This is a genomic window from Brevundimonas sp., assembly GCF_035998205.1.
Classification (GTDB): Bacteria; Pseudomonadota; Alphaproteobacteria; order Caulobacterales; family Caulobacteraceae; genus Brevundimonas.
Window position 1 is genome coordinate 492,854 of the sequence record NZ_DASYHT010000005.1, and the last position, 54,314, is coordinate 547,167.

55 protein-coding genes, 1 tRNA gene and 1 pseudogene (2 of these 57 running past the window's edge) are annotated in these 54,314 nt (G+C 71.7%); 26 read left to right on the plus strand and 31 right to left on the minus strand.

Translation table 11 applies throughout. The features are described from left to right. The 3 genes from VGN74_RS09695 to VGN74_RS09705 all read left to right on the plus strand — a co-directional run. Positions 1-550 carry the 3' end of a hypothetical protein gene (locus VGN74_RS09695; protein WP_327447553.1) on the plus strand. It extends 2,210 nt beyond the left edge of the window, so 550 of the gene's 2,760 nt are visible here — the last part of the coding sequence; the start codon falls outside the window, past its left edge; its stop codon occupies positions 548-550. A gap of 135 nt (positions 551-685) precedes the next feature. Beyond that, the gene (locus tag VGN74_RS09700; RefSeq protein ID WP_327447555.1) at positions 686-1,609 is read left to right on the plus strand and encodes a sulfite exporter TauE/SafE family protein; all 924 of its coding nucleotides are present in this window, start codon (positions 686-688) and stop codon (positions 1,607-1,609) included. Beyond that, positions 1,606-2,397: a TIGR02186 family protein gene (locus tag VGN74_RS09705; RefSeq protein ID WP_327447557.1), complete on the plus strand. Its 792-nt coding sequence runs from the start codon at positions 1,606-1,608 to the stop codon at positions 2,395-2,397. Before VGN74_RS09700 ends, VGN74_RS09705 begins: the two co-directional genes overlap by 4 nt. A gap of 221 nt (positions 2,398-2,618) precedes the next feature. Here VGN74_RS09705 and VGN74_RS09710 read toward each other — a convergent pair whose 3' ends face one another. Further along, complete coding sequence (locus VGN74_RS09710; RefSeq protein ID WP_327447559.1) at positions 2,619-3,848, minus strand: PQQ-dependent sugar dehydrogenase; 1,230 nt, start codon at positions 3,846-3,848, stop codon at positions 2,619-2,621. A 136-nt stretch (positions 3,849-3,984) separates the two neighbouring features. On the opposite strand from VGN74_RS09710, the gene VGN74_RS09715 reads away from it, so the two are divergent. Continuing rightward, positions 3,985-4,061: transfer RNA gene (locus VGN74_RS09715), tRNA-Met, on the plus strand. A 59-nt stretch (positions 4,062-4,120) separates the two neighbouring features. On the opposite strand, the gene VGN74_RS09720 is transcribed toward VGN74_RS09715, so the two are convergent. The 7 genes and pseudogenes from VGN74_RS09720 to lepA all read right to left on the minus strand — a co-directional run bounded on the left by VGN74_RS09720 (position 4,121) and on the right by lepA (position 10,567). Then, positions 4,121-5,092 (minus strand): hypothetical protein, encoded by a 972-nt coding sequence (locus tag VGN74_RS09720; RefSeq protein WP_327447561.1) that lies wholly within the window; start codon positions 5,090-5,092, stop codon positions 4,121-4,123. 70 nt (positions 5,093-5,162) lie between these two features. Continuing rightward, the gene (locus tag VGN74_RS09725) at positions 5,163-5,534 is read right to left on the minus strand and encodes a hypothetical protein (protein WP_327447563.1); all 372 of its coding nucleotides are present in this window, start codon (positions 5,532-5,534) and stop codon (positions 5,163-5,165) included. Positions 5,535-5,676: 142 nt separating this feature from the next. Further along, positions 5,677-6,093: a hypothetical protein gene (locus VGN74_RS09730; protein ID WP_327447566.1), complete on the minus strand. Its 417-nt coding sequence runs from the start codon at positions 6,091-6,093 to the stop codon at positions 5,677-5,679. Between the two features lie 333 nt (positions 6,094-6,426). Continuing rightward, positions 6,427-6,519 (minus strand): annotated as a pseudogene (locus VGN74_RS14595) (hypothetical protein); the annotation flags it as partial. Positions 6,520-6,558: 39 nt separating this feature from the next. Continuing rightward, entirely contained in the window at positions 6,559-7,968 is a 1,410-nt protein-coding gene (locus VGN74_RS09735) for a hypothetical protein (RefSeq protein ID WP_327447568.1), read from the minus strand. After that, entirely contained in the window at positions 7,965-8,630 is a 666-nt protein-coding gene (locus VGN74_RS09740) for an ATP-binding cassette domain-containing protein (RefSeq protein WP_327447570.1), read from the minus strand. The genes VGN74_RS09735 and VGN74_RS09740 overlap by 4 nt, the downstream gene beginning before the upstream one ends. 128 nt (positions 8,631-8,758) lie before the next feature. Continuing rightward, positions 8,759-10,567, minus strand: coding sequence for a translation elongation factor 4 (lepA, locus tag VGN74_RS09745; protein WP_327447573.1), 1,809 nt, complete (start codon positions 10,565-10,567; stop codon positions 8,759-8,761). A 117-nt stretch (positions 10,568-10,684) separates the two neighbouring features. Between lepA and VGN74_RS09750 the strand changes: the two genes are divergently transcribed. The 8 genes from VGN74_RS09750 to VGN74_RS09785 all read left to right on the plus strand — a co-directional run bounded on the left by VGN74_RS09750 (position 10,685) and on the right by VGN74_RS09785 (position 19,705). Next, positions 10,685-11,848, plus strand: coding sequence for an efflux RND transporter periplasmic adaptor subunit (locus VGN74_RS09750; protein ID WP_327447575.1), 1,164 nt, complete (start codon positions 10,685-10,687; stop codon positions 11,846-11,848). A gap of 18 nt (positions 11,849-11,866) precedes the next feature. Further along, positions 11,867-15,046 (plus strand): efflux RND transporter permease subunit, encoded by a 3,180-nt coding sequence (locus tag VGN74_RS09755; RefSeq protein WP_327447577.1) that lies wholly within the window; start codon positions 11,867-11,869, stop codon positions 15,044-15,046. Between the two features lie 74 nt (positions 15,047-15,120). Then, a complete protein-coding gene (gene motA / locus VGN74_RS09760) occupies positions 15,121-15,990 on the plus strand; it encodes a flagellar motor stator protein MotA (RefSeq protein ID WP_327447579.1) in 870 nt (289 codons plus the stop codon). Positions 15,991-16,104: 114 nt separating this feature from the next. Beyond that, complete coding sequence (locus VGN74_RS09765; protein WP_327447581.1) at positions 16,105-16,356, plus strand: hypothetical protein; 252 nt, start codon at positions 16,105-16,107, stop codon at positions 16,354-16,356. Positions 16,357-16,561: 205 nt separating this feature from the next. Then, positions 16,562-16,816 carry a hypothetical protein gene (locus tag VGN74_RS09770; protein WP_327447583.1) on the plus strand — a complete coding sequence of 85 codons (255 nt, stop codon included), beginning with the start codon at positions 16,562-16,564 and terminating at the stop codon, positions 16,814-16,816. 99 nt (positions 16,817-16,915) lie between these two features. Then, on the plus strand, positions 16,916-18,733 hold the full coding sequence (mnmD, locus tag VGN74_RS09775; protein WP_327447585.1) for a tRNA (5-methylaminomethyl-2-thiouridine)(34)-methyltransferase MnmD: 1,818 nt from the start codon (positions 16,916-16,918) through the stop codon (positions 18,731-18,733). A gap of 11 nt (positions 18,734-18,744) precedes the next feature. Then, the gene (locus VGN74_RS09780) at positions 18,745-19,173 is read left to right on the plus strand and encodes a DUF6491 family protein (RefSeq protein ID WP_327447587.1); all 429 of its coding nucleotides are present in this window, start codon (positions 18,745-18,747) and stop codon (positions 19,171-19,173) included. Between the two features lie 106 nt (positions 19,174-19,279). Continuing rightward, entirely contained in the window at positions 19,280-19,705 is a 426-nt protein-coding gene (locus VGN74_RS09785; protein WP_327447589.1) for a DUF6491 family protein, read from the plus strand. 7 nt (positions 19,706-19,712) lie between these two features. Here the strand turns inward: VGN74_RS09785 and scpA are convergent, their stop codons facing one another. Then, entirely contained in the window at positions 19,713-21,878 is a 2,166-nt protein-coding gene (scpA, locus tag VGN74_RS09790) for a methylmalonyl-CoA mutase (RefSeq protein ID WP_327447591.1), read from the minus strand. After that, the gene (locus tag VGN74_RS09795) at positions 21,875-23,257 is read right to left on the minus strand and encodes a methylmalonyl-CoA mutase family protein (protein WP_327447593.1); all 1,383 of its coding nucleotides are present in this window, start codon (positions 23,255-23,257) and stop codon (positions 21,875-21,877) included. Before VGN74_RS09795 ends, scpA begins: the two co-directional genes overlap by 4 nt. Before the next feature lie 97 nt (positions 23,258-23,354). Here VGN74_RS09795 and putP point away from each other — a divergent pair, with 97 nt between their 5' ends. Together putP and VGN74_RS09805 are read left to right on the plus strand one after the other, a co-directional pair. Next, positions 23,355-24,863 (plus strand): sodium/proline symporter PutP, encoded by a 1,509-nt coding sequence (gene putP / locus VGN74_RS09800; protein ID WP_327447595.1) that lies wholly within the window; start codon positions 23,355-23,357, stop codon positions 24,861-24,863. A 60-nt stretch (positions 24,864-24,923) separates the two neighbouring features. Continuing rightward, on the plus strand, positions 24,924-25,322 hold the full coding sequence (locus VGN74_RS09805; RefSeq protein WP_327447597.1) for a hypothetical protein: 399 nt from the start codon (positions 24,924-24,926) through the stop codon (positions 25,320-25,322). 7 nt (positions 25,323-25,329) lie between these two features. Here the strand turns inward: VGN74_RS09805 and VGN74_RS09810 are convergent, their stop codons facing one another. The 3 genes from VGN74_RS09810 to VGN74_RS09820 are packed head-to-tail and all read right to left on the minus strand — an operon-like array spanning position 25,330 to position 27,335. Beyond that, on the minus strand, positions 25,330-25,611 hold the full coding sequence (locus tag VGN74_RS09810; protein ID WP_327447599.1) for a DUF427 domain-containing protein: 282 nt from the start codon (positions 25,609-25,611) through the stop codon (positions 25,330-25,332). 21 nt (positions 25,612-25,632) lie between these two features. Next, complete coding sequence (locus VGN74_RS09815; protein WP_327447730.1) at positions 25,633-26,400, minus strand: ABC transporter permease; 768 nt, start codon at positions 26,398-26,400, stop codon at positions 25,633-25,635. Beyond that, positions 26,400-27,335 (minus strand): ABC transporter ATP-binding protein, encoded by a 936-nt coding sequence (locus VGN74_RS09820; protein WP_327447601.1) that lies wholly within the window; start codon positions 27,333-27,335, stop codon positions 26,400-26,402. Before VGN74_RS09820 ends, VGN74_RS09815 begins: the two co-directional genes overlap by 1 nt. Before the next feature lie 134 nt (positions 27,336-27,469). Here VGN74_RS09820 and VGN74_RS09825 point away from each other — a divergent pair, with 134 nt between their 5' ends. Further along, positions 27,470-28,033: a lipocalin family protein gene (locus tag VGN74_RS09825; protein WP_327447603.1), complete on the plus strand. Its 564-nt coding sequence runs from the start codon at positions 27,470-27,472 to the stop codon at positions 28,031-28,033. 19 nt (positions 28,034-28,052) lie between these two features. Next, positions 28,053-29,438, plus strand: coding sequence for a sorbosone dehydrogenase family protein (locus VGN74_RS09830; protein ID WP_327447605.1), 1,386 nt, complete (start codon positions 28,053-28,055; stop codon positions 29,436-29,438). Here VGN74_RS09830 and VGN74_RS09835 read toward each other — a convergent pair. The 4 genes from VGN74_RS09835 to argH form a co-directional block, all read right to left on the minus strand. After that, positions 29,428-29,934: a hypothetical protein gene (locus VGN74_RS09835; RefSeq protein WP_327447607.1), complete on the minus strand. Its 507-nt coding sequence runs from the start codon at positions 29,932-29,934 to the stop codon at positions 29,428-29,430. The two genes, VGN74_RS09830 and VGN74_RS09835, sit on opposite strands and share 11 nt — an antisense overlap. A 93-nt stretch (positions 29,935-30,027) precedes the next feature. Then, positions 30,028-31,302 (minus strand): diaminopimelate decarboxylase, encoded by a 1,275-nt coding sequence (lysA, locus tag VGN74_RS09840; RefSeq protein ID WP_327447609.1) that lies wholly within the window; start codon positions 31,300-31,302, stop codon positions 30,028-30,030. Positions 31,303-31,305: 3 nt separating this feature from the next. Continuing rightward, positions 31,306-31,500 (minus strand): LPS translocon maturation chaperone LptM, encoded by a 195-nt coding sequence (gene lptM, locus VGN74_RS09845; protein WP_327447611.1) that lies wholly within the window; start codon positions 31,498-31,500, stop codon positions 31,306-31,308. Beyond that, a complete protein-coding gene (argH, locus tag VGN74_RS09850) occupies positions 31,497-32,933 on the minus strand; it encodes an argininosuccinate lyase (RefSeq protein WP_327447614.1) in 1,437 nt (478 codons plus the stop codon). The genes lptM and argH overlap by 4 nt, the downstream gene beginning before the upstream one ends. Here argH and VGN74_RS09855 point away from each other — a divergent pair. Next, on the plus strand, positions 32,932-33,561 hold the full coding sequence (locus VGN74_RS09855) for a TlpA disulfide reductase family protein (RefSeq protein ID WP_327447616.1): 630 nt from the start codon (positions 32,932-32,934) through the stop codon (positions 33,559-33,561). The two genes, argH and VGN74_RS09855, sit on opposite strands and share 2 nt — an antisense overlap. A 146-nt stretch (positions 33,562-33,707) precedes the next feature. Here VGN74_RS09855 and VGN74_RS09860 read toward each other — a convergent pair whose 3' ends face one another. Continuing rightward, positions 33,708-34,010, minus strand: coding sequence for a hypothetical protein (locus VGN74_RS09860; RefSeq protein ID WP_327447618.1), 303 nt, complete (start codon positions 34,008-34,010; stop codon positions 33,708-33,710). A gap of 285 nt (positions 34,011-34,295) precedes the next feature. Beyond that, positions 34,296-35,141 carry an ion transporter gene (locus tag VGN74_RS09865; RefSeq protein WP_327447620.1) on the minus strand — a complete coding sequence of 282 codons (846 nt, stop codon included), beginning with the start codon at positions 35,139-35,141 and terminating at the stop codon, positions 34,296-34,298. A gap of 63 nt (positions 35,142-35,204) precedes the next feature. On the opposite strand from VGN74_RS09865, the gene dcm reads away from it, so the two are divergent. From dcm to VGN74_RS09885, 4 genes are all read left to right on the plus strand, one after another. After that, entirely contained in the window at positions 35,205-36,485 is a 1,281-nt protein-coding gene (dcm, locus tag VGN74_RS09870) for a DNA (cytosine-5-)-methyltransferase (RefSeq protein WP_327447622.1), read from the plus strand. After that, positions 36,478-36,981: a very short patch repair endonuclease gene (locus VGN74_RS09875; protein WP_327447624.1), complete on the plus strand. Its 504-nt coding sequence runs from the start codon at positions 36,478-36,480 to the stop codon at positions 36,979-36,981. Before dcm ends, VGN74_RS09875 begins: the two co-directional genes overlap by 8 nt. Further along, on the plus strand, positions 36,947-38,152 hold the full coding sequence (locus VGN74_RS09880; protein ID WP_327447626.1) for a type II restriction endonuclease: 1,206 nt from the start codon (positions 36,947-36,949) through the stop codon (positions 38,150-38,152). Before VGN74_RS09875 ends, VGN74_RS09880 begins: the two co-directional genes overlap by 35 nt. 118 nt (positions 38,153-38,270) lie before the next feature. Continuing rightward, positions 38,271-38,663 (plus strand): hypothetical protein, encoded by a 393-nt coding sequence (locus VGN74_RS09885; RefSeq protein ID WP_327447628.1) that lies wholly within the window; start codon positions 38,271-38,273, stop codon positions 38,661-38,663. On the opposite strand, the gene VGN74_RS09890 is transcribed toward VGN74_RS09885, so the two are convergent. The 7 genes from VGN74_RS09890 to VGN74_RS09920 form a co-directional block, all read right to left on the minus strand. Next, on the minus strand, positions 38,660-42,238 hold the full coding sequence (locus VGN74_RS09890; protein WP_327447630.1) for an ABC transporter permease/M1 family aminopeptidase: 3,579 nt from the start codon (positions 42,236-42,238) through the stop codon (positions 38,660-38,662). The two genes, VGN74_RS09885 and VGN74_RS09890, sit on opposite strands and share 4 nt — an antisense overlap. 16 nt (positions 42,239-42,254) lie before the next feature. Continuing rightward, the gene (locus VGN74_RS09895; protein WP_327447632.1) at positions 42,255-43,133 is read right to left on the minus strand and encodes an ABC transporter ATP-binding protein; all 879 of its coding nucleotides are present in this window, start codon (positions 43,131-43,133) and stop codon (positions 42,255-42,257) included. Between the two features lie 361 nt (positions 43,134-43,494). Further along, positions 43,495-44,502 (minus strand): fumarylacetoacetate hydrolase family protein, encoded by a 1,008-nt coding sequence (locus tag VGN74_RS09900; protein WP_327447634.1) that lies wholly within the window; start codon positions 44,500-44,502, stop codon positions 43,495-43,497. Positions 44,503-44,547: 45 nt separating this feature from the next. Beyond that, a complete protein-coding gene (locus tag VGN74_RS09905) occupies positions 44,548-45,381 on the minus strand; it encodes a hypothetical protein (RefSeq protein ID WP_327447636.1) in 834 nt (277 codons plus the stop codon). A 99-nt stretch (positions 45,382-45,480) separates the two neighbouring features. After that, the gene (locus VGN74_RS09910) at positions 45,481-45,750 is read right to left on the minus strand and encodes a hypothetical protein (RefSeq protein ID WP_327447638.1); all 270 of its coding nucleotides are present in this window, start codon (positions 45,748-45,750) and stop codon (positions 45,481-45,483) included. Next, positions 45,741-46,214, minus strand: coding sequence for an isoprenylcysteine carboxylmethyltransferase family protein (locus tag VGN74_RS09915; RefSeq protein WP_327447640.1), 474 nt, complete (start codon positions 46,212-46,214; stop codon positions 45,741-45,743). Before VGN74_RS09915 ends, VGN74_RS09910 begins: the two co-directional genes overlap by 10 nt. After that, positions 46,214-47,368 carry an isoaspartyl peptidase/L-asparaginase gene (locus VGN74_RS09920; RefSeq protein ID WP_327447642.1) on the minus strand — a complete coding sequence of 385 codons (1,155 nt, stop codon included), beginning with the start codon at positions 47,366-47,368 and terminating at the stop codon, positions 46,214-46,216. The genes VGN74_RS09915 and VGN74_RS09920 overlap by 1 nt, the downstream gene beginning before the upstream one ends. A 25-nt stretch (positions 47,369-47,393) precedes the next feature. On the opposite strand from VGN74_RS09920, the gene VGN74_RS09925 reads away from it, so the two are divergent. Then, on the plus strand, positions 47,394-47,615 hold the full coding sequence (locus VGN74_RS09925) for a hypothetical protein (protein WP_327447644.1): 222 nt from the start codon (positions 47,394-47,396) through the stop codon (positions 47,613-47,615). A gap of 10 nt (positions 47,616-47,625) precedes the next feature. Here VGN74_RS09925 and VGN74_RS09930 read toward each other — a convergent pair whose 3' ends face one another. From VGN74_RS09930 to VGN74_RS09940, 3 genes are all read right to left on the minus strand, one after another. Further along, complete coding sequence (locus VGN74_RS09930; RefSeq protein WP_327447646.1) at positions 47,626-47,805, minus strand: hypothetical protein; 180 nt, start codon at positions 47,803-47,805, stop codon at positions 47,626-47,628. An 11-nt stretch (positions 47,806-47,816) separates the two neighbouring features. Next, positions 47,817-48,914: a 4-hydroxyphenylpyruvate dioxygenase gene (hppD, locus tag VGN74_RS09935; RefSeq protein ID WP_327447648.1), complete on the minus strand. Its 1,098-nt coding sequence runs from the start codon at positions 48,912-48,914 to the stop codon at positions 47,817-47,819. 121 nt (positions 48,915-49,035) lie between these two features. After that, entirely contained in the window at positions 49,036-50,145 is a 1,110-nt protein-coding gene (locus VGN74_RS09940; RefSeq protein ID WP_327447650.1) for a DUF5694 domain-containing protein, read from the minus strand. 206 nt (positions 50,146-50,351) lie between these two features. On the opposite strand from VGN74_RS09940, the gene VGN74_RS09945 reads away from it, so the two are divergent. The 4 genes from VGN74_RS09945 to VGN74_RS09960 all read left to right on the plus strand — a co-directional run bounded on the left by VGN74_RS09945 (position 50,352) and on the right by VGN74_RS09960 (position 52,485). Further along, entirely contained in the window at positions 50,352-50,993 is a 642-nt protein-coding gene (locus VGN74_RS09945) for an exopolysaccharide biosynthesis protein (RefSeq protein ID WP_327447652.1), read from the plus strand. A 35-nt stretch (positions 50,994-51,028) separates the two neighbouring features. Further along, a complete protein-coding gene (locus VGN74_RS09950) occupies positions 51,029-51,559 on the plus strand; it encodes a disulfide bond formation protein B (RefSeq protein WP_327447654.1) in 531 nt (176 codons plus the stop codon). Beyond that, the gene (locus VGN74_RS09955) at positions 51,543-52,121 is read left to right on the plus strand and encodes a demethoxyubiquinone hydroxylase family protein (protein ID WP_327447656.1); all 579 of its coding nucleotides are present in this window, start codon (positions 51,543-51,545) and stop codon (positions 52,119-52,121) included. The genes VGN74_RS09950 and VGN74_RS09955 overlap by 17 nt, the downstream gene beginning before the upstream one ends. A 67-nt stretch (positions 52,122-52,188) precedes the next feature. Next, a complete protein-coding gene (locus VGN74_RS09960; protein WP_327447658.1) occupies positions 52,189-52,485 on the plus strand; it encodes a nucleotidyltransferase family protein in 297 nt (98 codons plus the stop codon). Positions 52,486-52,499: 14 nt separating this feature from the next. Here the strand turns inward: VGN74_RS09960 and VGN74_RS09965 are convergent, their stop codons facing one another. Both VGN74_RS09965 and cobT read right to left on the minus strand, forming a co-directional pair. Further along, the gene (locus VGN74_RS09965) at positions 52,500-52,961 is read right to left on the minus strand and encodes a hypothetical protein (RefSeq protein WP_327447660.1); all 462 of its coding nucleotides are present in this window, start codon (positions 52,959-52,961) and stop codon (positions 52,500-52,502) included. 11 nt (positions 52,962-52,972) lie between these two features. After that, a protein-coding gene (gene cobT / locus VGN74_RS09970) for a cobaltochelatase subunit CobT (RefSeq protein ID WP_327447662.1) crosses the window boundary here: on the minus strand, positions 52,973-54,314 show its 3' portion. The gene runs 527 nt beyond the window's last position; only the last 1,342 of its 1,869 coding nucleotides appear in the window; its start codon lies off the right edge, out of view; its stop codon occupies positions 52,973-52,975.

Sequence of the window (54,314 nt, forward strand, 5' to 3'; positions counted from 1 at the left end):
CGAGGTCGAGCGGCTCTACGACGAGGCTGTCGCGGCCTTGGACGCCGGTGATGCCGGGGCTGTCGCCGACATCACCGAGGCGGCCGAGGCCGGCAGCCGGCGCGCCCAGATGCACCTGGCCCAGCTGTACGAGACCGGCCAGGGCGGGCTGACCGCCGATCCGGCCCTGGCGCGCCAGTGGACGCGCCGCGCGGCCGAGGCCGGCGAGGCCCAGGCCCAGCACAGCCTGGCCATGTATCTGTTCGACGGCGTCGGCGGCGAGCGCGACCAGGCCGAGGCGGTGGACTGGTTCACCCGCGCTGCGCGGGCCGGCCTGACCGACAGTCAGTACAACCTCGCCCGGGTGTTCGAGACCGGGGCTGAAGGCGTGCCGGCCAACGCCAGCCAGGCCTACCTCTGGTACCTGATCGCCGCGCGCAACGGCGACGCCGAGGCCCAGGCCGCCGCCGACCGCATCGGTCTGGGGCTGTCCGAGGCCGCCCGTCGCGGCGCCCGTACGGCGGCGGATCGCTTCCAGGCCGAGCCGGTCGACGCCGTCGCCGAGGGCTGACGCCGTCCGGTCCGCCCGCGCCGGAGAGGCGAGGGCGGTGGCGTCGCCGCCGGGCTCGCGCTAGACCGCCCCGGTCGCCGTTTCGCCCCTGTCGCCGTCCGGCGCGTCGAGTTCCTCCAGCCGAAGGCGCGTCCTTTGGATATCTACCTGCCGATCGCCGAGGTTTCGGTGAACGCGCCCCTGCTGGTCCTGCTGGGGGCGGTGGTCGGGTTCGTGTCCGGCCTGTTCGGCATCGGCGGCGGTTTCCTCATGGCCCCGGTGCTGGTGTTTCTCGGCATTCCGCCGTCGGTGGCGGTGGCCAGCCAGGCCAGCCACGTGGTCGCCTCCTCCACCTCCGGCGTCATCACCTACACCCTGCGCCAGGGCGTCGACTTCCGCATGGGGGGGATCATGGCCCTAGGCGGCGCGCTCGGGGCGCTCGGCGGGGTCGAGCTGTTCCGCTATCTGCGCCTGCTCGGCCAGGCCGATCTGGTGGTGGCGGTCTCCTACCTCGTCTTCCTCGGGGCCATCGGCATCCTGATGCTGAAGGAGAGCCTGACCGAGATCCTCAACCGGCGACGCGGCCGGACGACGCCGCGCCCGGCGCGCCGGCGCCCGCTGTGGCTCTACGGCCTGCCCTGGCGCATGCGCTTCCCGCGCTCGGGCCTGTACATCAGCGCCCTGCCGCCGCTCGGCCTCGGCGTGTTCGCCGGAGTGCTGTCGGCCATCATGGGCGTCGGCGGCGGCTTCATCCTCGTGCCGGCCATGCTCTACATCCTGCGGATGCGGGCCCAGGTGGTGGTCGGCACCAGCCTGTTCCAGATCATCATCACCACCGCCATCACCACCGTGCTGCAGGCCGGGCGCAACCAGACGGTCGATGTGGTGCTGGCCACCCTGCTGCTGGTCGGCGGGGTGGTCGGGGCCCAGTACGGCGCCCGCCTGTCCAGCCGCTTCCGCGCCGAGGAGCTGCGCGCCGCCCTCGGGCTGATCGTGCTCATCGTCGGCCTGCAGATGGGTCTGGAGCTGTTCGTCCGGCCGGATGACATGTTCGCCTTCGCGCCTGGGGTGGCGCGATGATCCCCCCGGTCGTCATTCCCCCGCCGCCGGCCGAGAGCGTCGCCACCCTGAGCGAACCGGCCGTGGCCGCCGGCCTGACCGACGCCCGCATCCATGTCGACGCCGGCTTCACCGGGGCCTCGGTGACCCTGTTCGGGGCGGTGTTCAATCCGACCGACACGCCGGCGGATGTGATCGTCGTGGTGCGCGGCCCCGACGCCTCGCTGCGCCTCGTGCGCAAGCACCAGGTCGCCGGCCTGTGGCTCAACAGCCGGCCGGTGCTGTTCGAGGGCGCGCCCAGCTACTACGCCACCGCCTCGACCCGGCCGCTGGCCGAGATCGCCGACTTCGGCCAGCTGCGGCGGCTGGCCATCGGGCTGGATCACCTGCGCATCGACGCGCCGGAGGAGAGCCGGGTGGTGACCCGCTACGGGGTCCGCGACGTGGTCGTCAGCCGGCTGGGCGACGACTATCTCGACTGGCGCCGCGCCGTGATCCGGCTGAAGACCGAGGGCGGCCTCTACGCCAGCGACCCGGACGGGGTGCGCTTCGTCGACCGGGGCCTGTTCCGCGCCGACCTGACCCTGCCGGCCACGGCCCCGACCGGCCAGTACAACGCCCAGGTCTGGCTGTTCCAGGACGGGGCCCCGGTGTCGGTCACCAACCTGACCCTGACGGTGGAGAAGGTGGGGCTGGAGCGCGATGTCTACACCTTCGCCATGCGCCGCCCGTGGCTCTACGGCCTGTTCAGCGTGCTGCTCGCGGCCGGCGCCGGCTGGCTCGCCTCCCGCCTGTTCCGCGCGCGGTAGGGGAGGAGCGCGAGGCCCCTCCGTCTCGACGGCTTTGCCGTCGATCCACCTCCCCATTGCATGGGGAGGAGAACGCCTTTCCTCCCCACGGAGTGGGGAGGGGAACCGCATTTCCTCCCCATCGCAGATGGGGAGGGGGACCGCCGAAGGCGGTGGAGGGGTCCGGTCGCGAAGCGACCGGGGGCGGTGGAGGGGCGACGGCGCGCCCCCCCGCCGCCGCCTCAGCCCGCCGGGGCGAGGCGGACCAGCTGGCCGTCGTCCTCGTCGGTGATGACGTAGAGGGCGCCGTCGGCGCCGACCGCCACGTCGCGCAGGCGCTGGTTCAGATCCGTCAGCAGGCGCTCCTCGCCGACCACCCGGTCGCCGTTCATCACCAGCCGCGCCAGGTGCTTGCCGTTCAGCGCCGTGACGAACAGGTCGCCGCGCCAGGCCGGCACGAGGGCGGCGTCATAGAAGGTCATGCCGCCCGGGGCGATCGACGGGTCCCAGTAGTAGTCGGGCTGCACCACGCCGTCGCGGGCGGTGATCCCTTCCGAAATGGTCTGGCCGTTGTACTCGATGCCGTAGGTCACGTCCGGCCAGCCGTAGTTGGCCCCGGCGACCTCGAGGTTCAGCTCGTCGCCGCCGCGGGCGCCGTGCTCGATCGACCAGACCTGGCCGGTCGCGGGGCGCAGGGCGATGCCCTGGGCGTTGCGGTGGCCGAGGCTGAAGATCTCCGGCAGGGCCCCGGCGCGGCCGACAAAGGGGTTGTCGGCGGGCACGCTGCCGTCGGCGTTGATGCGCACCGTCTTGCCGTAGTGGCTGTCCAGCGCCTGGGCCTGGGGCCGGGTGGCGCGGTCCGAGCGCTCGCCCAGCGTCACATAGAGCCGGCCCTGGGCGTCGAAGGTCAGGGCCGAGCCATAGTGCATGCCGTTGCCGTAGGGCGGGATGGCGCGGAAGATGACCTGCACGTTGTCGACGCGGGCCCCGTCCGCAGACAGCTGGGCGCGGGCCACGGCGGTGCCGTTGCCGCTCTCGCCGCGCGGCTCGGAATAGCTCCAGTAGATCAGCCGGTCCTGCGCGAAGGTCGGGCTGATGATGACGTCCAGCAGGCCGCCCTGGCGCTGGGCGAACACCTCGGGCAGGCCGGCCACCGGGGCGCCGACGGTCCCGTCGGTCCCGATCACCCGCAGCCGCCCGGGCCGCTCGGTGACCAGCCAGCGCCCGTCGGGCAGCTGGGCCAGGCCCCACGGATGCTCAAGCCCGCGCGCCACCACCGTGTGCGCCAGCGCCACCGGCGTGACCACCGCCGGGGCGCGGGTCTGGCCGGCGAAGGCCGGGGCCTGGGTCGGGGCGTTGGCGGGCCGGGTCTCGACCGGGGTCCCCGGCGCGGCCGGCCCTGTGGCCTCCTGGGCCGAGCAGGCGGTGGCGACGGCGGCGAGGGCGGCGGCGGCGAGCCAGACGTGGCGCATCAGGGGTCTCCCGGACAAATCAGATGGCGTTGATCTAGCCTAGCGCGCCCGCGGCCGTCGCGCGACTTGCCGACGCGCCCCGGCGAGGCTATAGGCCCCGTCTCTCGACGCCGGGGTCCTCGACCGACCCGGCCGGGGCTGGGTAGCTCAGCTGGTTAGAGCGGTGGATTCATAACCCACAGGTCGGCGGTTCGAGCCCGCCCCCAGCCACCACTATTTGCCTTTATGTTCAAAGGGTTGAATCTGGCGGCGCCGGCGTTCGCCTATGAGGCTCAGGGCGACTCGTCCGGCGCGGCGTCGGCCTCCAGCGCCCGGCGCATGGCGTCGGCGACGGCGGCGAGATTGGCCCGTCCCCCGGCCCGCGACTGGTCGGCGCGGTAAAGACCGCGAAGAAAGGCCCGATCCCAGCGCGTCAGACCGTCGGCCGCTTCGTCCCCGGCCTCGAACAGGTTCAGGACTGACGGGTATTCCGGGGTTGCGCCCGCCTCGATCCGGGCGAGCGCCGGCAGGACCATGTAGTCCGCCACCTGCGCGAAGCTGGCGGCGTCCAGCGCCTTGACGTCCAGAACGATGACCACCTGCAGCAGGTCGTCCCGCTCCTGGGCCGAGATGAGCGACGGGGGCGTCGTGCGGACATTGCCGGTGAAGCTGTTCGGCGTTGTCAGGTTCTGGCCGTCCCATGTGGGCGGGGCCTGTCCAGGCAAGCGGTTCAAGGGCGTCCCGGTGTTGCTGTCGACCGGCAGGCTCACGTGCCACCAGCGCACGGGCGCGCCGGAGGTCTCGAAGCTCCGTAGCGCCGCCGCGCCCGCGTCGGCGCCGCGGACGCCGATGCGGAAGTCGCGCGGGCGACGCCGGACCAGTTCGCGGGCGGTGGCGTCGCCATCGTCGCTCGCCACGATAAGGATATTGGGCCGGCACCCGGGTTCGCCGACGCGAAGCTCAAGGCGCGACGCCCATCCCGAGATGTGGTCCGCCAGCATCCGCGCGGGTTCCGGCTGCAGCCCGCCGACACCGACGCAGACGGGCTGGCCCCAGAGCGCCATTTCACGCCCGGGGCCGGGGGCCGCCACCGTTCGCACAAATGACAGTGAGGCGGCGCCGTTCGGCAGGGCGGCGATGACCACCTCATCCACCTCGGTGACGTCCGGATCCTGCGGCGGGAACGGACCGGACGCCGCCTGGGGGCCGCCCGCCGGCGAGCTTGCGGTCAGGAGCAAGGCGCTGAAGGCGAGGGCGGCGGTCACGAGGCCCCCGTGTGGAGCATCCGCGGCGCTTCGGGCCCCCCCGTCCGCCGTGCCGACGGTGCGCCAGCGTTCACGGACGCGGCGCCTCTTGCGGGGCCGGCGTGCGCTGCCGGGCGGCCTCGACCAGCAGGACGGTCAGGAGGGTCATCAGGGCGGCCACCGCGGTGAAGCCGCCGCCGGTCAGCGCGAACGGCGCCGTCACGATCACCGTCGCCAACGTCGCGACCAGGATGACGCCGAACCAGGCCAGGAAGCGCAGGGGCGGCCCCTCGCGCCCCATGGCGCGACGGATCGGGGGCCTGTCCAGCGCCGAGACGGTCGGAACTGTCCCGGCGGCGACGAGCGCGCCGGTCGAAAGCGAGAGCAGACGCGACAGGCCTTCCCCGACCGCGAAGGTCAGCCCGAGGCCGACGGCGACGATGAGTACGGCGGTGATGCGCATGGCCGACGCCTCCTGTGCTTCCCTGAACGCTGCCGCAAACGGCGAGATCGGTCAACCACGGCGGGTATCGCGGCAGGCCCCTCCGTCTCGCCGGCTTCGCCGTCGATCCCCCTCCCCATTGCATGGGGAGGAGAGGCGTCTTTCATCCCCGCTGGCGCGCCGAGTCGGGCTGGGCCGCCTGTTCGGCGTCCAGCCGGTCCAGCAGGGCGTGGGCCGCCGCGGCGGTGGGGGCGGCCAGGTGGCGGCGGTTGTCGAAGTGCATGTCGATGACGCGGCCCCAGTCCGGGAAGAACGGATCGGTCGTCACCACCACGGTGAAGGTGCGCGGGGCGGGGGTGGAGCCCAGCCGGCGGTAGAGGGCGGCGATGCGGCCGAGGCCCGGGATGTCGAGGTCGGAGAACGGGGCGTCCTCGTGCAGCACCCAGTTCCAGTCGGCCGTCTCCGGGTGCGCCTCCAGGAACGCCGTCACGGTCGCCTCGAAGGTCGCCCAGCGCGCCCCGGCCGGGATCCTGACAGTGACCCGCCGGCGTGGCGGGTCCGGTTCGGTAGTGACCTGCACGTCCTGCCCCTGGCCTCGCGTTGCGTTTCCCGGTCACGGCGCCGGTCTTTCGCCCGCGTCCGTCACGTTACTGTAACGAAACGAATGCGTTGGCCCAACCGCTTCGGGGGCGACTTGTGGTCACGTTCCGGGGAGCGGGTCCGGTCGCCCCTCCGTCTCGCCACCCGCTCGCCTGGCGGCCGGGCCCCTCCACCGCCCCCCGGTCGCTTCTCGACCGGACCCCTCCACCGCCTTCGGCGGTCCCCCTCCCCACTGCGTGGGGAAGAAAACGACTCTCCTCCCCATGCAATGGGGAGGTGGATGGACGGCGAAGCCGGCGAGACGGAGGGGCCCTCAGTCCCCGTCCCTCTTGAGGGCGGCGATGAAGGCGTCCTGCGGAATCTCGACCCTGCCGACCTGGCGCATCCGCGTCTTGCCTTCCTTCCGGTCACGCCGCCGCGGGCTCAGGCTGCGCCGCGGCTCCCTTCACCCGATCAGCCCTCCGCCCGCATTCAGATAGAAGTACCAAACGATCAGCAGGACGAGCCGGGGCGCGGTGGCGGAGCGGGTCAGGGCGCCGAGGGTGATCGCGGCGGCGGCAGAGGCGGCGCCCACGGCGCCCGCTTCCAGGAGGATGCGCGTGTCGCCCGTCGCCAGTCCCGGCGCGGCCGCCGGCGCCGTCATCACCAGTGCGAGAACCATGCCCGCCAGCACAAAAGCGATCCGGCGCGCGGTCGGGGCGAGGGCGGCGGTCCGGGTCAGCGCCAGCAGACCCTTCTGCTCGCTGCGGCCCGCATGAGCCGTGGCCGCAAACACCAGCACCAGCATCGCCGTCGGCCCGGCTATCGACCAGGGCGCGAAAAGGCTGACGGCGGCCGCTACGGCCATGGCCAGCAGGCCTTTCCGGTTCCCGGCCATCAGCCGCGCCTCGGCCATCACCAGCGCCACGCCCGGCAGCATGCCGAAGCGGGCGGGCCGGGCGCGCGGATCGGCGGGACGCGCCTGAGCCGGCTCCAGAATCTTCAGCCAGCCCGCCGTCTTGCGGGTCTTGCCGGCCACATGGGGCGTGTAGATCAGGCCCGCCAGCAGGGGGATCAGGGCGGCCACGGCCAGCCAGCTCAGGCGGGCCGCCAGATAGCCGTCGGCCATGACGCCGCTCATGACGTCAAGGTGGATCGGCGCGCCGTCCGGGGGAATTCTCGCTCCGCCGATGACGAAGGCGTCCGTGCCGCCCTGGCCGTAGGTGATCGGGGACATGAAGCCGGGCAGGTCCGTCATGTTGGCGGCGTATCCCCCGGTTTGTCCGCCGACCATGACGAACACCAGCGAGCCCAGCCAGAAGACGAAGAACAGGACCTCGCCCAGCGGGCCGCGGGTCCAGGGGCGGGCGTCGAACATCACGCGCAGCGCGGCGACCATGGCCAGAGGCGGGGCGGCGATGACCCACAGGGTCAGGATGATGCTGGCGGGGTCAACCTCGTTCAGGGGCAGCAACAGCAGGGCCAGGAGACAACCCGCCGCCGTCGTCGCCGCGAGCACGGCGGCGAGGACGGCGACGTCCGCCAGCCAGCGGCCGTAGGCGATCGAGGCGCGGCCGGCGGGGCTGACCTCCTCGACCTGCCACGGCTGGCGACGGGTGACATTGGCGCGGAGATAGATGAAGGCCACGGGCAGCAGCAGGGTGGCGATGACCACCCCGAGCGTGACGCCAAGTACGGGCGAGGTCAGCCAGGGAATGCGGTTGTCCACGGCGATCAGGGTCGAGTCCGCCCCCCGCGCCGCGATCATGAAGCGCGCCCCGACGGGCGCCACCAGCAGCAGGATCCACAGGCCCGCGCTGCGCCCGTAGCGGGTCAGCGAGGTGGCCATGGACGATCGGACGACGGCCAGGCTCATGCAGCGTGTCCTGCGACGGGCGTCAGCGCGCCCCCCTCGACCCGGAGCACGGCCATGCCGCCGCTGATGGAGTCGGTCAGATGGGAGGTCATGATGACCACGGCGGTCTGCGCGGCGCGGCTTATCAGGGCGCCGACCTGCTCGCGCGATTCCGCGTCCAGTTCAGCCGTGGGTTCGTCCAGCGCCAGCAGTCGGGGGGATCCCAGCAGGGCCTGGGCGAACACCAGCCGCCGCCGCATGCCGCCCGAAAAGGTCGAGATCCTGCCGTTGGCGTCGGCGCCCAGGCCCAGGGCCTCCAGCAGCAGGCGGAACTGGGCGTCGGCGTCCCGGGTGTTCAGGCCCTTCAGGGCCGCCATGTGCAGCCCGAACTCGCGGGCCGTCAGGTCTTCCGGCAGGTCAACGGCCTGCGGAGCGTAGCCCAGTCCGCGCCGCAGCCGGCGCCGCGCGCCCGGCAGGGCCTTGCCCTCCCAGAACAGGGCGCCGCTGCCGGGCTTCTCGGCGGTGGCGCAGAGGCGCAGCAGGGTCGACTTGCCCGCGCCGCTGGGCCCCGTCAGCAGGGTCAGGCCCCGGGGAAAGGTGTGGCTCACGGCCTCCAGCACCGGCTTGCGGCCGTAACGGCGCGAGACCTTTTCAAGCCGAAGGCACGGGGATGCGTCGCTCATGGCGGACCCGGACATCTACGGGATCCCTCTGATCCCGTAGATGTTCTAGGAGCCGCGCCGACGTCTCGACCAGTTAATTGCGGGACATGACTTTCCGGCAAGGTTCGGCGTGTTTCGCCCCCTGCAGATCAGTCCCCGTCCATCTTGAGGGCGGCGATGAAGGCTTCCTGCGGAATCTCGACCTTGCCGAACTGGCGCATCCGCTTCTTGCCTTCCTTCTGCTTCTCCAGAAGCTTCTTCTTGCGGGTGGCGTCGCCGCCGTAGCACTTGGCGGTGACGTCCTTGCGCAGGGCGCGGACGGTCTCGCGGGCGATGATCTTGCCGCCGATCGCCGCCTGGATCGGGATCTGGAACAGGTGCGGCGGGATCAGCTCCTTCATCTTCTCGACCATGCTGCGGCCGCGCGCCTCGGCGCGTGAACGGTGCACCAGCATCGACAGGGCGTCGACCGGCTCGGCGTTGACCAGGATCGACATCTTCACCAGGTCGCCGGGGCGGTAGTCGCTGAGCTCGTAGTCGAAGCTGGCGTAGCCCTTGGAGATGGACTTCAGCCGGTCATAGAAGTCGAACACCACCTCGTTCAGCGGCAGGTCGTAGACGACCATGGCGCGGGTCCCGACGTAGGACAGCTCCTTCTGCTCGCCACGACGGTCCTGGCACAGCTTGATGACGCCGCCGAGGTATTCGTCCGGGGTGAAGATGGTGGCCTTGATCCAGGGCTCGGCGATCTCGAGGATCTGCATCACGTCCGGCATGTCGGCCGGGTTGTGCAGCTCGATCTCCGAGCCGTCGCGCAGCTTCATCTTGTAGACCACCGACGGGGCGGTCGCGATCAGGTCGAGGTTGAACTCGCGGCTCAGGCGCTCCTGGATGATCTCCAGGTGCAGCAGGCCGAGGAAGCCGCAGCGGAAGCCGAAGCCCAGCGCCGCCGAGGACTCCATCTCGTAGTTGAAGCTGGCGTCGTTGAGGCGCAGCCGGGCGATGGCGGCGCGCAGGTCCTCGAAGTCGGCGGCGTCGGTCGGGAACAGGCCGCAGAACACCACCGACTGGACGTCCTTGAAGCCCTTGAGCGGCTCGGCGGTCGGCTTCTTCTCGTCGGTGATGGTGTCGCCGACGGCGGCGTGGGCCACTTCCTTGATCTGGGCGGTGATGAAGCCGACCTCGCCGGGCCCGAGGCTCTCGACCGGGGTGTTCTTGGGCAGGAAGACGCCGACCCGGTCGACCAGGTGGGTGGTGCCGTTCTGCATGAACTTGACGCGCTGACCGGCCTTCAGCGTGCCGTCGAACACGCGCACCAGCAGCACGACGCCGAGGTAGGGGTCGTACCAGGCGTCGACCAGCATGGCCTTCAGCGGCGCGCTGGCGTCGCCCTTCGGCGGCGGCAGGCGGGTGACGATGGCCTCCAGCACGTCCTCGATGCCGAGGCCGGACTTGGCGCTGCATTCGATGGCGTCGGAGGCGTCGAGGCCGATGACTTCCTCGATCTGGGCCTTGACCCGCTCCGGCTCGGCGGCGGGCAGGTCTATCTTGTTCAGGACCGGGACGATCTCGTGGTTGTTGTCGATGGCCTGGTAGACGTTGGCCAGGGTCTGGGCCTCGACCCCCTGCGACGCGTCCACGACCAGAAGCGAGCCCTCGCAGGCGGCCAGCGACCGGCTGACCTCATAGGCGAAGTCGACGTGGCCCGGCGTGTCCATCAGGTTCAGGACGTAGGTCTCGCCGTCCTTCGCCGTGTAGTTCAGGCGCACGGTCTGCGCCTTGATGGTGATGCCGCGCTCCTGTTCGATCTCCATGTTGTCGAGCACCTGCTCGCGCATCTCGCGCGCGGTCAGGCCGCCGGTGAACTGGATCAGCCGGTCCGACAGGGTCGACTTGCCGTGGTCGATGTGGGCGACCACGGAGAAATTGCGGATCCGCGAAATCGGGGGAGTCGTCATGCGGCGCCCGCTACCACGGCTGGCCGGGCGCGCCAATGCGACCGGGCGGCGGGTTCGGGCATTACAAGCGCGTAATGCGGCGAAGGCGCGGTTTGTAGCCTCGACGGTTCAGTTTATATGCAGAGCCTCCTCCCGAACCTCTTCCATGGGGAATTCCGCGTGACCGACTGGAGCCGGGCCCTGGGCCTGATCGCCGTATCCACGCTGGTGCTGGCCGGCTGCGGCGAGGGGAGCGGGGGCGAGACGGCCCAGGCGGCCGCCGGGCAGACCGTGACCGCCGCCACCGTGAGCCAGGTCAGCCTGTCGCGCACCGTGACCGCTTCCGGCACCATTTCGCCCTGGGAGGATGTGCCGGTCGGCGCCGAGGTCGGCGGGCTGGTGGCCACCCAGGTGCTGGTCGATGAAGGCCAGTATGTCCGTCAGGGCCAGGTGCTGGTGCAGCTGAACGACGCCCTGTTGCAGGCGGATCTGCGCGCCCAGGAGGCCTCCGTGGCCCAGGCCGAGGCCAATCTGGCGCGCGAGACAGCCGAGCTCGGCCGGGCCGGTGAGCTGCGCGAGCGCGGGTTCCTGTCCCAGGCCTCTCTCGACCAGGCCATCTCCGAGGAGCGCTCGGCGCGCGCCACGCTGGAGCAGGCACGGGCCCAGCTGTCGGCCACGCGCACCCGGCTGGACCAGACGCGCGTGCGCGCGCCTGTGGCCGGGCTGGTGTCGGCCCGCAACGTCACCCGCGGCCAGATCGTCGAGGCCGGGACCCAGCTGTTCCGGCTGGTCCGCGACGGCCGTCTGGAGCTGGACGCCCAGGTGCCCGAGGCCGAGCTGGCGCTGGTGCGGCCGGGGCAGGGGGCAAGCCTGACCTCCGACCAGGCCGGGTCGACCACCGGTACGGTCCGCATCGTCACGCCGCAGGTGGATCCGCAGACCCGGCTCGGGGTCGCCCGCATCGCCATTCCCTCGGGCTCCGGCCTGCGCCCGGGCATGTTCGCCCGCGCCGAGATCGACGTGGGGACCCAGCCGGTGCTGGCCATCCCGTCCTCGGCCATCGTCTATCGCGAGGGCCAGCCGGGGGCCTATGTCATCGGCCGCGGCGACACTGTGACCTTCACCCGGGTCAACCCGGGCGTGCGCCAGGGCGATCTGGTGGCCATCGGCGACGGCCTCGCCGCCGGTCAGCGGGTGGTGGTCCAGGGCGCCGGCTTCCTCGGCGAGGGCGACCGCGTCCGGGTGGCGCCTGCGGTGGCGACCGGCCCCGCCGCGCCGGCCGCGCCCCCGGCCACGAACTGAGCCTGACCGGTCAGAGCCATGAACTTCAACAACATCTCCTCCTGGTCGATCCGGAACCCGATTCCGATCGTCCTGCTGTTCGTGGTCCTGACCCTCGCCGGGCTGATCAGCTACCAGCGGCTGGCCATCAACAACTTCCCCAACGTCGACCTGCCGGTGGTGGCGGTCACGGTGGTGCAGTCGGGGGCCGCCCCGACCGAGCTGGAGACCCAGGTCACCCGTCTCGTCGAGGACGCTGTGGCCGGTCTCGGCGACGTCGACGAGATCACCTCGGTGGTCAATGACTCGGTCTCCACCACCTCGATCACCTTCGAGCTGGGCGTCGACCTGGAGAAGGCCACCAACGACGTCCGCAACGCCATCGCCGGCATCCGCCAGAACCTGCCGGCCGATGTGCAGGAGCCGGTGATCCAGCGCATCGAGTTCACCCAGTTCCCGATCGCCACCTATGTGGTGCGCGCACCCGGCATGAATCCGGAAGAGCTCAGCTGGTTCGTCGACAATACGGTGGCCAAGCGCCTGCTCTCGGTCGAGGGCGTCAGCCAGGTCAGCCGCGATGGCGGCGTGGCCCGGGAGATCCGCATCAAGCTGGATCCGGCGCGGCTGGCGGCCCAGGGCGTCACGGCGGCGGCGGTGTCGAACCAGCTGCGGGCCCAGAACATCAACCTCCCCGGCGGCCGCGGCGAGATCGGCGGCGAGGAGCAGGCCATCCGCACCCTCGGCTCGGCGCCCTCGGTCGAGGCCCTGCGCGAGACCCTGATCCCGGTCGGCGGCCGCTCCGTGCGTCTCGGCGACCTCGGCGAGGTCACGGACGAATGGGCCGAGCCTCGCGGCCGCGCCCGCTTCAACGGCCAGGAGGTGGTGGGTTTCTCCATCAGCCGCTCCAAGGGCTCGTCGGAACTGGCGGTCTACGAGACCACCAAGGCCGAGATCGAACGCCTCGACGCCGAGCTGGACACGCTCAGCATCGAGGAGGTGACCAACACCACCCAGGACGTGATCAACAACTTCCACGCCTCGGTCGAGGCGCTGGTGCTCGGCGCCGGCCTCGCGGTGCTGGTGGTGTTCGTGTTCCTGCGCGACTGGCGGGCGACCTTCATCGCCGCCGTGGCCATGCCGCTCAGCCTGATCCCGACCTTCCTGATCATGGACCTGACGGACCAGTCGCTGAACGTCGTGACGCTGCTGGCCCTGTCGCTGACCATCGGCATTCTCGTGGACGACGCCATCGTCGAGATCGAGAACATCGTCCGGCACATACGCGACGGAAAGGCGCCCTATCCGGCGGCGATCGAGGCGGCGGACGAGATCGGCCTGGCGGTGATCGCCACCACAGCGACCCTGATCGCCGTGTTCGCCCCGACCGGCTTCATGCCCGGCGTGGTCGGCCAGTTCTTCAAGAGCTTCGCCATCGCCGCCTGCGTCAGCGTCTTCTTCTCGCTGGTGGTGGCGCGGACCCTGACCCCGCTGATGGGGGCCTATATGCTCAAGGCCAATCAGGGCGAGGAGCACGCCGACCCGCGCTGGATGTCCGGCTATCTGCGCCTGCTCGACTGGGCGCTGGGGGACTCAGGGCGCGACCCCAACGCGCCGAAGCCGCGCCGCAGCCTCGGCGCCCGTGTGATGGGCCGGGTGCGGGATCATCGCATGTGGGTGATGGGCGGCGGCGCCCTGTTCTTCGCCGGCTCGCTCGGCCTGGCGGCGATGCTGCCGTTCGAGTTCATCCCGCCCGAGGACCTGTCGCGCTCCAACATCACCATCCAGCTGCCGCCCGGGTCGACGCTGCAGGAGACGGACGCCGTGGTGCGGCGGGTCAGCGACGAGCTGACGGCGAGGCCCGAGGTGCGGTCGGTCTATGCCTCGATCGGTTCGGCCACCACCAGCTTCGGTCCCGGCGGCGGCTCCAGCGCCGGCGAGGTGCGTCGAGCCTCCATCACCGTGAACCTGGTCAAGAAGAGCGAGCGGTCGATCCGCCAGCAGGCCTTCGAGCAGGAGATGGGCGCGCAGTTGCGCGAGATCCCCGGCGCCCGGGTGCAATTCGGCCAGGAAGGCGGCGGCGGCGGCATCGTCTCCATCGCCCTGGTGGGCGACGACCCGGAACAGCTGCAGGCGGCGGCCGCGGCGGTCGAGCGCGAGATGCGCGGCGTGCCGGGCCTCACCAACGTCATCTCCTCGGCCGCCCTGGTGCGGCCGGAGATCCTGATCACCCCCAAGGCCGACATCGGCGCCCTGCAGGGGGTATCGGCGGCGGACATCAGCAGCGTCGCCCGCGTCGCCACCCTCGGCGACGCCGACCAGCTGCTGCCCAAGTTCAACCTCGGCGACCGGCAGATCCCGATCCGGGTCATGCTGCAGGAATCCGCCCGCTCGGATCTGGCCCTGCTGGAGAACCTGCAGGTGCCGACGGCCTCGGGCCAGGCGGTGCCGCTCAGCTCCGTCGCCGACATCAGCTTCGGGGCGGGTCCGAACCAGATCGATCGTCTGGATCGCCAGCGGGTGGCCCGCCTGACCGCCGAGCTGAACGGCATCACCCTGGGCCAGGCGTCCGAGCGGGTGAACGCCCTGCCGTCGATGGAGAACCTGCCCGCCGGCGTCCGTCAGGCGGTGTCGGGCGAGCTGGAAAACCTGCAGGAGACCGGCTCGGGCTTCATGTTCGCCATCATCACCGGCATCCTGCTGATGTACGTCGTGCTGGTGTTGCTGTTCCGCAGCTTCTTCCACCCGATCACCATCCTGGCGGCGCTGCCCGTGTCGTTCGGCGGGGCCTTCTTCCTGCTGCTGGTGACCGGCAAGGCCCTGTCGATGCCGGCCCTGATCGGCATCATCATGCTGACCGGCATCGCTGCGAAGAACTCCATCCTGCTGGTCGACTACGCCATCATCGCCATGCAGCGGGGCATGGCGCGGCGCGAGGCCATCATCGACGCCGCCCACAAGCGGGCCCGGCCGATCATCATGACCACCATGGCCATGGGGCTGGGCATGCTGCCGATCGCCGTGGCTTTCGGCGAGGGCACGGAGTTCCGCAGCCCCATGGCCATCGCCGTGATCGGCGGCCTGATCACCTCGACGGCCCTGTCGCTGGTGTTCGTGCCCGCCGCCTTCAGCCTGATCGACGGGCTCAAGGTGCGGCTGGAGCGGCGGCTGTACCGGCTGACCCACCGGCAGCACGGCGAGGCCCCGACCCCGGCGGAGTGACGCCGGGGTCGCAACCGCCCCTTAAGCATTAACCGTCATGGTCCGGGCTCTCTGCCTCGGGGCCCGGACGTTTCATGTTCCAGATCATCGGCATCGTGCTGCTCTTCGCCATGGTGTTCGGCGGCTACACCATCGCCGGCGGCAAGATGTACGTCATCCTCAAGTCGCTGCCGTACGAGATGATGATGATCGGCGGCGCGGCGGTGGCCGCGCTGGTCATGTCCAATTCCGCCGCGACGCTGAAGGGCACCGCCGGCGGCCTCGGCAAGGTGTTCGCCGGGCCGAAGTGGAAGAAGCAGGATTACAAGGACCTGCTGTCGCTGCTGTTCCAGCTGACCAAGACGATGAAGTCCAAGGGCGTCATCGCGCTGGAAAGCCACATCGAGAAGCCCGGCGAGAGCACCATCTTCCAGAAGTACCCCAAGGTGCTGAAGGACCACTTCGCCACCGACTTCATCTGCGACACCCTGCGGATGATGACCATGAACCTCGAGGATCCGCACCAGATCGAGGACGCCATGGAGAAGCAGCTGGAGAAGCATCACCACGAGGCGCTCGGGCCGGCCCACGCCCTGCAGAACATGGCCGACGCCCTGCCGGCGCTGGGCATCGTCGCGGCGGTGCTGGGGGTGATCAAGACCATGTCCGCCATCACTGAGCCGCCGGAAGTGCTGGGCGGCATGATCGGCGGCGCCCTGGTCGGCACCTTCCTCGGCGTGTTCCTGGCCTATGGCCTGGTCGGCCCGCTGGCCGCCCGCCTGAAGGAAATCGTCGACGAGGAAGCCGCCTACTACAAGATCATCCGGTCGGTGCTGGTGGCCCACCTGCACGGCAACGCCGCCCAGATCTCGGTCGAGATCGGCCGCGGCGACATTCCGTCGGTGGCCCAGCCCAGCTTCGCCGAGATGGAAGAGGCGCTGCAGAACGCGCCGGCGGACGCCTGATCGCACAAGACTTCACATTCCCGTGAGGTTTTCGCTTGCGGGAGCGCTCACGGTTCCGTTATCAGGACGGTGCGGGGATTCATGACCTCGCTCACCCTTCTGAAGGATACACCCATGCGCATCGTCGCCCTGATCGCCGCCTCGGCCGCCGCCCTGGCCGTCGCCGCCTGCCAGCCGGCCGCCGAAGAAGCCCCGGCCGCCGAAGCCGAAGCCGCCGCTGAAGTGGCTGCCGACGCCGCCGCCACCGCCGAAGAAGCCGCCACCGACGCCACCGCCGCCGCCGGCGAAGCTGCCGTGGCCGCCGAAGGCGCGATGGCTCCGGAAGCCGCTCCGGCTGCCGAAGCCGCTGCTCCGGCCGCTCAGTAATCGCTTTTGCGATGGGCGGTCCCTCGGGATCGCCTGCGGGAAGGGGGTCGTCATCGACGGCCCCCTTTTTCGTGCCCGCAATCTCCCCCTGCCGGGCGAAGTCGGACGCCGATTTTCGCCTCTCGCTTGCCGAGGGGCTCACGTTTCCGTTATCACGGGGGCGCGGGGCCTCATGATCCCGCTCACCCTTCTGAAGGATACACCCATGCGCATCGTCGCCCTGATCGCCGCCTCGGCTGCCGCCCTGGCCGTCGCCGCCTGCCAGCCGGCTGCTGAAGAAGCCCCGGCCGCCGAAGCCGAAGCCGCCGCTGACACGGCTGCTGACGCCGCCGCCACCGCCGAAGAAGCCGCCACCGACGCCGCCGCCGCCGCTGGCGAAGCCGCCGTGGCCGCCGAAGGCGCGATGGCTCCGGAAGCCGCTCCGGCTGCCGAAGCCGCCGGCGAGGCCCACTCGCAGTAATCGCTTTTGCGATGGGCGGTCCTTCGGGATCGCCTGCGGAAGGGGGTCGTCATCGACGGCCCCCTTTTTCGTGCGCGCGATCCGGCGCATGAGGCGGCCATGAGCGATGCCGCCGATCTCGACTGGACGCCCGAGGGGGCCCCCGTCTCGCGCCAGTTCGGCGACGTCTACTTCTCGCGCGAGGACGGCCTGGCCGAGACCCGCGCCGTCTTCCTCGCCGGCTGCGGCCTGCCGGAGGCCTGGGCCGGGCGCCCGCACTTCACCGTGGCCGAGCTCGGCTTCGGCACCGGGCTGAACATCGTCGCCCTGCTGGATCTGTGGATGCGCCATCGCCCGGCCGGCGGGCGACTGTCGATCTTCACCGTCGAAGCCCATCCCCTGTCGCGGGAAAGCGCCGCCCGGGCGCTCTCGGCCTGGCCCGAGCTGGCCGGACCGGCGCAGCGCCTGCTCGAGGTCTGGCCGCGCGCCACGCCGGGCTTCCATCGCGCCGCGCTGGAGGACCTCGGGGTGACGCTGGACCTCGCCGTCGGCGACGCCGCCGAGGTTCTCGGCCGCTGGTCGGGTCAGGCCGACGCCTGGTTCCTCGACGGCTTCGCCCCCTCCGCCAACCCCGGCATGTGGTCCGACGCCGTGCTGGACGCGGTGGCCGCGCGCTCGGCCCCGGGGGCGCGGGCGGCCACCTTCACCGTCGCCGGCGCGGTGCGCCGCGGCCTGCAGGCGCGTGGCTTCCAGGTCGACAAGCGGCCCGGCCACGGGCGCAAGCGCGAGCGGCTGGAGGCGGTCGCCCCGGCCGGGACGCGGGCCCCGACGCCAGGCCGCATCGTCATCGTCGGCGGCGGCATCGCCGGCCAGGCCGTCGCCCGGGCGCTGGCGGCGCTGGGGGTCAGGCCGCTGCTGCTCGAGGCGGACCAGCCGGGGGCCGGCGCCTCGGGCTTTCCGGCCGCGCTCGTCACCCCGCGCCTCGACGCCGGCGACGTGGCCGTGGCGGCCCTGTACGCCCAGGCGCTGGAACGGGCCGGGGACCTGTATCGCGCTGTCCCGGGGGCGGTGCTGGCCGAGGGGGTGCTGCAGCTGGCCGGCCAGGCCCGGGACGCGGCGCGCTTCGACAAGGTGGCGGTTCAGCCCTGGTGGGGCGGGGCGATGACGCCCCTGACGCCGGAGGCGGCCGCCGCGCGGCTGGGGGCGCCGGCGGAGGTCGCCGGACTGTGGATGGGCCCGGCCCTCGCCCTGGCCCCCGCCCCGGTGCGCGACGCCTGGCTCACGGACATCGAGGTCCGGCGCGGGCGGGTGGTCGGCGTGACGGCGGCGGAGGACGGCTGGCGACTGGCGCTGGAGGGCGGCGACGAGGTCGGGGCCGACGCCATGGTGGTCACGGCCGGCTGGGGCGCAGCCGGGCTGCTGCCGCGGCTCGGTCTGGCCCCGGTGGCCGGTCAGGCCGACTGGAGCGCGGGCGAGGCGCCGCCGGTCGCCGCCGCCTGGGGCGGCTATGCCGTGCCGACGGGCGCGGGCCTGCTGTGGGGCGCCACCCACGACCGGGGCGAGACCGCGCCGGTCCCGTCGGAGGCCGCCTCGGCCCGCAACCTGGCGACGCTCGAGGCACGGCTGCCGGGGCTGGCGGCGGCGGTGCGCGACCGGCCGGTGCAGCGGCGGGCGGCCGTACGCGCCACCACGCCCGACCGTCTGCCCCTGTGCGGCGAAATCCCGGGCGCGCCGGGGCTGTGGGTGCTGGGGGGGCTGGGGTCGCGCGGCTATTGCGCCGCCCCCTTGCTGGGCGAGCACATCGCGTGCAGGTTGATGTCGGTCCCCTCGCCCCTGCCGGCCGATCTGGCGGCTCGGGTGGCGCTGGACCGCCTCGTCCAGGGAACCGCGGCGTTCAGCAAGGGTTCATCCGGCGAGGTTGACCTTCGCCGTTCCTGATCCGGAGACTGATGATGCGCATCCTGACTCCTGCCGGCCTCGCCCTGGCGACAGTTATCGCCGCCTGCGCCCCGGTGAACGCGCCGACGCCCGGCGAGACGGACACGGCGGCCGAAGCCGCCTCGGCCAGCCCCTGCTTCTACGGCAGCCAGATCCGAAACTTCCGCACCGAGCGGAACCAGAAGATCTATGTCCGGACCAGCCGCGATGACGTCTATGAACTGGTGACCAGCGGGGCTTGTCTCGATCTGGACGGAGCGATCGGCCTCGCCTTGGTGTCGCGTTTCGGCGGTGCGTCCGATCGTCTGTGTCCATCCGACCAAGTCGAGGTGGTCGCTGGCCGCGCCGGCGGCGTCGACCGCAGCCCCTGCTATGCCCGGATCGAGCGGCGTCTGACGGCCGAGGAACTGGCGGCCCTGCCGAGTCGCTCGCGACCCTGAAGCGGACGCACGTTGACGGCGAACCCTGACGGCGCGATTGTCGGGAAGGTTGAAGGGCGCGCGGGATTTGTCCTGCGGAACAGGCCCTCGCCGAGGGAGAGACGACATGCGCCCAATCCTCGCCGTGACCCTCGCCGCCGGTCTGACCGGTGTTCTGGCCGCCAGTTGCGCCCCGGCGGTCCAGACGCCGCTTGAGCGGGCGGAGTTGAGGCCGAACGCCATCCGCCACTGTGTCTATCCCGGTCAGGTCCGGGCGTTCCGCGCGGCAGGCGATGGCGCACTGATCGTCCGGGCCGGTGAAGGGGCGGTCTATCGCGTGCGGGCCCCCGGGCTCTGTCCGGATCTGGAGCGGGCGGTGACGCTGTCGCTGCGGCCGCTGCCGGCGTCGTCCACGCGTCTGTGCCGTGGCCAGGACGTCGAGATCTTCATCGAGCAGCCGCGGCCGACCATGGCGGCGCCCTGCCAGGCGCGCGTCGAGGCCGTGCTGACGGCGGAACAGATCGCGGCCCTGCCGCCGGAGCTGCGGCCCTGATTGACGCTCACCCCTTCTGGGCGTAGCCGCGGCGCAGGTTCAGCTTTTCGATCAGGTCGATGGCGGTCTCGGCCACGACCGAGCCGGGCGGATAGACCGCCGCCACCCCGGCGTCGAGCAGGGGCTGGACGTCGGCCGGCGGGATGACGCCGCCGACCACCACCATGATGTCCTCGCGGCCCAGCTTCTTCAGCTCGGCGATGAGCTGCGGGGCCAGGGTCAGGTGCCCGGCGGCCAGCGACGAGGCTCCGACCACATGCACGCCGCGCGCCACGGCGTCGCGGGCGGCTTCGGCCGGGGTCTGGAACAGGGGGCCGGCGATGGCCTCCAGCCCGAGGTCGCCATAGGCGGTGGCCACCACCTTCTGGCCGCGGTCGTGGCCGTCCTGGCCCAGCTTGGCGATGAGGATGCGCGGCGGACCGCCATCATTCTCGACGAAGGCGGCGACCATCTCGCGGGCCCGGGAGACGCGGGCGTCGGCGCCGGCCTCGCGGCCATAGACGCCGGAGACGGTCTTCACCTCGGCCACATGGCGGCCGAAGGCGGCCTCCAGCGCGTCGGAGATCTCGCCGACGGTGGCCTGGGCGCGGGCGGCGCGCACCGCCAGCTCCATCAGGTTGGCGTCGCCGCGGGCCCCGGCGGTCAGGGCGTCGAGGGCGGCGCGGGTCGCCGTCTCGTCGCGGCCGGCGCGCAGACGTTTCAGCTTGTCGATCTGGGCCGCCAGCACCGCGGCGTTGTCGACCTTGAGCACCGGGATGTCGTCGACGGCGTCGGACAGGTAGCGGTTCACGCCCACGACCGTCTGCTGGCCCGTGTCGATGCGGGCCTGGGTGCGGGCCGCCGCCTCCTCGATGCGCAGCTTGGGCACCCCGGCCTCGATCGCCTTGGCCATGCCGCCCAGGGCCTCGACCTCGGCCATGTGGGCGCGGGCGCGATCGGCCAGCTCGTGGGTCAGGCGCTCGACGTAGAAGCTGCCGCCCCAGGGGTCGATCACCCCGGTCAGGCCGGTCTCCAGCTGCAGCAGCAGCTGGGTGTTGCGGGCGATGCGGGCCGAGAAGTCGGTCGGCAGGGCCAGGGCCTCGTCGAGGCTGTTGGTGTGCAGGCTCTGGGTCTGACCCCCGGCGGCGGCCATGGCCTCGACCATGGTGCGGCTGACGTTGTTGAACACGTCCTGGGCCGCCAGCGACCAACCGGAGGTCTGGCAGTGCGCCCGCAGCGACAGGGAGCGCGGGTCCTTCGGGGCGAACTCGCGCTGCACCGCCTCGGCCCACAGCAGGCGGCTGGCGCGCAGCTTGGCCACCTCCATGAAGTAGTTCATGCCGATGGCCCAGAAGAACGACAGGCGCGGCGCGAACGCGTCGACATCGAGCCCCGAGGCGACCCCGGCGCGGATGTACTCGATGCCGTCGGCGAGGGTGTAGGCCAGCTCCAGATCAGCCGAGGCCCCGGCCTCCTGCATGTGGTAGCCGCTGATCGAGATGGAGTTGAAGCGCGGCGTCTCCTGCGCGGTCCAGGCGAAGATGTCCGCGATGATCCGCATGCTGGGCGCCGGCGGATAGATGTAGGTGTTGCGGACCATGAACTCCTTGAGGATGTCGTTCTGGATGGTCCCGGTCAGGGCGGCGTGGGGCACGCCCTGCTCCTCGGCCGCGACGACATAGAGGGCCAGCACCGGCAGGACGGCCCCGTTCATGGTCATCGACACCGACATCTGGTCCAGCGGGATGCCGTCGAACAGGGTGCGCATGTCGAGGATGGAATCGATCGCCACCCCGGCCATGCCGACGTCGCCGGCGACGCGCGGGTGGTCGGAATCGTAGCCCCGGTGGGTGGCCAGGTCGAAGGCGATCGACAGGCCCTTCTGCCCCGCCGCGAGGTTGCGGCGGTAGAAGGCGTTGGACTCCTCGGCGGTGGAGAAGCCGGCGTACTGGCGGATGGTCCAGGGGGCGCCGGCGTACATGGTCGGATAGGGGCCGCGGCCATAGGGAGCCAGGCCCGGCAGGCCGTGGATGCCGTCCAGTCCGGCGAGGGCGTCTGGCCCGTAGGCGGGGGCGACCTCGATCCCTTCCGGCGTGCGCCAGGGGGCGCGGGCGGGGCCGGTCGGGAGGGCGCCGGGCAGGTCGAGCGGCAGGCCAATGTCGAGGGCGGCGTAGTCAGGGAAGCGGACGCTCATCGGGCGGCCTCCGGCTCGAGGGCGGCGGCGAGGGGCAGGGGGCTGAGCGGCGCGATCTGGCCCAGCGCGGCGGGGGGCGGCGGCAGGGGCGCCGCCGGGGCCGGGCGCGGCTCGGGGTCGACGAAGCGGGTGACGCCGACGAGGGCCTTGCCGCCCCCGGCATGGGCTGCCTCCAGCGCCGCGCGGGCCTCGGCCACACGCGCCTGGAACGCCCCGGCCAGCAGGCTGGCGGCCAGCCCGCCCTCGGCCTCGAGGCGCTGGAACTCGGCCCAGCCGGCGGCGGCGAGGTCGCGGGTGCGGGCGTCGAGGAACCAGGAGCCGGCGGCGGGATCGTCGACCCGGCCGAGGTGGGCCTCCTCCATCAGCACCAGCTGGGTGTTGCGCGCCTGGCGCCGGGCGAAGGCGTCGGGGCGGCCGGCGGCGCGGGTGAAGCCGTCCAGCACGATCGCCTCGGCCCCGCCCACGGCCCCGGCGAAACCCGCGGCGGTCAGTCTGAGCAGATTGGGCCAGGGGTCGCGCGCGGCCAGCATGCGCCGCGACGAACGCACCTCGATGCGCGTCGGCAGGTCGAGCCCGAGCGGCGCGGTCAGCCCCGCCCAGATCAGCCGCAGGGCGCGGACGGTCGCCAGGGCGTCGAAGTATTCGGCGTCGACCGTCAGCCCCAGCCACAGGCCGCGCGCGGCGCGATCCAGCGGCAGGCCGGCCTCGATCCCGGCCTTGAGCAGGGCCAGGGCGCTGGCGGCAGCGAAGCCCAGCGCCTGGGCGTTCGTGCCGCCGGCCTCGTGCACGACCCGGCCCGAGGCGAGGAAGAAGTCCGCCTCCGGATAGGCTCCGGCGTGGCGCGCGGCGGTGTTGGCCGCCAGCGTCAGGTGTTCGGCGATCGGCCGCGGCGCTCCGCCGGCGGCGGCGAAGGCCGACAGCGGGTCCATGTGGAACATCAGCCGGGCGCGCGGCGCGCCCTTGGCGGCGACGGCCAGGGCGTTGGCGGCGTCGGGCCCGTCAATGCCGGCGTCCAGCCCGACCGGCGCCAGCTCCAGCGCAACATCTTTCAGGGCGGCGCCCAGCGGGTCGGGGTCGGCCAGCACCGCTCCGGACAGGAGCAGCGAGGCGGCCCCGTTCTGCAGGTCGGTCAGGGCCTCCGCATTGGCCTCGGCCGGGCTGTCGGCCTCGACCGCCATGCGCAGGTCCCAGGCGCGGCCGTCGGCGTCGGCGGCGCGCGGCGCGCTGACCGGCGCGATCCCGTCGTCGGCCGTGTAGAGCGGCGCGATGGCCAGCCCGTCGCGGTCGCGCCGGGTCAGGTCCTCCAGCGGCCGGTCCTTCAGCGCCTTGCGCGCTGCAGCTTCCCAGGCCTCCCGCGTCGGCGTTCTGAACGCGCCCATCGCTGTCTCCCTTTTCGGCGCCCCCTATGGCCCATCCCGGCGCCGGGCGCCAAGCCGGGGGTGGCCGCCCCGGCCGGGGACTGCTACCCCGGGTCGCATGGACACCGGCGTTCTCATCTCCCTGTCGATCTACTTCGCCCTGATGCTCGGCATCGGCGTCTATGCCTGGCGCGCCTCCACCGGCGACGTCTCCGGTTACATGCTGGGCGGGCGCAGGATCGGCCCGGCGGTGACGGCCCTGTCGGCGGGCGCCTCGGACATGAGCGGCTGGATCATGCTGGGTCTGCCGGGCGCCGCCTTCGCCTCGGGCCTGTCGGCCGGCTGGATCGCCATCGGGCTGTTTTTCGGGGCCCTGGCCAACTACCTCGTCGTCGCCCCGCGCCTGCGGGTCCATACCGAGCTGGCCGACGACGCCATCACCATTCCGGACTTCCTGGAGAAGCGCTTCGGCGACCGCTCGCGCCTGCTGCGGGTGCTGTCGGCCCTGGTCATCGTCGTCTTCTTCACCCTCTACACCTCGGCCGGTCTGGTGGCCGGGGGCAAGCTGTTCGACAGCGCCTTCGGGGTCGACTACGCCTGGGGCCTGTGGGTCACGGCCGGGGCCGTACTGGCCTATGTGCTGTTCGGCGGCTTCCTCGCTGTCAGCCTGACCGACTTCGTCCAGGGCACGATCATGTTCCTCGCCCTCATCGTCATCCCGGTGGTGGCGATCAGCGGCTCCGGCGGCGTCGGGGCGGTCGAGACGGCGCTGCTGGCCAAGGACCCGGAGATGCTCAACCCGCTGCGCGACGCCTCCTTCCTCGGCCTCGTCTCGCTGCTGGCCTGGGGGCTGGGCTATTTCGGCCAGCCGCATATCATCGTGCGCTTCATGGCCATCCGCTCGGTCGAGGACGTGCCCGCCGCCACCGCCATCGGCATGGGCTGGATGGCGGTCACCGTGACCGGGGCCATGGCCGTCGGCCTGACCGGGGTGGCGTACGCCGCCGCCAACGGCCTGGAGGTCACCGACCCGGAGACCATCTTCATCCTGCTGTCGGACGTGCTGTTCGACCCGCTGGTCACCGGCTTCCTGTTCGCCGCCATCCTCGCCGCGATCATGAGCACCATCTCGTCGCAGCTGCTGGTCTCGTCGAGCTCGCTGGTGGAGGACGCCTACGGCCTGTTCCTGCGCCGCGACGCCGGCCAGGCCGAGCGGGTGCTGGTGGGGCGCCTGGCGGTGCTGGCGGTGGCCCTGGCCGCCATCGGCCTGGCCTGGAACCCCGAGAGCAATGTGCTGGGTCTCGTCGCCAACGCCTGGGCGGGCTTCGGGGCCGCCTTCGGCCCGCTGATCATCCTCGCCCTGACGTGGCGGCGCATGACCCGCAACGGGGCGCTGGCCGGGATGCTGGTGGGCGCCGTCACCGTGCTGGTGTGGATCTACGCCCCGCTCGGCCCGGACGGCGGCCCGCTGAGCGGCGTGGTCTACGAGATCGTGCCCGGCTTCCTGCTGTCCGGCCTGGCCATCGTTCTCGTCAGCCTGCTGGACCGGGCCCCGCCCGCCGCGGTCACCGGGGTGTTCGACGCGGTGCGGGCGCGCCTGTCGCAGCCGGCGGAAAGGGCCCGTTAACCGGCGCGGCGCACCCTCCGGTCACGGGGCCTCCTCCCGGTCCCGCCGGAGGACTGCGTGATGTCGACCAGCGTGACGTCCAGCTATCGACGGCCTCGGGATCATTTCGAGCCGACCGACCTCGATCCGCATGAGCAGCGCCGCCTGCGCGGCCAGCTGGAGCAGATCGACTACACCGCCTTCATCTCCAACCGCGAGGTGATCCCCCAGGTCCTCGGCCTCGGGACCAGGCATGCCGATCCCTCGGCCTTCCAGAAGCTGGCGGTGGCCTCGGCCACGGCGCGGGCGCGCTGGCTGGCGGAGGCGCTGCGCATGACCCAGACCGGCCACACCATCCGTCCGGACGAGGCGCGTCGCCTGCAGGAGCTGCGGCTGGCCTTCGACGAGCTGACCGAGGCTTATGAGGGCCTGCGCCGGGTGGTCGAGCGCGGCTACCTGCCCTACCGCCACACCGAATAGGCGCGGCTCAGCCGACCTGGACGCCGCGCCAGAAGGCGACGCGGTCGCGGATCTCCTCGGCCGCCGATTTCGGCTCGGGATAGTACCAGGCGGCGTTGGGGTTCTCGGCCCCGTCGACCAGCAGGCTGAAATAGTGGGCCGTGCCCTTCCACGGGCACAGGGAGGTGTGCGGGCTGTCGCGCAGCCAGGTCGGGTCGACGGCGCTGCGCGGGAAGTAGTGGTTGCCCTCGACCACCACCGTGTCGTCCGAGCGGGCGATCACCGCCCCGTTCCACGTCGCCGTCACCATCGCGCGTCTCCTTTCGGGAGGTCAGGTCTTGAGACGATAGCCCGTGCGGAAGATCCAGGCGACCACCGCGAGGCAGACCAGCAGGAAGGCCAGGGTGGCCCCGAGGCTGATCCCCGGATGCACGTCGCCGACGCCGAAGAAGGCCCAGCGGAAGCCGGAGATCAGATAGACCACCGGGTTGAACAGGCTCACCGTGCGCCAGATCCCCGGCAGCATGTCGATCGAATAGAAGGCCCCGCCGAGGAAGGTCAGGGGCGTCACGATCAGCATGGGGATGAAGTTCAGCTGCTCGAAGTTCTGGGCCCAGATGCCGATGATGAAGCCGAACAGGCTGAAGGCGGTGGAGATCAGCACGAGGAAGGCCAGCATCCACAGCGGGTGGAGGATCTGCAGCGGCACGAACAGGGCGGCGGTGGCGAGGATCACCAGCCCGAGGATGACCGACTTGGTGGCGGCGGCGCCGACATAGCCCAGCACCGTCTCCAGCGGCGATACCGGGGCCGACAGGATCTCGTAGATGGTGCCGGTGAACTTGGGGAAGTAGATGCCGAACGAGGCGTTGAAGATCGAGTTGGTGAACAGGCTGAGCATGATCAGCCCGGGCACGATGAAGGCGCCGTAGGGCACCTCGGACACCCCGCCCATGCGGCTGCCGATGGCGGCGCCGAACACCACGAAATAGAGCGAGGTGGTGATCACCGGGGTGATGATCGACTGCCAGACGGTGCGCAGGGCGCGCGCCATCTCGAAGCGGTAGATGGCCCAGACGCCATGACCATTGAAGCCCATCACGCCGCCTCCCGCCCGTTGTGGACCAGGCCCACGAAGATGTCCTCCAGCGAGCTCTGGCGCGTCGACAGGTCCTTGAAGCCGATGCCGAGGTCGGTCAGCCGCCGCAGCAGCGACGGCACCCCGGTGCGCTCGGCGTTGGCGTCGAAGGCATACTCCAGCTCATGGCCGTCCGCCTTCAGCGTCAGCGTCCACTCGTCGAGTTCTGGCGGCAGGGCCGTCAGCGGCGTCTGCAGCTGCAGGGTCAGGGTCTTGTGGCCGAGGCGGGTCATCAGGGCGGTCTTGGTGTCGACGAGGATCAGCTCGCCCTTGAGGATCACCCCGATGCGGTCGGCCATCTCCTCGGCCTCCTCGAGGTAGTGGGTGGTCAGGATGATGGTCACGCCCTGGTCGCGCAGGCGGCGCACGAGGGCCCACATGTCGCGGCGCAGCTCGACGTCGACCCCGGCGGTCGGCTCGTCGAGAAACAGGATGTCCGGCTCGTGCGACAGGGCCTTGGCGATCATCACCCGGCGCTTCATGCCCCCGGACAGGGTCATGATCTTCGCATCCTTCTTGTCCCACAGGCTGAGGTCGCGCAGCACCCGCTCGATATGCGCCGGGTCCGGCGCCTTGCCGAACAGGCCGCGGCTGAAGCGGACGGTGGACCAGACGGTCTCGAAGGCGTCGGTGGTCAGCTCCTGCGGCACCAGGCCGATGGCCATCCGCGCCTTGCGCCAGTCCCTGACGATGTCGTGCCCGTCAGCCCGCACCCGGCCCGAGGTGGCGGTTACGAGACCGCAGATGATCGAGATCAGGGTGGTCTTGCCGGCCCCGTTCGGCCCCAGCAGGGCGAAGATCTCGCCCTTGCCGATGGTCAGGTCGACGCCCTTCAGGGCCTGCTGGCCCGAAGGCCAGGTCTTGGTCAGGCCCTCGACCTCGATCACTGCTGTCATGGGCCGCCCCTCCTGCGTCGTCCGGTCGCAGATAGGGGGTGCGAGGCCCCGGCTCAAGCGGCCGCGGCGCCGTGACGGCATCCGCGAGCCCCGGGGCGGCGTATAGGGAAGGTCAGTCCCTGCGGAGATCGCCCGTGAGCCCTCGTCGCCTCAACGCCGCCGCCGTCCGCGCCGCCGCGGTCGCCGTCCTTCTCGCCGCCGGCCTCGCGGCCTGCGTCACCGCCCCGCCGGAGTCCGCCTGGCGGGCCCCGGTCCCGACGAAGCCGGTCGACGCCGAGCGGCTCTGGTCGGGCCGCTGGCTGGAGATCGGCCGCCTGCCCATGAGCATCACCGACGGCTGCGTCGCCGGGGCGTCCAACTATGTCTTCACCGCGCCCGACCGGGTGGCGGTGCGCGACACCTGCCAGCGCGGCACGCCGCAGGGGCGCGAGGTGGCGGTGACCGGCAGCGGCCGCATCCTCGACCCGGGGACCAACGCCCGGCTGCGGGTGCGCTACTTCGGCGGCTTCGTCACCTGGGACTACTGGATCCTCGACCGGGCCGACGACTACAGCTGGTTCATCGCCTCGGACCCGACCTTCGACAAGCTGTTCATCTACACCCGCGAGCTGCCCACCGAGGCCCAGCGGCAGGCGCTGGTGCAGCGCGGCGCGGCGCTGGGCTATGATGTCTCGCGGCTGGAGTTCCCGGCCTTCTGAGCCCGCCCCCGGAGGCGTCATGACCCGTCTGTCCCTCGTCGCCGCGGCGGCCGTCCTGTCGCTGGGCGCCGTCGCGCTCGCCGCCTGCTCCAGCGGGCCGCTGGCGCCGGAGGCGGAGCGCTTCGGGCCGGCCCCGGCCCTGCCGGAGCCCACATCGCGCTGGCTGCCGCTGGTGAAGATCGCGCCGGCCCGGGGCTGGCCGGACGGGCAGCTGCCGACGGCGGCGGCGGGGCTTGAGGTCCAGCCTTTCGCGCGCGGGCTGGAGCATCCGCGCTGGCTCTATGTCCTGCCCAATGGCGACGTGCTGGTGGCCGAGAGCAACGCGCCGGCGCGCGCCGGCGAGGGCGGAGGCGGCCTGCGCGAGCGGGTGGCGCGCTGGATCATGGCCCGGGCCGGGGCGGGGACGCCCAGTCCCGACCGCATCACCCTGCTGCGCGACGCCGACGGGGACGGTGTGGCCGAAGAGCGCCACCTGTTCGCCGACAACCTGACCTCGCCGTTCGGCATGGCCCTGGTCGGGGACCGGCTCTACATCGCCAACGCCGACGCCCTGGTGGTCGCGCCCTACACCCCGGGCCAGACGCGCCTCGTCGCGCCGCCGCAAAAGGTCGCCGACCTGCCCGCCGGCCGCAATCACCACTGGACCAAAAGTCTGGTGGCCGGCCCGGACGGGACGCGCCTCTATGTCGGGGTCGGCTCCAACTCCAACATCGCCGAGTTCGGGCTGGAGGAGGAGGTCAACCGCGCCGCCATCCTCGAGATCGATCCGGCGACGGGGACGGTCGGGGTCTATGCCTCGGGCCTGCGCAACCCGGTCGGCCTGGACTGGAACCCGGTCACCGGCGAGCTGTGGACCGCGGTCAACGAGCGCGACGAACTCGGCAACGACCTGCCGCCGGACTACATGACCTCGGTGCGGCGCGGCGAGTTCTTCGGCTGGCCGTGGAGCTACTGGGGCCGGACCGTGGACACGCGGGTGCAGCCGGAGAACCCGGCCGCCGTGGCCCGGGCGCGCACGCCGGACTATGCCCTGGGAGCCCACACCGCCTCGCTCGGCCTGACCTTCGCCGACGGGGCGCGGCTGGGGCCCGACTTCGCTGACGGGGTGTTCGTCGGCCAGCACGGCTCGTGGAACCGCACGCCCCGCAGCGGCTACAAGGTGATCTTCGTGCCCTTCGCCGACGGCCGCCCGGCCGGTCCGCCGCGCGATGTCCTGACCGGCTTCCTCAGCGACCGGGGCGAGGCGCTTGGCCGCCCCGTCGGCGTCATCGTCGACGCCCGGGGCGGCCTGCTGGTCGCCGATGACGTCGGCGACGCCGTGTGGCGGGTCAGGGCGGGGCGGCGACCGCGCCGCCTCAGGCGGACGGCGGGGCGATCACGACCTGCGGCGCGGGCTACGGCGTAGCCGCGGGTGTGGCGCTCTCCGGATAGGGCCGCGGTCCGACCGGTTCCGCCGGGGCCGGTGCGGCCGGTTCAGCCGCGATCGGCGCCGCAGCCCGGGCCGGAGCCGGGCGGGGCGCAGGGCGCGGCGCCACGGCGGGCGGCTCGGCCGCCGCGGGCGGGCTGACCGGGGCCGGGGGCGCAGGCGGCGTCACGGAGGTCTCCAGCCCCGCTGCCTCCAGCGGAGCGGCGGCGACCTCCGGGGCCGGTTCGGCGATCAGGGGCGCCGAGGCGGGCTCGGTGGCGTATTCGGCGCCGCCGATCGGCTCGACCGGCTCGGCGGTCATGGCCACCACGCCGATGCCCGTCAGGCTCAGGGCGGCCACGGGGAGCATCACCATCCAGGCGCGCACGCCGCGCTGGCGGGGCCGCCGGGCATAGACCGGCGTATAGGTCTCGGCCTGGGCCTGGGCCGGCGTCGCGGCCGTCGGATCGGTGGGGCGGTAGTCCTGCATCGTCATCTTGACCTCCTCAGGTGTGGTCAAGGAACGAGGTCCGCCGAGTGCGGGTTGCCGGCGCCGCGAAAGCATACCGATTGCGCCACAGCTGTGGCCTTACCGCAGCCACTCCGGGACGTGGTCGCGGGCCAGCATCTCGGCCCAGGTGGGGCGCGGGCGGACCACGGCGTGGCGGGGGCCGTCGACCAGCACCTCGGGCACCAGCGGGCGGGTGTTGTACTCGCTGGACATCACCGCCCCGTAGGCGCCGGCGCCGGTGAACACCACCAGATCCCCGGCGGCCAGCGGCGGCAGCGGCCGGCCGCGGGCGAAGGTGTCGCCGGTCTCGCACACCGGCCCGACGATGTCGTAGGGGCGCGGGTCGCCGTCGCGGGCGACCACCGGCTTCACCTCGTGGAAGGCGTCGTACATGGCCGGGCGGACGAGGTCGTTCATGGCCGCGTCCAGCACCAGGAAGCGGCGGCCGTCGGCGCGTTCGGTGATCTGGATCACCCGGCTGAGCAGCACCCCGGCGTTGGCGGCCAGCAGGCGGCCGGGCTCGAACGCCGCCTCCACCTCCAGCCCGTCCAGCACCCGCGCGGTCATGGCCGCGTAGTCGGCCGGGGAGGCGGTCTGCGCCCCGCCGGAATAGGGCACGCCCAGCCCGCCGCCGAGGTCCAGCCGCGTCACCTCCAGCCCCTGGCTGCGCAGGGTGCGGGTCATGTCGGCCAGCAGGCGGAAGGCGGCCTCCAGCGGGGCCAGGTCGGTGATCTGGCTGCCGATGTGGCAGGCGAGGCCGACCGGGACGACATGCGGGCTGGCGGCGGCGCGGGCGTAGAGGGCCAGGGCCTCGTCCGCCGGCACGCCGAACTTGTCGCCCTCGCCGCCGGTGGTGATCTTGGCGTGGCCGCCGGCGCCGACCTTGGGATTGACCCGCAGCGCCACGGCCGGGGCGGCGCCCGCCGCGGCGGCGACGGCGATCAGCCGGTCCAGCTCGGCGGCGCTCTCGACATTGATCTGGCGCACGCCCGCGGCGATGGCGAAGGCCAGCTCGCCGTCGGTCTTGCCCACGCCGGAGAAGATGATGCGGTCCGCCGGCACCCCCGCCGCCAGCGCCCGGCGGATCTCGCCCTCGGACACCGTGTCCGCGCCCGAGCCCTCACGGGCCAGGGTGGCGAGGACGGCGAGGTTGGAGTTGGCCTTGACCGCGAAGGCGACCAGCGCCCCCTTCAGGCAGGCGTGGGCCTCCAGCGCGTCGCGCAGCACCCGGTAGTGCCGCGTCAGGGTGGCGGTGGAATAGACATAGGCCGGCGTGCCGACCGTGGCCGCCAGCGTCTCCAGCGGGACGTCCTCGGCGTGGAGGGCGCCGTCGCGATACTGGAAGTGGTCCAAGGCCTACTGCGGCTCCCGGCCCGCGGCGCTGCCGCCGAAGGGGTTGGACGGGCCGCCGTCGATCGGCTGCTGGCTGGAGGGGCGGTTGACGGTGCCCGGCTCGACCGGGCCCGGCTCGTTGAGGTCGCCCATGCGGCCGCAGCCGGCCAAAGCCGCCGCGGCGGCCAGGATGAGAAGAACGCCCTTCTTTGCGGTCATGACAGACGCGACCTCCATTCCGCGATGCGCGCGCGGACCCCGTCCGGCGCGGTCCCCCCGTAACTCAGGCGACTGGCGCACGAAGCCCCAGCCGACAGCACGTTGTAAACCGCCTCGGTGACGCGCGGCTCCAGCGCGGTCAGTTCGGCCAGCGGCAGTTGCGCCAGATCCACGCCCAGCGCCTCGGCGCGCTTCACCGCCGCGCCGGTGACATGGTGCGCCTGGCGGAACGGCAGGTTCAGCTCGCGCACCAGCCAGTCGGCCAGGTCGGTGGCGGTGGAATAGCCCGAGCCCGCCGCCGCGGCCATGCGCTCGACGTTGGGCCGCAGGGCCGCGACCATGGCGGTCATGGCGTCCAGCGCCAGATCGAGCGCGTCGAAGGCCTCGAACACCGGCGGCTTGTCCTCCTGCATGTCCTTGGAATAGGCCAGCGGCAGGCCCTTCATCACCGTGGTCAGGGCGACCAGCGCCCCGGTGATGCGCCCGGTCTTGGCCCGCACCAGCTCGGCCGCGTCCGGATTGCGCTTCTGCGGCATGATCGAGGAGCCGGTGGTCAGGTGGTCCGGCAGGGTGACGAAGCCGAACTGCGGCGTCATCCAAACCACGATCTCCTCGGCCAGCCGCGACAGGTGGCCGGCGCAGATCGAGGCCGCCGCCAGGCTCTCCAGGGCGAAGTCCCGGTCCGACACCGCGTCCAGCGAATTGGCCATCGGCCGGTCGAAGCCGAGCTCGGCGGCGGTCATGTGCCGGTCGATGGGGAAGGGCGAGCCGGCCAGGGCCGCGGCCCCCAGCGGGCTCTCGTTCAGCCGCGCCCGGGCGTCGGCGAAGCGGCCGTGATCGCGCCCGAACATCTCCACATAGGCCATCAGATGGTGGCCGAAGGTCACCGGCTGGGCCGGCTGCAGGTGCGTGAAGCCCGGCATCAGGTCGGCCGCATGCTGCTCCGCCCGGTCCAGCAGCGCGCCCTGCAGCCCCCTCAGCCGCTCCAGCGTACGGTCGCAGGCGTCGCGCACCCACAGGCGGAAGTCGGTGGCCACCTGGTCGTTGCGGCTGCGCGCCGTGTGCAGCCGGCCCGACGGCGCGCCGATCAGCTCGGCCAGCCGGGCCTCCACATTCATGTGGATGTCCTCGTATTCGTCGCGGAACGGGAAGGTCCCGTCGCGCATCTCGCCCTCGATGCGGTCCAGCCCGCCGAGGATCGCCGCCCCGTCCTCCGCCGTCAGGATCCCCTGCGCCATCAGCATGCGGCAATGGGCCCGCGAGCCCCTGAGGTCCTGTTCCCACAGGCGCTGGTCGACGCCGATCGAGACGTTGATCGCCTGCATGATCTCGGCGGGCTTGGCGTTGAAGCGCCCGCCCCATAGTGTCTGGCCCGCGCCGGTCGCGCCCTCGGGCTTCCCGGCGGCGGTCGACGCGTTGGAATCAGAAGTCATGGCGGTCTCGGGCAAATTCGGCTGGGCGGTGGCGGGGCTCGGCGCGCTGGTGCTGGTCGGCGGCGGCGCGCTGGCGACCCTATACGCGACAAAGAGCGGCCCTTTCAAAGCCGATGACGGCCCGGCCCCGCAAAGCGCGCTGGCCCGCTTCGCCGTCGGCCCCCTGTCGCGGCTCGAGGCTCCGGCCGACACCCCGATCGCGCCGGACCATGTGTTCTACGACCGTGAGGGCGCCGAGGTCCGCCTCGCCGACTTCCGCGGCAAGGTGGTGGTGGTGAACCTGTGGGCCATGTGGTGCGCCCCGTGCCGCACCGAGATGCCCACCCTGCAGCGTCTGGCCGAGGCCTACGCCGCCGACGACCGGCTGGTGGTGCTGCCGATCAATGTCGACACCGGCGAGGACGCCATCGCGGACGCGAAGAGCTTCATCGACGTGCACGCGCCCCTGCCGATGTATTCGGACCCCAGCTTCCAGCTGCCCTTCCTGTTCGTCGATCCGGGCAAGATGCCCCAGACCCTCCTGATCGACCGCCAGGGCCGCGTCCGCGCCGCCTTCTCCGGCGAGGCCGACTGGGCCGGCCCCGAAGCCCGCGCCCTGGTCGACGCCCTGCTGGCGGAAGAGGGGTAGGGGGCGGGCGGTAGGGAGGCCCCTCCGTCTCGCCGGCTTCGCCGCCGATCCACCTCCCCATTGCATGGGGAGGAGAACGCCTTTCCTCCCCACGTCAGTGGGGAGGGGGACCGCGAAGCGGTGGAGGGGCCGTCGAGCCCCCCGCCTCAGTTCCCGCGCTCGGCCTCGGCCCGGGCGTCGAGTTCGGCGCGGGTCTCGGTAGCCTCCTCGGCCATGGCGTCGGTGGCCTGGTCGATCTCCTGACCGGCCTCGCGGGCGCCGGCCTCGATGGCCGCGCCGACCTGGGCGGCCTCCTCGCCGACCGCCGCCCCGAAGCGCTCGGCCCCGGTCTCCAGCTCCTGGCCGGTCTCGGCCGCCTCGGCCTCGGCGCGCTCTTCCTCGGCGGGCGTACAGGCGGCGGCCCCGAGCGCCAGCAGGGCGGCGGCGGTGACGATGGCGATGCGGGTCATGGGAACTCCCTCCGGTGACGTTGAACCGTCGCCGTAACGCCGGGGGCGGTATGAGGGTTGCGGCGCTACCGTTCCTCCCCCGCAGGGGGAGGGGGACCGTCCGGAGGACGGCGGAGGGGGCCGATCCCCCACGGCGGCGTGCGGCCCCCCTCCGTCTCGCCGGCTGCGCCGGCGATCCACCTCCCCCTGTGGGGGAGGAATGAACAGGCGCAGCCCCGCCACGTCGCCGTGCCCGTCGTGCCTTCGCTGTGGCCGCTGTGATCCCTTGAAGGCCCGAAGCCCCCCTCAGCGCCGCTTCAGCCCGGTCGCCAGCCCGGCGATCTCGGCGCGCAGGGCGGCGATTTCGCCACGGAGGGCGGCGAGGTCGGCGGTCTCCTCGGCGTGGATGCGGCGCCGCTCGGCGTCCGCGGCCTCCAGCTCGGCGGCCAGACCCTCGCGTTCCGCCTTCGCCTCCTCCTCGTGCCCGCTCTGCATGGCGTTGACGACGATGCCGATGAACAGGTTCAGCATGGTGAAGGTCGTGCACAGGATGAAGGGCACGAAGAACAGCCAGGCCCAGCCGTACACCTCCATCACCGGCCGCACGATGCCCATGGACCAGCTCTCCAGCGTCATCACCTGGAACAGGGTGTAGGCCGAGGCCGGGATCGAGCCGAACCACTCCGGGAAGCTGGCTCCGAACAGCTTGGTCGCCATCACCGAGGCGACATAGAAGATCAGCGTCAGCAGCAGCACGATCGAGCCCATCCCCGGCAGGGCGGTGATCAGCGCCCCCACCACCCGCCGCAGCGACGGCACCAGGGTGATGACCCGCAGCACCCGCAGGATGCGCAGCGCCCGCAGCACGGAGAAGGCCCCCGCCGACGGGACCAGCGCCACCGCCACCACCGCCAGGTCGAACAGGCTCCACGGGTCGCGGAAGAAGGCCAGCCGGTGCACGATCACCCGCGCCACGATCTCGACGACGAAGATCGCCAGCAGCAGGCTGTCGAGCGTCACCAGCAGCCCCCCGGCCCGGGCCATCACCCACGGGCTGGTCTCCAGCCCGAGGATCACGGCGTTGAGCACGATCAGGGCGAGGATGATGCGCTCGGTGCGCGGCGAGAGAACCAGCGACCTCAGACGGTCCACGACGAGCCTCCGTTCAGGAACGGCGCCTCATGCCGTGGCGGAGGGGCGGGGGCAAGGTGGGGGGTGACGGCGCGCCGCGTGTGTTCCCGCCTTGTTCTCCTGGCTGAATCTCCCCAGTCTGTCAGACTCATCAAAGCGCGGGAATCAGCCGTGTCGGAGTACGCCCTCATGGTGAAGCAGGCTGGCCAGGCCGTCGCAGATCGCGCCGTCGCCTTGGGCTATATTGACGGCCCGGAACGGGCGTCCGGGCCGCAGCCGAGGCTGAAGCTTGTGCGCGGGGGCGGCGATGACGCCGCCGACTTCACCTTCATCGATCTGTTCGCCGGAATCGGCGGGCTGCGTCGGGGCTTTGAGGCGATCGGCGGACGCTGCGTCTTCACCTCGGAGTGGGACAAGTACAGCCAGAAGACCTACCGGGCGAACTTCCCGAACGACGATCACGAGATAAACGGCGACATCACCAAGGTCGATGTGGCGGACATCCCGACGCATGACGTGCTGTTGGCCGGCTTCCCTTGCCAGCCCTTTTCCATCGCCGGCGTGTCGAAGAAGAACGCCCTCGGGCGCGCCCACGGCTTTGCCGATGCGACCCAGGGCACCCTCTTCTTTGATGTGGCCCGCATCATCGCCCATCACCGGCCGGCGGCGTTCCTGCTGGAGAACGTCCGCAATCTTGTGAGCCACGATAAGGGGCGGACGTTCGAGACGATCCGGCAGGTGCTGACCGAGGAGCTGGGCTACACCATCGACTTCCGCATCATCGACGGCCGGCACTGGACGCCCCAGCACCGGGAGCGGATCTTCATCGTCGGCTTTCGCGAGGACCAGGGGTTCCGCTTCGCCGACATGAACGTGCCGGACGCTGCCCCGAAACTCGGCGATATCCTCCACCCGGGTGACGGGTCGGAGGCGCCGGACCAGCGATTCACCGTCGGCAACTCCGGACGCGTCGCGGACAAGTACACCCTGACAGATCATCTCTGGGGCTACCTCCGGCGATACAAGGAGAAGCACCAGGCTGCCGGGAACGGCTTCGGGTTTGGTCTTGTTGGACCCAACGATGTGGCCCGCACCCTGTCAGCCCGCTACTACAAGGACGGCTCGGAAATCCTCGTCGCGCAGGAAGATGGACGGCCGCCGCGCCGGCTGACGCCGCGCGAGTGCGCCCGCCTGATGGGCTTTGATGCGCCACGCGGCGCGGACTTCATCATCCCGGTGTCGGACACCCAGGCCTATCGCCAGTTCGGCAACTCGGTGGTGGTGCCGGCCGTGACCGCCATCGCGGAACATATGAAGCCGCACCTGACGAAGGCGCTGGCGGGACGACGGTCCGCGGATGGCTGACGTCGTCGATCCGGCGACGCGGAGCCGGATGATGTCGGGCATCCGGGGCAAGAATACCCGGCCGGAGATGCTCATCCGCCGGGCCCTCCACGCCCGGGGCTTTCGTTATCGACTCCACTGCAAGGACCTGCCCGGCAAGCCCGACCTCTGCCTGCCGAAGTATCGCGCCGTGATCTTCGTTCATGGCTGCTTCTGGCACGGCCATGACTGCCACCTGTTCAAATGGCCGAAGACGCGACCGGACTTCTGGGAAGCCAAGGTGCGGCGGAACCGGGAAGTGGGCGCGGCCGCTGTGGAACGTCTGACAGCAGAGGGTTGGCGCGTGGCGACGGTGTGGGAGTGTGCGCTGAAGGGCAAAGAGAGGTTGCCCTTTGACGAGGTGATCGACACCCTCGCGTTGTGGCTGACAGGGACCTCGTCGGCGCTGGATGTTCGGGGGAACGATGTCCTCAGCGACGAATTTGGCCGACTGGATCGCGCGGTTCGCCCAGCCTGAGCATATCTGGTTCGCAAAAAGACTTTCCGCCAACGACACGGGTCAGACAAAGGGGCATCAGGCTGGCCCTTATGTGCCCAAGGATCTGCTTTTCAGCGTCTTGCCGACCCTGCGGGACGAGGCGGTCGAGAACCCGCGCATCGTGCTTGAGGCCCGTACGGACTCCCATGGCGACATCCGGCCTGTAACGGCGATCTGGTACAACGGACGTCTGTTTGGGAAGACCCGAAACGAGGCCAGGGTTACGGGCTGGGGCGGTCATCGTTCGCCCCTCCTCGACCCTCGTGCAACGGGCGCTCTCGCAATCTTCGTTTTCGCTGACGGAGCGGTCGGCGCGGCGACTGCCTTGCATATCTGGCTCGCAGATGGGGCCAATAACGCCGACGATCTACTTGAGGATTTGATCGGTCCGGTAGAGCCGGGCACCCACGTGATCTGGCAGCCGGGCACGCCTGCGAGAATCGTCGGGCGGGCGAGAGTCGCATCTTGCCAGCTGGCTGCGTCGCAGCTTCCCTCGGCTTGGCTGGATGCCTTTCCTTCGGCTTCCGAGATCGTACGGAAGTCGGTCGATCTTCGCCCGCTTGGCCGGGAAACGGCAGATGTCCGCCTACTACGTCGGCGGGACTGCGAGTTCGAGATTTTCAAGGCTGTCGAACAGGCGCTCGTCGGGCCGCGGGTTTCTCAAGGCTTCAACGGGCTCGATGACTTCCTCGCGCTCGCGCAGACGGTTCTTCAGCGTCGCAAGTCCCGGTCGGGCCGGTCTCTGGAGTTGCACGCTCGGGAGATCTTCATCGAGGAAGGTCTGGAGGAGGGCGTCGACTTCAGCCACGGAGGCCAAACAGAGGGCGGCAAGAAGCCGGACTTCCTGTTCCCGGCCTCCGCCGCCTATCACGACCCCTCCTGGCCGGCGGACCGGCTCCGGATGCTCGGGGCCAAGACGACGGCGCGGGACCGCTGGCGTCAGATCCTCAACGAGGCGGACCGCATTCCGGTCAAGCACCTGCTGACCCTGCAGGAGGGGGTGTCCGTCCCGCAGTTCGCCGAGATGACGGCGGCCGGGGTCAAGCTGGTCGTGCCTGAGCCGCTGTTGAAGGCGTATCCGGCGGCGGTCCGGCCCGAACTGGTCAGCCTGCGCAGCTTCGTCGCCGAGGTCCGGGGGTTGCGGCGCTAGCGACAGCCGCGTGTCGGTCACACAGTCACGCGCCCCCTCCCCGCCGTTACCGAAACATCCCCGCCCGTGTTACATCCCCCTGTCCGCGCAACCGGGCGGGCGGGGCGACGGTGCGGGCATGCAGGTGACGGTCGAGATCGCGGCGGCGCGGGAGCGGGTGATCTTCCGCGTGCCGGCGGGGGCGCGCTGGGCCACCTTCGAGGCGGCGGCGACGGCGACGCTGGAGGGGCGGCCCGAGACCGCCGACTGGAGCTGGCTGATCGATGACGAGGGGCCGATCGAGGATGTCGAGGCCGACGGTATGATGCGGCTGGCGGCCCTGTTCCGCCGCTTGAGCCGGTTCCCCGAGCGGCGCCGCTGGACGGTGATCGTCACCTCCGACCCGCACTTTCCCGAATGGGCGCGGGTGATGGACCTGCACCACGGCGCGCGGCGCCACCTGGCGGCCCCGACCGCCGCCGCGGCCGGGGCCTTGCTGGACCGGCTGGAGGGGCCGGAACCGATCCCCTAGTTCACCCCCCGCACATTGTCGTCCGAGTTGCGGTCGATCCATTTGTTGTAGGGGTCGACGCCGACGTGGGTGGGGCGCGTGGCGGTGGTGAAGCGCAGGGTCTGGGTTCCGCTGCGGATCGGGCGGCGCTCCAGCACCAGGACGTCTTCCGCGTCGAAGGCGGCGCGGCCGGGCTCGGCGGTGAACAGGCCGACGTCGAAGGTCTCGTTCAGCGGGGCCTCGGTCTCGACGCCCTGGCCGTCGGCGTAGAGCTTGCGCGCCTCGACCGTCAGGACGACGTCGAAACGGCCGTCCGGGCGGTCGGTGACGGCCACGTCCGCGACCTTCACATCATACAGGGTGATGCGCTGGAACAGGTCGGTGATCAGGGCCTGTTTGTCGGCCGGGGCCTCGGCGCGCAGGGCGGCGATGAGGTCCAGCGAGCGCGGGTAGGGGGCGGAGCGGAAGGCGTGGTCGGCGATGACGCGGCGCAGGGCGGCGTTGACCGCGGCCTCGCCGATCTGGTCGCGCAGCAGGTACATGACCAGCCCGCCCTTCTGGTAGTGGATGTAGCCCTGGTTCTCGACCCGGTAGAGGGGCAGCTCTTCCAGGACCTCGGAGCCGCGGGCGCCCAGGTAGTTGTCCAGCTCGTACTTGAGGAAGCGGCGGATCTGGTCGGGGCCGTAGAGCTGCTCCATCACCATCAGGGCGCCGTACTGGGCCAGGGTCTCGCTGAGGACCGTGGAGCCCTGCATGTCGGCCCCGACCACCTGGTGGGCCCACCACTGGTGCGCCAGCTCGTGCGCCGTGACGTACGAGACGTAGTCGATCTTCTCCCCGGACTCGTCGAGCTTGGCGATGAAGCCGATGCTCTCGGAGTAGGGCATGGTGTTGGCGAAGGCCTGGGCGAAGCTGGCGTAGGCCGGGAACTCGAGGATGCGGGCCTGGCGGAACTGGTAGCGGCTGAAATTGGCCTGGAAGTAGTCCAGTCCGGCCGCCAGGGCGTTCTGCATGCGCTCGACGTTCCAGGGGTGCTGGCGGTCGTAATAGATGGCCAGCTCGACCCCGTCGTGCATGCGCCGGGCGATCTCGTAGTCCGCCGACTGCACCGAGAAGAAGTGCAGGATCGGGGCCTCGGAGACGAAGCGCGCGGTGCGGCGGTCGCCCTGGGTGACGTCGGACACCTTGTAGCCGGGGGCGATCGGGGTCTGGCCGGCGACGGTGGTGATGGTGATGTCCGAGCGGACCCAGTCGGCGTTGGCGACGTAGTTGCGGGCCTGGGCCGAGACATCCTCCAGCTTCGCCATCCGCACCTCTTCCGGCAGGCCGTTGCGGCGGCGGACATTGCGGTCGCGCAGCAGGCCCGAGCGGCTCATGCCGAGGCTGGGCGCGAAGGTGAAGTTGTTGATAAATGTGCCGTTTCCGACGATCTCGGTCAGGTTGCCCGAGGCCCGGAAGCCGCGCTGCGCCACCTCGGTGACGAAGCTCAGGGTGCGGCGCTCGCCGGGGGCCAGCGGCCGGTCCAGCGTCAGGATGCGGTAGTTGAAGCGGTCGTAGAGGCGGCCGGGGCGTGAGCCGTCCAGCGCCACGTCGATGACGCGGGTGTCGCGGTCGAAGCGCAGGTGCACCTCGGTCATCGGCGTGTCGGAGCGGTTCTCCAGCACATATTCGCCGCGGGTCTCGAGGCGCGGGCCGTAGGGGTCGAGATCCAGCACCAGCCTGACCTCGGCGATGTTCGGCTGCGGCGTGGCCTCATAGGCCAGCAGGGCCTTCTCGTAGTCGGCCAGCCAGCGCTCGCCCTCGCGCCCGTTGCGGTACTCGTTCCAGACATTGGTGTTGACGAAGATGAAGGCGCCCATGGCCACGAAGGCCACGGCGGCGACCCCCGCGGTCACGCCCGCCGGGCCCTTCAGCCGGGCCGGGGCGCGGCGCAGGCGCGGCAGCAGCCGGGTCTCGGTCCCGCGCCGCCACAGGGCGTAGGCGATGACCACCAGGATGACGGCGAAGGCGCTCCAGTAGGCGTCCAGCCAGGTGCGACCGATCCAGAAGGTCCCCATGCCGTTCATGTCGGACAGGGGCACGCCGATCCCGGCGCCGTAGTTGTACAGCGGGTGATCGAAGCCGAGGCTGGAGGTGACGATACGGCTGATCAGATAGACCAGCATGACGCCCCAGCCGATGAACTTGTGCGGCACCAGGGCCTGGATGAACACCGCCAGCACGGCGAGGTGCACGACGCCGATCGTCTCCGGCAGGACGTACCAGAGCAGGTACTTGTCGAGCTCGAAGTCGGTCACGCCCTTGATCAGCTGGGCGGCCATGCCGGCGACGACGCTGGCCAGCAGAAGGGCAAGAAGGACCAGCGAAATGGCGAGCGTCTTGGGCAGGACGAAGGCCCAGTCCGGCACCGCCGTGGCGTCGACGATCTCGTGGGTGCGGCGCTCGCGCTCGCGCCAGACCAGCTCGCCGGCGTAATAGATGGCGACGATGATCGGGATGAAGGTGAAGGCGCCCTGCAGGGTCTGGACCACCAGCCGGGTCACCAGCCAGGTCTCGGCCCCGTAGAGCGAGCCGGCGAACAGCAGCGAGCCGACGCTGTTGAACAGGCCCAGCGCGAGCAGGACGAAGAAGGCCGGGCTCTTGAACACCTGGCCCATCTCGAAGCGGGTGCGGGCGATCAGCTGGACGCGGGCGGCGGCGCCGTCGAAGCGGGGCGCGGGCAGGGGGCCGGCGGCGACGGGGGCCCCGGCGGCGGCGTCGGCCACGGCCTTCAGCTTCTCGGCCTTCTGCAGCTTCGCGCCGCGGGTCTCGAAGCGGAACAGGACAAAGCCGGCGACGAGGGCGGCCAGCGCCACGCCCAGCACCAGCACGCGGTTCCACAGGAACAGGCCCTCGAGGCCCAGCAGGCGCGTGTTGCGCTCGGCGGCGGTCCAGTACTCGGTGGCCAGGCCGTAGGCCGAGCCGCCGAACGGCTCCAGCAGGGCGACCGTGTCCTCCAGCTCCGGCCGGCTGCCGAGGCTGCCGAGGGTCAGATAGGCGATCAGGAAGCCGACGACGCCGACATAGGTCCACATCATCGACCGCGTGACGGTGGCGACGGCGAAGAACAGGGCCCCGGTCAGCAGCAGGTTGGGCAGGGCCAGGGTCAGCAGCGGCTGGACGTAGTGCCACAGCACGTTCGGCCCCAGCGTCTCCGGATCCACCCACGGCATCAGGGTGCCGATGAACGTCCCGAGCGGTACGGTCAGGAAGCACAGGCAGGCGGCGGCCATGGCCCCGGTGAAGCGGCCGATCAGATAGTCGAACTTGCCGACCCGGGTGGCGCGGATGATCGGGCCGTAGCCGGTCTCGGCGTCGCGCACGACCACATTGGCGACGAAGGCCGTGGTCACGAACATGAAGAACAGCGACCAGATCATGGTCGAGAAGCTCAGCGCATAGGGGCTGTTCTCCTTGACGTTGCCGAGGCCGCCAAGGCTGATCTGGTCGCTGGCGACCACCCCGAAGCTCAGCAGCAGGAACAGGATGCCCACCACCCAGAACACCGGCTGGCGGGTCTGGTAGCGGAATTCAAAGGCCGCGACGGCGCCGAACATGGGCTTTCCCTCCGGCTCAGGCGGCGCGGCGCGAGGCGGCGAGGGTCGAGAAGTAGACGTCCTCAAGCCCGCCATCGACGCGTTCGAAGCCTTCGCCCGGATCGGCGTCGGCCAGCACATGGATCACCGTCTTCCCGGCGAACAGGCGGGTCGAGATGACCTCGTAGCGGGCGCGGTGCTCCTCCAGCGCCGCCTTGTCGATGGTCTTCTTCCAGACCCGCCCGGCCAGGGCCTGCATCAGCTCCGCCGGGGCGCCCTCCAGCTGGATGCGGCCGCCGGCCAGCACCGCCATCTTCGGGCACAGGTCGGCCACGTCCTCGACGATGTGGGTCGACAGGATGACCACCACGTTCTCGCCGATCTCGGCCAGCAGGTTGAGGAAGCGGTTGCGCTCCTCCGGATCGAGGCCGGCGGTCGGCTCGTCGACGATGATCAGCTGCGGCTGGCCGATCAGGGCCTGGGCGATGCCGAAGCGCTGGCGCATGCCGCCGGAAAAGCCGGCCACGGCCTTCTTGCGCACGGCCCAGAGGTTGACCTGGTTGAGCAGGCTCTCGACCGTTTCCTTGCGCGCCTTGCCGTCGGTCACCCCCTTGAGGATGGCCATGTGGTCCAGCAGCTCGTACGCCGAGACCCGCGGATAGACGCCGAAGTCCTGGGGCAGGTAGCCGAGGGTGCGGCGCAGCTGGTCCGGCTGCGCGATGACGTCGATGTCGCCGAAGCGGATGGTCCCGGAGGTCGGGGTCTGCAGGGTGGCGATCGAGCGCATCAGGGTCGACTTGCCCGCCCCGTTGGGGCCCAGCAGGCCGAACATGCCCTTGGGCACCTGCAGCGACACGCCGTCGAGCGCGCGCGTGCCATTGCCATAGACGTGAACGAGATCGGTGACGGTGAGCAACGCCGGCCCCCCCTTGGCGTGGATGTTCGGGCGGAACAGTGAGCCCGGGGGAGGGGGCGGGGCAAGTTACGGATTGGACAGGGGGGCGCTGGTGTGGCCGGCGGGGCGCGGGAGGCGGGTGCGCCGCTCGCGCGCAGCCGTTGCCTGTCGTGGGCCCACCCCCACCCAACCCTCCCCCATCGAGGGGGAGGGCTTTGGCGGGACTACGGGCGAGAGTTCCTCCCCCGCAGGGGGAGGTGGCTCGGCGGCGAAGCCGACGAGACGGAGGGGGCGGAGCCTCCCCGTGGCGGGCATCCCCCCCCCAACCACGCTGCGCGTGGTCCCCCTCCCCCTGTGGGGGAGGAAGGGAGGGCTTTGGGCCTCAGACCGCCTCCACCACCTGCTCGATGGCGCCGAAGATGGAGTGGTGCTTCTCGTCCAGCATCTCGATGCGGACGACGTCGCCGGGCTTGAGGAAGGGCGTCTCGGGCTTGCCGCGCAGGATCGTCTCGACGGTGCGGACCTCGGCGATGCAGGAGTAGCCCAGCCCGCCCTCGGCGACGGGGCGGCCGGGGCCGCCGTCGGCGTCGCGGTTGGAGACGGTGCCCGAGCCGAGGATCGACCCGGCCCCGAGGGCGCGGGTCTTCGCCAGATGCGCGATCAGGGTCCCGAAGTCGAAGGTCATGTCGACGCCGGCGTCGGCGCGGCCGAACGGGGCGCCGTTCAGGTCCACCGACAGGGCCCCGCGCAGCTTGCCGTCGGTCCAGCGGTCGCCGAGGGCGTCCGGGGTGACAAACACCGGCGACAGGGCGCTGGCCGGCTTGGACTGGACGAAGCCGAAGCCCTTGGCCAGCTCGGCCGGGATCAGATTGCGCAGGGACACGTCGTTGACCAGGCCGACGAGGCGGACGGCGGCGAGGGCCTCCTCGCGCGAGGCGCCCAGCGGCACGTCGCCGGTGACCACCACCACCTCGGCCTCGAGGTCGCAGCCCCAGGCCTCGTCCTTCAGCGGGATCGGGTCGCGCGGGGCGAGGAAGCCGTCGGAGCCGCCCTGGTACATCAGCGGGTCGGTCCAGAAGCTCTCGGGCATCTCGGCGCCGCGGGCCTGCCGCACCAGCTGGACGTGGTTCACATAGGCCGAGCCGTCGGCCCACTGATAGGCGCGCGGCAGGGGGGCGTCGGCGTCGCGCTCGTGGAAGCGCCCGCGCGGCACGGCGCCGTGCTCCAGGCTCTCGGCCAGGGCGCGCAGCTGGGGCTCGCAGCGGTCCCAGTCATCGAGCGCCGCCTGCAGCGTCGGGGCGATCAGGAAGGCGTCGGTGAACCAGGCGAGGTCCTGCGAGACGACCACGAGGCGGCCGTCGCGGCCGTGCTTGAGCGAGGCGAGTTTCATGCCCTCAGGCTTAGGAGCTTTCGCCGGGCTTGGGAACGGGGCGCGTCAGTGGCCGTGGCCATGACCGTGGCCGTGACCATCGTGGGCATGGGGGGCGGGGCGTGGCGGCGGGGTGGTGAGGGCCTTGAGGACGTCGCGCAGCTCGGCCTTGCGTGGGGCGGCGTCCGCCCACCAGCCGTGGAACTGGCGCACCGCGAGGGCGAGGGCCTCGACCTGCTGGCGATGGGTCATCTGCTCCGTCCGCCGATCCGGCGGCGGCGGCGGAGGTGGTGGCGGCGGGGGCGGCGGAGGCGGAGGCGGGGGCACGGTCCCGCCGTCACCGCCGCCGCCCGGCGGGACGTTGCCGGAGGTCAGTCCGCCGCCGACGACATTGACGATCACGGGCGCGGACGTGGCGGCGGCCGCGGCGGCGGCCGCGGCGGCGGCGCCGCAGGTGCAGGCGGGCCCGCAGCGGCAGGGCGGCGGCGGCGGCGGAGGTGGTGGAGGCGGCGGCGGCGTGACGACGTCCCGCTGGCCGGCGATGGCCTGGTCGAGCGCCTTGACCGGCCCCCCGGCCCCCTTGGCCACCAGGAGGAGCGGGCCGAGATGGGTGTCGATCTTCCGCCGCAGGAGCTGGGCCCGCGCGAGCAGCTCGCTGTCGCCGGCGCTCATCGCCAGGATGGCGGCCTGCAGGATCTCACGGTGGATGGCGTCGATCACGTCGGCCGGCTTGCGCCCGCCGCCCCAGGTCCGCCCGGCCAGCCAGGCGGCCGCAATGGCGGCGACCCCCACCACGCCCAGCAGCAGGGTCAGCAGCGGGTCGACCCCCATGACGAGCTCGGGCGAGACCGGCTCCAGGCCGTATCCGGCGTCCGGGAAGTCTGTCGGATAGGCCGTCATCTCGCTCCTCCGCCCGCCGGGGCGCCCCGGTGCGGGCATGATGCCGCCTGCCGCCCGGGGTGCAACGGAAAAGGTTAATGGTGACCCGTGACGGTGCCGCTACGGCGTCAGGATGGCGCGCGCCTCGGCCCCGGCGCGGCCCGCACCCGGCAGGTCGCGCACCTCGACCTCGACCAGCACCTCGCCGCCGGGGGCGCCGGCCCAGAGATAGCGGCGCAGCACCTCGACCTCCCGGCCCGAGGGGGCGAAGCCGACGAAGCTGTCGCCCCAGGGAGTGATGCGGCGCACCTCGGCGAAGCTCAGGGCGCAGGCGGCGTCCAGCTCCTCCTGCGCCATCACGGCCAGTTCGTCGTCGGGGCTCACAGCCATCGCCGCACCGACCGCGCGTAGGCCGCATAGGCGTCGCCGAACTTCGAGGCGAGGTACCTTTCCTCGCGGGCGATGACGAAGCGGTCGACCACGATCAGGCAGGGGAACAGGAAGGCCAAGGCCATCGGGCTGTCGATGCCGAGGGCGAAGCCGGTGTAGGCGAGGCCGAAGCCGAGATAGATCGGGTTGCGACTGAAGCGATAGGGCCCGGCGGCGACGATCGCCGTGGAGGGCTTCCACGGCTCCACCGCCGTGCCGGCGCGACGGAAGGTGAAGGCGGCGGCGCCGTCCAGCATCAGGCCGGCGGCGATCAGCGCCACGGCGCCAATGCGACGGATCTGGTCCGGCAGGCCCAGCGACGGCTCGCCGATCAGCCAGCCCAGCCCGGCCCCGGCCGCGAGAAAGCCGAGATAGATGAGCGGCGGCGGGGCGATGACGCCGGGGATGTCCTTCGCGCTGGCCATCACTCCTCGTCCGCGTAGATGGCGACGCGCGGCGCGCCGCCGGCGACGACCGCGCCGCGGTACATGCCGGAGGTGTTCATGGCGAAGGCGATGTCGCCGTCGGGGCCGAGCACGATGACGCCACCGCTGCCGCCGAGGGACGCAACGTCATCAATCTCCCAGCTGGCGGCGGTCTGGGTGATCCGAAGGCGGTGCCGGCAACCGGCTTCATCCGGCTCGCCGGCACAGGCCATGGCGGCTCCGGCGTCGTTGGCGGCGTGATCTCCGGGCGACATGCGTTGATGCGCGCCGATCGCCGCGCAGATGTCCCGCGCGACCGTGGCGCGGATGAAGTACTCGCCGTCGCCGGTGGCCGAAACGGCGCAGCCGTCGGCGTTGGAGGCGTAGGTGCCGGCGCCGATGACCGGCACGTCGCCGACCCGACCCCAGCGCTTGGCGGTCATGCCGCCGGTCGAGGTGCCGGCGGCGAGGCGGCCCTCGCGGTCCAGCGCCACGGCGCCGACGGTGCCGAACTTGCGCTCGTCCAGCGGGGGCTGGGGTAGAGCGGCCATGGCCCCCGGACTCTGCGCGCCGGCGGGGCGCTCCGGGACCGGCTCGCCGCGCTCGCGCAGGGTGCGCTCGAGCGCTCGCCAGCGGCTCTCGGTGAAGAAGAAGGCCGGATCGACCTGCTCCAGACCCCGGGCCGCGGCGAAGGTCTCGGCCCCCTCGCCGATCAGCATGACGTGGGGGGACTGTTCCATCACCGCCCGGGCGGCGGCGATCGGATGGCGGGTGCGGGTCAGGCCGGCCACGGCCCCGGCGTTGCGGGTCGGTCCGTCCATGACCGCGGCGTCCAGCTCGTTGCGGCCGGCGCCGGTGAAGACCGCGCCCCGCCCGGCGTTGAACAGGGGATCGTCCTCCATCAGCTGGACCGCCGCCTGCACGGCATCGAGGGCCGAGCCGCCGGCCTCCAGCACCGCGGCCCCGGCGTCGAGGGCCCGCTGCAGCGACGCGCGGTAGGCCGCGTCCTGCTCCGGCGACAGGTTCTGGCGCTCGATCACCCCGGCGCCGCCGTGGATGGCCAGGGCCCAGGCGGGCCGCTCCGGCGCGGCGTTCTGGGCCGCCGCCGGGGCGGCGAGCAGGAGGGTGGCGGCGAGGGCGAGTCTGGCCAGCATGGCGTGTTCCTGCTACGTTCCGGACATGTCAGAGGAGGCGACCATCGTCGGTCCGGCGCTGGAGAAAATCCAGACGCAACTGACGCGGCTGGCAGAAGATGTGGCCAGTCTGCGGGAAGAGGTCCGGCACGTCAGGACGCGTCTCTCTGCGGTTGAGGAGACCGTCGTGTCCCTGAACCGCCGGATGGACGGGTTTGACGTCCGTCTCGAGCGCATCGAGCGTCGGCTGGACATCGTCGAGGTCTGAGCCGGCGGCGCTATTCCGGCCGGCGGTGGTGCCAGCGCTTCCACAGACGATAGCCGATGATCGGCAGGAAGCCGACCGCCGTGGCCACGAGGATCAGCAGCCAGACATTGGGCTCGGACCGCCCCAGCACGCCGGCGGTGACGCCGGCGACCGGGGGGCCGAGGAAGGGCAGCCAGGAGGGCGGGCGCACGCGGCCGGGCCTCAGGCCTCGACCTTGATGACGCCGCGCCGGATCTGGTCCAGCTCGATGGAGTCGAACAGCGCCTGGAAGTTGCCCTCGCCGAAGGCCTGGTTGCCCTTGCGCTGGATGATCTCGAAGAAGATCGGGCCGAAGGTGTCCTGGGTGAAGATCTGCAGCAGGATGCCGTCCTGGTCCGAGCCGTCGATCAGGATGCGGTTCCTGCGCATGCGCTCGACGTCCTCGCCGTGGTTCGGCAGGCGCTTGTCGATCAGCTCGAAGTAGGTCTCGATCGTGTCCTGGAAGGCGATGCCGCGGCGGCGCAGTTCCTCGACGGTCTCGAAGATGTTGTCGGTGGCCAGGGCGATGTGCTGGATGCCCTCGCCGTTGTAGCGGCGCAGGAATTCCTCGATCTGGCTGTTCTCGTCCTGGCTCTCGTTGAGCGGGATGCGGATGGCCTTGTCGGGGGCGATCATGGCCTGGCTGAACAGGCCGGTCGCCTTGCCCTTGATGTCGAAGTACTTCTGTTCCTGGAAGTTGAACACGCCGCCGTAGAAGCCCGACCAGGCCCGCATCTGGCCGCGGCGGACGTTGTGGGTCAGGTGGTCCAGCAGATAGAGGCCCACGCCGTTCTTGCGTTCGGCCTCTTCCCAGCCCTCGATCTCGTTCCAGCCGTCATAGAGCGAGCCGGCCTCGCCATAGGCGTCGACCAGATAGAGCAGCGAGCCGCCGATGCCCTGCAGCACATAGGGGTAGTCGCCGCCGAGGGCCCCGCCGGCGTGGGCCTCGGCCGGGCGGGCGCCGCGCGCCACCGCGCCTTCCCAGGCCGCCTTGGCGTCGGCGACGCGGAAGGCCATGCCGTTGGCCGAGGGGCCGTGGTCGTGGGCGAACTCACCGGCCTGACCCGCGGGCGAGCGGTTCACGAGCATGGTGATGTCGCCCTGCTTCAGGCGCACCACGTCATTGGCCGGGTTCACATGGGTCTGGACGAAGCCCATCAGCTCCAGCCGTTCGACCATGGCCTGCGGCTCGGGGCCGGTGAACTCGACGAACTCGAAGCCGTCGACGCCGAGCGGATTGTCCGCGTCGAGGCGCTGGGCGGGGGTCAGGTCGTCAGCCATCGGGCGTCTCCCTTGAAATCAAACAGGCGGCCTGGCGCCGCGATTGGCGCGCAACCTAGTCATCGACCGCCGCCGCGCCAAGGGACCGGCACGGCCTCGTGATGGCGTCGCTGTCCGCTCGTCAGCGCAGGACGACGTCGCTGCTGACCAGGTTCACGTCGTGCATCTGATGCAGATACGCCTCGTAGTAACCCTTGTGCGACGCCCCCACGATCGCCAGCATCCGGGTTCCGGGATGCTGCCCGATCACGTCGCGGACGTTGGCGACCATGCGCAGGTTCCGCGTTTCCCAATAGCCGAGGTACTGACGGCCGAAGCCCTCCGGCGAGGGCTCGACAAGCGTGGCGCCGAAGTCCGACTCAAACGCGAGCTGCTGGGCTTCGGCTGTGTTGAAGGCGCGGTAGAGGGTCATAACACCGTCGGGTTCGGAAAGGCTCGCTGCCAGCGCCTGGAGCGACGCTATGCGCTGTTGGGTTGCGGGGTTGTTCCACGCCCGATTGATGGCGGCTGCGGAGGCTTCCTGCTCGGCCGGATCGGTGTCGGGGGGGCTGTCGGCGGAATGGTCATCGACGCTCCAGAGGCGTTCGAGCCCCAGCCGGGCCGCCAGCGCTGCGGCGATCAGGGAGGTCTCGTTCCGCTGGACCCGCGAGCGCTCCAGCAGCGCCACGAGCTCATCCGTCAGGCCATCGCCGGCCACCCGCTCCGTCGAGGGCAGTCGAAGCCACTGGACAAGGGCGGACGGACGTTCACCGGCCGCCATGAAGACGGCTGCGAGCTGGCGCCTCTGGGCAGGCGAGGGCGAGGCGGGCCAGGCGGCCAGCAGTCGCTCCGCCTCGGCGTTGGCCGCAGGCACGTCGAGCCCGGTCGCCGCGGTGGCCACCGCCGGGTTCCAGCAGTAGCCGGCGACGCTCTCGGCGTAGCGGGTCGGATAGCGGCGCAGGCTGTCGCACTGCAGGCCGGAGAGGTTCTCGGTGGCGATTGCGGTCGGTTCCCAGGCCGCCAGACGATCGAGCAGGGGGTCCAGCACCTCCGGCCGGAAGTCGTTGCCGAAGTCGGACAGATGCGGCGTCCCAAGGACGAGAACCTCGTTCCTGGCGCCTGCCGGGGCGGGCTTAAGCCGGTCCGGCTGGAAGGTCGGGCGATAGTCCTGGGCGGCCGCCGCGCTCCCCAAGCCGGCGGCCGCGATCAGGGCCGCGGCGGCGGCTGCAAGGTGTCGGGTCGAACGGCTCATTGGTGCATCCTGGGTTGCGTCACTTCGGGCCCTGCGCCCCCGGGCGGGGGCTGCAGCCTTGCCCCACCATGTGCGGGGCAAGGCAGTCGGGGCCAGTGAATTCAGTGTAAGACACAGTCCCGCGCCCCGTCCGTCGACCCCGTCCGTCGACCCCGCCCGCCGCCCCGGCTCTCGCCAGCGCGCGTCGCATCGGATATCGGGCCCGCATGACCCAGCCGGACCTTTATCGCGACACCGCCGACCAGGGCTTCATCGGCCTGATCGCCGGCCTGGCGGACCGGGCCGGGCCGGACGGGCTGACCATCGGCGAGATCGTCGACCGGCTGGATGAGCGCAGCTTCGGCGTCCTGATCCTGATCCTCGCCGTGCCCTGTCTGGTGCCGGCGCTGTACGGCGTGCCGCAGATCGTCGGCATCCCGATCCTGCTGCTGGCCGGGCAGATGCTGGTGGGCCGCGAGGAGCCCTGGCTGCCGCGGGCCATCCTCGCGCGCCGGGTGTCGAAAGCCTGGCTCGACCGCATGGCCGACTTCGCCGTCAAGCGCATGGGCTGGTTCGAGCGCCTGAGCCGGCCGCGCCTGAAGGTGTTCGCCGAGGGCTGGGCCGAGCGCGCGGCGGCGGCCTTCATGATCCTCGCCACCCTGACCATCGTGCTGCCGATGACCAATACGGTGCCGTCGGTGGCCCTGACCCTGATGGCGGTCGGGCTGATCCAGCGCGACGGCCTGTTCGTCGCCGGCGGGGCGGCGGTGGCGGTCGGCTGGGCCGGCGCCATCCTGACGGTGGCCCTGGCATTCTGGCTCGGCGCCGGCTGGGCCGTGGCCCTGACGCAGCGCTTCGTCGGGGGCTGATCGACGCGCGTCCCGCGCAGCGCTATGAGAACGCCATGGGCCTCTATCGCCTCCTCACCCGCTGGTGGACCGGCTTCGCGCTCGCAGCCTCGCTGGGCCTGCTGGCGGCCGCTCACGCCTTCGAGCGTTTCGGGGGGCTGGCCCCCTGCAACCTCTGTCTCAAGCAGCGCGAGGTCTACTGGGCCGCCGTCGTGGTGGCGGGCATCGCCACCGCCTGGGCGCTGTTCAGCCGCGCCAGCCGCGGCACGCCGCGCATCGCCGCCTTCCTGCTGGCCTGCATCTTCATCACCGGCGCCGTCACCGCGGGCTTCCATGCCGGCGGAGAGCTGGACTGGTGGGCCCTGCCGGCGGCCTGCGCCGGGGGCGGGGCGGCGGACCTCGAAAGCCTGACGGCGCTGGCGCTCGGCGTCGGGGCCGAGTCGCGGCCGGTCATGTGCGACGCCGTGGCGTGGAGCTTCCTGGGCGTCAGCATGGCAGGCTGGAACACCCTGATCAGCGCGGCGTTGGCCCTGTTCAGCCTGCTCGCCGCCCAGCGACCGAAGGACGCCCGTGCCCCCCGCAAGTGACGCCGCCCGCATTCCCCTGGCCCGGCCCGGCGCCGGCCAGACCCGCGCGCGCCTGGCCGAAATCCTGCGCGTCGACCATGCCGGCGAGTATGGCGCGGTCGAGATCTACCGCGCCCAGCGGGCGGTGTTCCGCGGCCGCAAGGGCCATGAGGGCATCACCGAGGACCTGACCGAGATGAAGGGGCACGAGGAGGTGCACCTCGCCCGCTTCCAGGCGCTGCTCACCGAGCACCGGGTGCGGCCGACGGCGCTGCTGCCGTTCTGGCGCATGGCGGCCCATGCCCTCGGGGCGGGCACCGCCCTGATGGGCGAGAAGGCGGCGCACGCCTGCACCGAGGCGGTCGAAACGGTGATCGGCGACCACTACAACGCCCAGATCGAGGAGCTGCGCGAGCGCGATCCCGAGCTGGCCGCGGAGCTGACGAAGTTCCGCGACGAGGAGCTGGCGCACAAGGACCACGCCATCGAGCACGGCGCGCACGAGGCCCCCGCCTACCGCCTGCTCAGCGCCGTGATCCAGACCGGGTGCCGCGTGGCCATCAAGGTCGCCGAGCGGGTGTGAGCCGGCGTTCGCGCCCATGCCGAAGCCCTGGCGCTGAAATCAGGTCGGCTATGCTACAATTGAGGGCATGAAGCCCGAGCGCATCCTGTCCACCCTCGCGGCCAACCGCGCCGCGCTGAACGCCCGTCACGTCCGGCGGGCGGCCCTGTTCGGGTCAGTGGCCCGGGGCGAGGCCAGACCTGACAGCGACATCGACGTGCTCGTGGAGTTCGAGGCCGGGGCGCCTGTGACCGTGTACGACTATGCGGCGGTGAAGCGCTTCGTGTCGGACCTGCTGGGCGGCGGTGTCGATGTGGTCGATCGGGCCAATCTGGATGATCGCATGCGCGCCGCGGTTGATCGGGACGCCGTCTATGCCTTCTGAGCGGCCACCGGGCGTCAGTCGCAGAGCTGCAGGGTGCGGGTGCGGCCGCCGGCGTCGGCGAGCTGCACCTCGGCGGGGCTGAGGGCGAGGACGCGATAGACCTGTTCCGTCGCCGCGCCGGCGTTGGGGCGGTAGGCGATGCGGATGCGATCGCCCTCGGCCTGCCATTCGCCGGTCCCCCCGGCGTCGCGGAAGGTGGAGCCCTCGAAGGCGAGCCCGCGACCGGCGGCGCAGTCCGCGGCGGTCTCCGCCCAGGTCCCGTTCAGCATGTCGACGCCGCGGGCGTCCTCCGACAGGGCCGCGTTCAGGTCGAGGCCCGGCGTGCCGGCGGCGGCCGCGACGGCCTGGGGCGCAGCCTCTGCAGCGGCTTCCGGGCCGGCCTCGATCGAGGCGGCCTCGGGCGCGGCCGGCGCAGTCTCGCCGCAGGCGGTCAGCAGGACGGCGGCGAGAGTGACAACGGGGGCGAGCGACTTCATCGGCGACTCCTTCAGGCGGCGCGGCGGCCGCGGGTGCGGGGGGCGGCGTCCTGTTCGAACAGTTCGGCCAGCTTCTCGGTCATGGCCCCGCCCAGCTGTTCGACGTCGACCAGGGTCAGGGCCTTGCGGTACCAGCGGGTGACGTCGTGGCCGATGCCGATGGCCAGCAGCTCGACCGGGCTGCGGGTCTCGATCTCGGCGATGACCTGGCGCAGGTGGCGGTCGAGATAGAGGGCGGCGTTGGCCGACTGGGTCGAGTCGTCGACCGGCGAGCCGTCGGAGATGACCATCAGGATGCGGCGCTGCTCGGGCCGGGCCAGCAGCCGGTCGTGGGCCCAGGCCAGGGCCTCGCCGTCGATGTTCTCCTTGAGCAGCCCCTCGCGCATCATCAGCCCGAGGTTCTTCTTGGCCCGGCGCCAGGGGGCGTCGGCGGCCTTGTAGATGATGTGGCGCAGGTCGTTCAGGCGCCCCGGCATGGGCGGCTTGCCGGCGCTGATCCACGCCTCGCGGCTCTGGCCGCCCTTCCAGGCGCGGGTGGTGAAGCCGAGGATCTCGACCTTGACGCCGCAGCGCTCCAGCGTGCGCGCCAGCACGTCGGCGCAGACCGCGGCGACCATGATCGGCCGCCCGCGCATCGAGCCGGAGTTGTCGAGCAGCAGGGTCACGACCGTGTCCCGGAACGGGCTGTCGCTCTCCATCTTGAAGGACAGGGGGCTGGTCGGGTCGGTGATGACGCGGGTCAGCCGGGCGGTGTCCAGCACCCCCTCCTCGAGGTCGAAGGCCCAGCTGCGGTTCTGCTGGGCCATCAGGCGGCGCTGCAGCCGGTTGGCCAGCCGGGTGACGACGCTGGAGAGGCTGGTCAGCTGCTGGTCCAGCAGGGCGCGCAGCCGGGCCAGCTCGCCGGGGTCGCACAGGTCCTCGGCCCCGACCGTCTCGTCGAAGCGGGTCGTGAAGACGCGATAGGCGTCGACGGCGCGGCCGTCGTCGGCGGTCTCGACGCGGTTGGGCCGGGGGCCGTCGTCCAGCTCGGGTCCGTCGTCGGACGGCTCGCCGTCGGGATCGGCCGGGGCGCCGTCGGGCCGGGTCTCGCGCTCCTCGGCGTCGGCGGCGTCGGTCTGGCCCTCCATGCCCTGCGCGCCCTCGCCGCCGTCGGGCTGCTCCTCGTCCTCGGAGTCCTCCTCGGGCGGCGGCTCCTGGGCCTCGGGCTCGTCCTCTCCCGGCTGGTCGTCGGCCTCGTCGCCGCGGCCGTCGCCCGGGTCGAGGTCGAGGGCCACCAGCAGGTCCTTGAGCCGGTCTGCGAACAGGGCCTGGTCGCCGGCGGCCTCGGCGAGGCGATCAAACTGCCGGCCGGCC

Excerpts from the sequence above, each read along its gene's own strand:
- motA (WP_327447579.1), top strand. The coding sequence starts at position 15,121 with ATGTTCCAGATCATCGGCATCGTGCTGCTCTTCGCCATGGTGTTCGGC.
- VGN74_RS09830 (WP_327447605.1), top strand. The coding sequence starts at position 28,053 with ATGACCCGTCTGTCCCTCGTCGCCGCGGCGGCCGTCCTGTCGCTGGGC.
- VGN74_RS09725 (WP_327447563.1), bottom strand. The coding sequence starts at position 5,534 with ATGCGCATCACCGCCGTACTCATCGTCGCCGTCGGCCTCGGGCTGACC.
- VGN74_RS09795 (WP_327447593.1), bottom strand. The coding sequence starts at position 23,257 with ATGGGCGCGTTCAGAACGCCGACGCGGGAGGCCTGGGAAGCTGCAGCG.
- VGN74_RS09855 (WP_327447616.1), top strand. The coding sequence starts at position 32,932 with ATGGCGGTCTCGGGCAAATTCGGCTGGGCGGTGGCGGGGCTCGGCGCG.
- mnmD (WP_327447585.1), top strand. The coding sequence starts at position 16,916 with ATGAGCGATGCCGCCGATCTCGACTGGACGCCCGAGGGGGCCCCCGTC.
- VGN74_RS09890 (WP_327447630.1), bottom strand. The coding sequence starts at position 42,238 with ATGTTCGGCGCCGTCGCGGCCTTTGAATTCCGCTACCAGACCCGCCAG.
- VGN74_RS09770 (WP_327447583.1), top strand. The coding sequence starts at position 16,562 with ATGCGCATCGTCGCCCTGATCGCCGCCTCGGCTGCCGCCCTGGCCGTC.
- VGN74_RS09750 (WP_327447575.1), top strand. The coding sequence starts at position 10,685 with ATGCAGAGCCTCCTCCCGAACCTCTTCCATGGGGAATTCCGCGTGACC.
- VGN74_RS09940 (WP_327447650.1), bottom strand. The coding sequence starts at position 50,145 with ATGAGCCGTTCGACCCGACACCTTGCAGCCGCCGCCGCGGCCCTGATC.
- VGN74_RS09780 (WP_327447587.1), top strand. The coding sequence starts at position 18,745 with ATGATGCGCATCCTGACTCCTGCCGGCCTCGCCCTGGCGACAGTTATC.
- VGN74_RS09820 (WP_327447601.1), bottom strand. The coding sequence starts at position 27,335 with ATGACAGCAGTGATCGAGGTCGAGGGCCTGACCAAGACCTGGCCTTCG.
- lepA (WP_327447573.1), bottom strand. The coding sequence starts at position 10,567 with ATGACGACTCCCCCGATTTCGCGGATCCGCAATTTCTCCGTGGTCGCC.
- VGN74_RS09765 (WP_327447581.1), top strand. The coding sequence starts at position 16,105 with ATGCGCATCGTCGCCCTGATCGCCGCCTCGGCCGCCGCCCTGGCCGTC.
- VGN74_RS09710 (WP_327447559.1), bottom strand. The coding sequence starts at position 3,848 with ATGCGCCACGTCTGGCTCGCCGCCGCCGCCCTCGCCGCCGTCGCCACC.
- VGN74_RS09960 (WP_327447658.1), top strand. The coding sequence starts at position 52,189 with ATGAAGCCCGAGCGCATCCTGTCCACCCTCGCGGCCAACCGCGCCGCG.
- VGN74_RS09860 (WP_327447618.1), bottom strand. The coding sequence starts at position 34,010 with ATGACCCGCATCGCCATCGTCACCGCCGCCGCCCTGCTGGCGCTCGGG.
- scpA (WP_327447591.1), bottom strand. The coding sequence starts at position 21,878 with ATGAGCGTCCGCTTCCCTGACTACGCCGCCCTCGACATTGGCCTGCCG.
- VGN74_RS09810 (WP_327447599.1), bottom strand. The coding sequence starts at position 25,611 with ATGGTGACGGCGACGTGGAACGGGGCGGTGATCGCCCGCTCGGACGAC.
- VGN74_RS09735 (WP_327447568.1), bottom strand. The coding sequence starts at position 7,968 with ATGAGCCTGGCCGTCGTCCGATCGTCCATGGCCACCTCGCTGACCCGC.
- VGN74_RS09815 (WP_327447730.1), bottom strand. The coding sequence starts at position 26,400 with ATGGGCTTCAATGGTCATGGCGTCTGGGCCATCTACCGCTTCGAGATG.
- VGN74_RS09785 (WP_327447589.1), top strand. The coding sequence starts at position 19,280 with ATGCGCCCAATCCTCGCCGTGACCCTCGCCGCCGGTCTGACCGGTGTT.
- VGN74_RS09705 (WP_327447557.1), top strand. The coding sequence starts at position 1,606 with ATGATCCCCCCGGTCGTCATTCCCCCGCCGCCGGCCGAGAGCGTCGCC.
- VGN74_RS09920 (WP_327447642.1), bottom strand. The coding sequence starts at position 47,368 with ATGCTGGCCAGACTCGCCCTCGCCGCCACCCTCCTGCTCGCCGCCCCG.
- VGN74_RS09915 (WP_327447640.1), bottom strand. The coding sequence starts at position 46,214 with ATGGCCAGCGCGAAGGACATCCCCGGCGTCATCGCCCCGCCGCCGCTC.
- VGN74_RS09925 (WP_327447644.1), top strand. The coding sequence starts at position 47,394 with ATGTCAGAGGAGGCGACCATCGTCGGTCCGGCGCTGGAGAAAATCCAG.
- VGN74_RS09885 (WP_327447628.1), top strand. The coding sequence starts at position 38,271 with ATGCAGGTGACGGTCGAGATCGCGGCGGCGCGGGAGCGGGTGATCTTC.
- argH (WP_327447614.1), bottom strand. The coding sequence starts at position 32,933 with ATGACTTCTGATTCCAACGCGTCGACCGCCGCCGGGAAGCCCGAGGGC.
- VGN74_RS09805 (WP_327447597.1), top strand. The coding sequence starts at position 24,924 with ATGTCGACCAGCGTGACGTCCAGCTATCGACGGCCTCGGGATCATTTC.
- hppD (WP_327447648.1), bottom strand. The coding sequence starts at position 48,914 with ATGGCTGACGACCTGACCCCCGCCCAGCGCCTCGACGCGGACAATCCG.
- VGN74_RS09905 (WP_327447636.1), bottom strand. The coding sequence starts at position 45,381 with ATGACGGCCTATCCGACAGACTTCCCGGACGCCGGATACGGCCTGGAG.
- VGN74_RS09875 (WP_327447624.1), top strand. The coding sequence starts at position 36,478 with ATGGCTGACGTCGTCGATCCGGCGACGCGGAGCCGGATGATGTCGGGC.
- VGN74_RS09945 (WP_327447652.1), top strand. The coding sequence starts at position 50,352 with ATGACCCAGCCGGACCTTTATCGCGACACCGCCGACCAGGGCTTCATC.
- VGN74_RS09950 (WP_327447654.1), top strand. The coding sequence starts at position 51,029 with ATGGGCCTCTATCGCCTCCTCACCCGCTGGTGGACCGGCTTCGCGCTC.
- VGN74_RS09740 (WP_327447570.1), bottom strand. The coding sequence starts at position 8,630 with ATGAGCGACGCATCCCCGTGCCTTCGGCTTGAAAAGGTCTCGCGCCGT.
- lptM (WP_327447611.1), bottom strand. The coding sequence starts at position 31,500 with ATGACCGCAAAGAAGGGCGTTCTTCTCATCCTGGCCGCCGCGGCGGCT.
- VGN74_RS09755 (WP_327447577.1), top strand. The coding sequence starts at position 11,867 with ATGAACTTCAACAACATCTCCTCCTGGTCGATCCGGAACCCGATTCCG.
- putP (WP_327447595.1), top strand. The coding sequence starts at position 23,355 with ATGGACACCGGCGTTCTCATCTCCCTGTCGATCTACTTCGCCCTGATG.
- VGN74_RS09965 (WP_327447660.1), bottom strand. The coding sequence starts at position 52,961 with ATGAAGTCGCTCGCCCCCGTTGTCACTCTCGCCGCCGTCCTGCTGACC.
- VGN74_RS09910 (WP_327447638.1), bottom strand. The coding sequence starts at position 45,750 with ATGGCTGTGAGCCCCGACGACGAACTGGCCGTGATGGCGCAGGAGGAG.
- VGN74_RS09900 (WP_327447634.1), bottom strand. The coding sequence starts at position 44,502 with ATGAAACTCGCCTCGCTCAAGCACGGCCGCGACGGCCGCCTCGTGGTC.
- VGN74_RS09835 (WP_327447607.1), bottom strand. The coding sequence starts at position 29,934 with ATGACGATGCAGGACTACCGCCCCACCGATCCGACGGCCGCGACGCCG.